Below are 57,671 nucleotides of genomic sequence, written 5' to 3'. Positions count from 1 at the left end.
CATCAACGCAGGTGATCAGGTGGTGATCGAGGCAGGAATGGAAATCACCCTGAAAGTGGGTGGCAGCTTTATCAAGATCGACTCGGGAGGGGTAACGGTAAGCGGACCGTTGGTGAAACTGAACTCGGGAGGCATGCCTGCGACGGGCAGCGGCGCGATGCCGAACCTGCCGGGTCTTGTCAAAATGGTTCTGACAGAAACAGCAGGCGAGTTGTTGACGCAGCGGCTGGCAGAGCCGGTTCCGCTGTCCCAGCTCTGTCAAAAGCCTGAAGGCGGAACACCCGCTGACTGTCCGCTGCCCGACTGCGGTTGTCGCAAGGCGCTGCAGGAAGGAGGCAGATCATGAAGACCTGCCTGCTGCTGGAGCGTACCGACCACCTGCTGGAAAAACTTTATCAACTGCTGCCTGATCCCAAGCCTCGGATGCTGTTCGACAGGACAGAACTGGCACCCTATCGGGACAAGAGCCCCTTGTGGGTAGCCGCGACCGACGACGACCGCCTGTTGCAGACGGTCCACAATGCCCCGGAAAGCTGGCCTGGACTGATCATCGAGAGTCCGTTTAATCACGACATTCTGCTCGCGCATCTCAGACATGTGTTGATCGTCAATTTTGAGGAAATCCGCCGAGGCGTCCTGCGTTATTCGAATCCCGTAACGGCCAGCTATTTCTTCACAACCGGCACCATCGAAGATAACGCGCCATGGTTGGGGCCCATTTCCCGATTGTCGTGGTATGGCGGAACCTGGCCAGACCTTGCGCAAGGCAACCAGCGCTGGATGAGCCTCGACAATCCTCAGGTCTCCCGCTGGACACCTCCGGTCCAGCCAACCACACCGAGACTGAGCGACGCCCAGGAAGACGCCTTCCGCCGTCAGGAGCGTGAGCGCTTCGCCTATGACTGGTGGAAAAAACAAACCGGCACTGACTTTCCCAGGGCACTCGACTACCTGGACGAGGGCATGGCTCACGGCTTCGCAACAGACCCGACGCTGATGAATTGCTACCTGTCGCTGCGCGCACAAAACCCCGGGCAGGAATCTCCGCCACGTCAGTACAGCGGCACCGGAGAAGAACGTTTGGACACCCTGCGAGGCCTGCTGCAGCAGTCTGCGCAACACAAGGAACCTGTCCAATGACCATAGGCAGCCTGAGTTCAGGCCCGTGCTGTGAAACAGGCAAACTGATCGTTCAGGTCATGGGCAAGGATCACGCGCCCCATCAGAAACTGCTGTTGAACAGCAAGGATGGCGGATGCACCTACCCTTCCCGTCCCGAGACGCTGGAAAGAGAGCCTTACAGTTGCAGGCTGGAGGTCTGGGACCACGCTGCCGAGACGCAGCTGGAACTCGAAATTGCGACCAACGAAGGCGAACCGATACGTCTGCCACTGCTCGCTGACACAAAGGTCACGCCACGGCAGGCCGACGCACAATTCAACCAGATCATCCCGGTGCTGCCCTTTGTCGCCCTGCCCGGTTCGAAAAACCCATACGACCTTGGCACGCTGGTATTGGCCCGTGCAGGCTACGTGTACGTGTTCTATCGGCAAAGGCTATGGCGTGAACTGGAAGTGCGGATCAGCGATACCGGCACGACCTACCATGACATTGATGTCGCCCGTTTTCGTCAGGACGAAGGCTTTACACGCGGCGAACGGGCCGCCATCGGCGTGGCGCTTGAGGACATCTGGTTGCCCGGGATGTGGAACGACCGGCGTGTGCTGGATGTGGAGTTGTGCTTTTCCGAGATACAGCTCAGCGCGCCCCGACTGGAGCGTCTGGAACGGGATGCAGCGCTGAGAACCCCGCGTTGCAGCAGACCGGACCTCAGTTATTCGAAAGAGCGCTTCAACCGCTTGTACAAGGGCAAGCCCGACGGCGAGGCCATGCTCAAGGCATTTTCAGGCTTCAACATGCTCGACAAGGTTCAGCAGCTCACACTTGCGCCAATCACCGCCGCACGCCTGAATCTCGAACTGTCAGTATTTCCCGTCAGCCTCGCAGCGCCACAACGCGCACGTCAGCCCGGTTACGAACGGCTGCTGGAGCACCCCGCTCTTTATCTGTGTGATCTGTCAGGCCAGTTTCCGGCCAGGGCGCTCGAACAGGCAAACGCCTTTCTTGCCGAAGCTGACCAAGGCAGAGCGGTCAGGGACACGCATTATCTGGAGCTGTCGGCGCTTGCCGATGCCATGCAGGCCAGCTTGCGTGCCGGTGAAGAAGATTCAACCGATAACCTTGTTCTTTGGGAAGCTCAACCAGGTGTCACTGATGTGTTGAGCAAAGCACGCCAGCGTCAGGTCTGCGGCGTGCTGCTCGATGACTCAAGCCATCGGCTGCGCCACCTGCGACAGCGACTCGACACCCATCAGCAACTGCTCGGCGTGTGCGCCAGGTACGCCATCCAGCACCCTCATCACGCCAGTGCTCTGCTGGTGCATCAGTTGATCGTTCCGCCAACGATAGGAGGCGCGAAAAACCCGCTGAATGAAGTGATCACCTCGCTCTCGGACACGGGCCGACAAGCCGTCAACCAATGCACCGCCACCGTCCAGCGAGCACTGGTGTGGCGTAACATGATCGCCGTTCAGAATCTGTTGGTTGAAAGCCTTCAACGCGGCATCACGCTCCAGACTGTCGCCGATCACTTGAGCCAGGATGGCTTCGAATATGTGGCAGCACTCTATGACCTGAGCCGAACCCTGACGACACTCGCACTCACGCCTTCAAACGTGGACCCGCTGGCACCGGGCGGCACTATCGTGGATGCGGTCACGCAGGTCGGTTTTCTGGAAGCCAAGGTCAGTCAGGGTCAGACACTGCTCTCGCAGATAACCAACGACAGCACGCATCCGTTGCACCTCATGCTCTGGCCCGAAAGCGACCTGGAGTCGGTCTTCCGGCCTTATGAGGCGCCACTCGACGAAGACAAGAACCTGGGCGACGGTCGCTTTCGCGCAACCGAACTGGCACGTTTCGAGAACTTTCCGGCACCCGATCCCGCCACTCAGCTCACGCTGGACGCAACGCTGCTGGCTAACCTGCTGGAGGGTGACAGCCTGCAGAACTTCTTCCTCATCAACAACGGCAAAGCCACAACCGCTGCACTGGTCGGCATCTTCGAAAACCTGCAAGGCGCAGTCGATGCCGCCGAAAACGCTGTCGGGCGAGCTGAACAGACGCTTGCCTCCAGTAAAGTCGCTGCTGCCAAGGCTGACATCAAAAGCCAGTCGGCCATCGATCAACTGGCCAAAGCCCGCGACGAGCCTGTGTCCAACGCACGCAGAATCAACATCAACCGTCAGGGCCGGGGCGTTCAGCAACTGCGCAGCATGATGCCGGAGCATTTCGGCGCCGCGTTTCTATTGAAACGAAACCGGGTCACTCCGCAGCACTACGTATTCGGCCTCGAAGACCTACCGACCCAAAGCGCCATGCCCAACGCACGCTACGGCGAATACCTGGACCCGAACGGCAACCCGTTCCGCGACATCGATCCCCCGTTCAACCCACACGGCCCCCTGACCTCAGGCGAACACCACGTACTGGTGATCCCCCGCACACACAAAACCGCACGACTGGTCGGCGACATCAACCGCAAACTGAAAGCGGCTCAGGAAGCCGGGCATGCGGTTGGCAAGGCGGAGAACGCCTATGTTAGGGCGAGAAGCGGATTGAGTCAGGCCATCGAAAATCTGGATGCGACGAAGAGCGGGCCTGTTTACCGGTTTCTGGCATCGACACGGTTTTGTGTGGCGGTGTTGATGTTGGAGATTTGGAATGTGAGTTCGGAGAGTGATGCACTTGAACAGACGACTCGTGAAAAAAATAGAGGCAGGGCATCCGCTGGTATAGCCGCCGCGATTGTGGACCTCGCGATCGCGGCGGAAGCGCTGGCCATTAAATTAATGGGCACCCAATCGAAAGCGGCTTTAACCAGAAAAATAGTGATGCAAATTTCCGAAGCCAGCGCGACGAAATGGATAGGCCCCGCTCTTGGGGCAGTGTTAACCAAACAAATATCGATAAGAATCGGCGCACAAATCCTCTCAGCAGTGTTGCTGGTTGGTGTAAATCTTTATGACGCTTATTACGCCTGGCAATGGAACGATCCAGCCATGTACGGCTATCTAATGATAGCTGCAGGAGGGTCAGCAGCATTGATGAGTTCAGTTTTTGGCGGCATGGCAACGGTATTCGGCCTCACACCACTGGGTTGGGTCGCCTTGCTGCTGATCGGGGCGGGCGTCATTCAAGTACTCATGCAAACCTCATCGCCAATGGAAACCTGGTTAAAAAACGGTCCTTTTGGAGAAAGTCACTCAGAAGGTGAGCATTTACAAGATCCGCTGGAAGCCTTTTACAGACTGATCAGCCTGCTCGCAGGCATAAGTATTACCATCGAAAAAAATCCAGTTTATGAGTCGCAAGCCAAATTCAACTTTCGAGCAGAAGTACCCCAGGCGATACGAAGCGCGAATACGACAGTCAGGATTGAAAGCCGTCTACCGGGCCTTATCGGAAGTTTTGACAGCTTGAATATCAATGCCGAGTGCAGGCTACGATGTACCAATGGACGCTTCGACAATCAAGGGATGCATTGGAAGACACATGAGTTAGCTGAACAGTCGGAACCTCCAAAAGGACAAAGGCTCTCCCCTGGAAAACTGGAGCTATTCCTCTTTACTCCGCAAAACACTAACGCTACTGCATGGGTTAGCACAACACGCCACTTCAGCTGGGCCGTGAGGGCACAATTCGTGCTGATTCGAGGAGAAGAAAAACGTTACCTGCCTGCGCCTGCGATGAAAGATCCTACAGTATTTGACCAGAGCCGAACAAAGCCTGACTTTAAAAAAACCAATCAACCCTTCTGGGCTGACGAGGTTAGTCACGGAGGTGCGGTCGATGACTAAATCCAAAAAAAATGCCTACTACGAAGCTAACGCCTATAGACCTGATCATATTCCAGCCCAAAATCCGCACACTGGAGAAAAATCTTATTTCTCAACGGAAGTGCGTCTGCCGTGGGGTGACACTCAACAAGTCATACCCACAGAATTCATGGAAGGGTCCAACCCTAATCGCATGAGATTCTGGGAAAAAGTAGAGACAACAATGAAAGAGCAACTGACTAACGGAACTTACACTGCTCCATACTATGAAAGAACAGACGTTCACCTCAGATATGATCATGAAGTTTTTAGATTTGCCCTCTTGCCATTTATATCGCAACTATGGATATACATGCTGCAACTAGGAAAAATTGGATGCATTCTGCTTTCACCCATACTCGTGATTGCACACTTCGCTTTCATATCGGAATCAAGCAAGCCCTGGCAAGAGGTTACGATCGAGCTATTCCAGGAAGTCTATCCAGTTTTCCTCGGGCTACCCTTACTTTGCTGGGGAGCAGGCTATATTGTCGTAAACTATTTACCCAGCATCTGGTTCCGCCCCCCCAAAGGCCCCCTCTGGGAACTGAACCGCCGAACGGGTCTGGTGACTATCTTCGGCTACAAGCGCCACCGAAAAGAAGGTGTGATCGATGAATTCGTTGCGCCTTTTTATGAGTTCGACGCCTACATGATCACCACACGGGATCGCTATGGTACGTACTACGGCCTGCTGCTACGTCACCGTTATCAAAAACAGCAAATCAACTTTCACTCACTGTTCATCGCTGACGATTTCAAACAACGGCCCTGTGCGTTATGGGACTTCTTTCAGAACTACATGGATACCAGTCGTCCCCTACCTGACATTCCATACTTCGAAGCCCATCGACATCTGGACCCTGTAACAGCCAAATACGACAAGGAAAACGGCCGCAATCCACGCTACTGGATCGACATGGAAGACGACACGTTCAAGCAGCGGGTCGATGCGATGTGGCAGCGTATCTATTCCATTGACACGTTTACACGGCCGAACCTGATGAAAAAAATGTCAGCTATAGCGATTGAGCATTTATGAGTACGACAAAGAGTAACCCACGCTATTACGGATCACAGGCCTACAAGCCTGGCAGTATCCCTGAACAAAAATCTTGTCTGAGGCGTAAGCCATTCGGTTCCACCTCAGTTCGTCTACCTTGGGGCTAAACCCAACAAGTGACATCGGATGGAGTCATGGAGCAGTCAAGCCCTGTGAGTATGAAACTTTTGGAAAACACAGCAAAAGAGAACGAAAGACAGAAAGCAGAAGGAACCTATGTCCGCAAACCCTTCGAGGATGTAGAACTTCATCAAAAATATGACCACGAAATTTTTAGATTCGCGCAATTACCATTCACATCTCAACTCTGGATTTACCTTCTGCAACTGGGAAAAGTTGGATGCATAATATTTCCACCCATACTTGTCTACATACATTTTCTTTCTATATATCAATCTAGAGAACCTTGGCAAGCTGTTACCTTTGAGCTACTCCAAGAGGTCTACCCAATATTCCTCGGAATACCCCTATTCTGCTGGGGGATAGGTCACATCGTCGTAAACTATTTCCCTAAAATCTGGTTCCGCCCTCCCAAGGGCCCACTCTGGGAGCTGAACCGCCGGACAGGTCTGGTCACGATCTTCGACTACAAGCGCCATCGAAAGGAAGGCGTGATAGACGAGTTCATCGCACCGTTCTACGAGTTCGATGCCTACATGATTACCACCCGTGATCGTTACGGCCCCTACTACGGATTGCTGCTCCGCCATCGTTATGAAGACAGGCAGATCAACTTTCATTCGCTGCTTGGCCCTGACGACTTCAAACATCGTCCCTGCGCGCTGTGGGATTTTCTGCAGAACTACATGGACGTCAGCCGCCCGATCCCGGACATCCCGCTGTTCGAAGCCTACCGGCATCTGGACCCTGTCACAGTAAAATACGACAAGGAAAACGGCCGTAACCCGCGCTACTGGATCGACATGGACGACGACACGTTCAAGCAGCGGGTCGATGCAATGTGGCAGCGCGCGTATGCCATCGACACGTTTACACGGCCAAATCTGATGGAACGCTATGTCAGTTACAACGATTGAAAGGCATCAGAAAAACGAGAACACGGGAGCGAGTACTAAGCGCTCCCGTCAAACTCACTCGGCCCGCGGCACTGTAAACCGGAACTCACTGCCCTTGCCTACCTCACTGTTGGCTGCCAGCACCCCGCCATGGGCCTTGATGATGCCTTGCGAGATGTAGAGGCCCAGTCCGGTGCCGCTCGGGTTGCCTTCCTTGACGGTCCAGTAGCGTTCGAAGATGTGTGGCAACTGGTCGGGCGGGATGCCTTCGCCGGAATCGCGCACGGTGAAGACGATTTCTTCACCATTGGACATCGCCGCAACGCCGATCCGACCCAGCTTGGGGGTGAACTTGATGGCGTTGCCGATCAGGTTCGACAACACCTGGAACAGGCGCTCGGGATCAGCCTTGACCTTGAGTTCCGGCTCGGCGTTGAAAGAAATATCGATGGACTTGTCCATCGCCAGCGGCGCGAGCAGCGAATAGGCTTCCTCGAAGATCTGACTGACTTCCAGCGACTGCGGCGTGATGGTGTAGCGACCCGCTTCGATTTTGGATGTATCGAGCAGATCCTCAAGCAGCACGTTCATGCGGCTGGCGGCCTGCTGCATGGTGTCGATGGCCGAGGAGATGCGACGTGAAGTGTGCGGGCCGTCGGAGCTGAAGGACTTCTGCATCATGCCGCACAGCATCGAGATCACCGTCATGGGGTTGCGCAGGTCGTGGGATACCACGGCCACCAGCTCATCGCGGGCGCGCACGGCTTGCTGCTCACGGGTGACCTGACGCGCCAGGTCGTCTTCCAGCGCAGAACGACGCAGGTCGTTAGCTGCAAACAGATCGCCATGGCTCCACTTGGTCGCGATGCCGGTCATTTCGACTTTCCAGATCTCGAACGAGGTACGAGGCCGGAGGTGCATGCCGACGTCGGAGCTTTCCAGATTCAGAGGTTTGGCCGGATCGCCGCTCCACTCAATGCTTTCCTTGACCTCGGGGCGGAACCAGATCACGCCATTGTCCACCGGCTTGGGCAGGCTCATGGCGAGCACGCCGCTGGCGATGGCCTGATAGGCCTCGGCAGGCGGGTAAACACTGGACAATTGATGGCTGGAGAACACGGGCTCGCTGCCGGACATCATCCACTTGTGCAGCGCGCGGATATCCGCTGGCTCGGGACAGATCCCATAGCACTGCATCTGACGGTCCTCAATGATTGCCACACCGGTCGCACCGACCAGCTCCATCAGCAACTGCGGCTGTTGAGCCAGCCCGTCAAACACGTTGTCTTCGGCGGCGACCATCGATTGATGCAGACGGCCGAGCGTCAGCAATTTGGTCTCGCGCTGACGGCTGACGTCGAGCGCTTCCATTGCACTGATCTGCAGGGACAACACCTGACCGAGCGCCTGACAGGCGCTGCGCAGTTCGTGGGAAATGTACAGCGGTGTGCGGTGACCGCAACTGATCAGGCCCCACAGCTTGTCACCCTGGATCAGCGAGACGCTCATCGAGGACAGCACGCCCATGTTTTTCATGTACTGGCAGTGAATCGGAGAAACACTGCGCAGCGTCGAGAAGCTCAGATCGAGTTGCTGATGGGTGTCCGGGCGCAGTTGTGGCACCAGCGGTACCGGCGTGTAGTCGGCATCGGGAATAATGCGCAGCCAGTTGCGGCGGTACAGTTCACGCGCCTGCTCGGGAATGTCGGAAGCCGGGAAAAACAGGCCGTTGAACAACTCCATGGCCGGAGAGGAGGCTTCGGCAATTACCTGACCGTGCCCTTCTTCCTCGAAGCGATAGATCAGAACGCGGTCGTAACCGGTCATTTTCTGCACTTCACGCACGCTGATTTCGTAGAGCGTCTGCAAATCCCTGGCGGCGTGCAACTGGCGCAACATGCGGCCCAGATTGCCCGTGCGCTCCAGGTAACTGACGGCCTGGGCCTCCTTGTCCTGGATTTCGAGTTCCAGAACCAGCGCGTCCTGGCTGCGGTGCATCATGGCTTCGAACTCGATGCCGTTGACGTTGATGAGCAGGCGCGGCGCGTCGACGAAGGATTCATGAGCGCTCGCGCTCCTGATGACATCGGTCCAGCCGGCACCCAGCGCTTTTTCCAGCGATTGGCCAATCACCTGCTGCGGTTCAAGCCCCAGTACAGTATGAACGTTGGCGCTTACCTGAAGCACGGTCAGACCGGGTTCTGTCAGAGTAAACAACAGACCATGGGGCTGAATGGCGCCCGGAAACTGGATAGGTTCATCAGCGCAATTGGCCAGGAGCGCTTCAAAAGCGTCCTTGTCGAGTTGGCTCATAACAGTACCTCTTGACCGTCGAGCCAGTGCTCGAAACATGCAAATGTGGAATGCGCCGCCTGCGCTGCAGCTGCATTGAAAACAATGTCGTTCGGGACATTGTCCAGATAATCCAGAAACACCTTCCAGCGCGGTCCGGTGTCGGCGCCATAAACATTCAGAAATGCGGCGCCGTTTTGCTCATTCAGCCCGAGGCGTTTATCCACCTCGCGTCGCAAAACCTGCCCACCGAGTGTGGCACCTTCGAGCACATACAGCACGCCCAGACACGCTGCCGGGGAATCGATCGCGGGCAACCTGGAACAGAGCGCAAGGCGCTCGATGTTCTGATCAGTCATGCCCAGCGCCCGCAGGTCTTCAACCAGCACGGGAGTTTTGACCCTTTCGTGCGGGACGAGTTCTGCCGGAACCAGCGCACTGGTTCGCAACGCCGACTCGAGTGGTGAATAAAACCCGTAATAGGCCTGCAGCAAACGGAGGTAAAGAGCGGCATCCAGACTGGAAGAGAAAAACGGCATGCGTTTTTCAAGGTGACGGTGTAATTGACTGGTTTCAGAACGAAGTGCATCGAGCAACTTCGAGGGTGTAGCGAAGGAAAACTTTGCCGGCATCCAGTAAGGCTCTCGAAGGTTCGATAAGGCAGAAAAAACGCGTCCGAGCGAAAAGTGACGGACAAAATACAGATTGAATGCGAAAGCGGACAGTTTTTTTCCGAATTGCCGATGAAATACAAAAGTTTTAAATGACGACCATAAGGCAATGCGTGCCGGTTACTCGTAACACCAGCAAGCATTGCCTGTTGGAACTCAGACGTTTCGGGTCTGGTATTCGATCGTCAGATGCGAGATCTCGTGTACGTGGCTGAGTCTGCCACGGATCACGGCGGCAGGCACTTTAATATCAGCGAGCACGCTGACAATCGCTGCATGGGCCTGGGGACCGACCCGCCAGACATGCAGATCGATGATGCTCACGTCTCCGGCGGCTTCCACAATTTCGCGGATTTCACCAGCCACGTGCTCATCAGTCACGTCCAGCAGGACACGGGAACTGTCCTTGATCAGGCCATACGCCCACTTGGCGATGACGCACGCGCCGACGATGCCCATCAGTGGATCCAGCCAGACCCAGCCCAGATAACGCCCGGCCAGCAGCGCCGCGATGGCAAGCACTGACGTCAAGGCATCGGCCATGACGTGCAGATAGGCCGAACGGAAGTTGTTGTCGCCATGATGGTGGTCGTGATCATGGTCTTGAAAGCGCCCGTGGTCATGATGCCCATGCGCGTGGCCATGTCCGCCCGACAGTAAAACGGCACTCAGCACATTGACCACCAGACCGATAACAGCGATCACGGTGGCTTCGCCAAAGGCAACGGTGGTCGGCTGAAACAGCCGGACCAGCGACTCGATGCCGATGCCCAGCGACACCATGGCCAGAATGAGCGCCGATGCGAACCCGGCAAGGTCGCCGACCTTGCCGGTGCCGAAACTGAACCTGCGGTTGTGGGCATTACGTCGTGCGAAAGCGTAGGCACCGGCTGCGATGCCCAGCGCTCCGGCATGGGTCGCCATGTGCAGGCCGTCCGCAAGCAGCGCCATGGAACCGGTGATATAACCCGCCACAATCTCGACCACCATCATGGCAAACGTCAGCGCCACGACCCACAGCGTACGGCGAGCGTTGCGGTCATGGGCTGCGCCGAGAAATACGTGGTGATGGGGTTGAGCGGCCGCGTGGCCGTGATGTGCGTTACTCATCGCAAGGCTCCTTGCACGACGGGTGTCATTTGGAATAACGACGGATGGCTTCAAGCAATTCTTCCAGGCCTTGCGCCCGCGCCTCGTCGCTCAAATCGGGATGCGCCACATGCTCGCGGGCATGGGCTTCGATGATCTGGTCCAGCAAACCGTTGAGGGCACCACGGGTGGCTGCCACCAGGTGCAACGTCTTGCCGCAATCGGCATCGCCTTCCAGATGGCGCTCGATGGCCTGTACCTGTCCGGCAATGCGCCGGACACGTTTGAGCAGATCCGCCTTGTCGTCGATCATGTGCGCCATACCATACCCCCCCTACCTATATAGGCGAGGATGTTAGGCGCATTGGAGGCGAGAGGCAAACGCCAGCCTGCAAACGACAAAGGCTGGCGTAAAAAGGGTCAACGCACGTTCTGGTACAGCATCATCCGTGATGTCTCATGCAACCCGCGAGTCAGGTCGCGTAGACGCTCGAACTCTTCAGGGTGCTGCTCGGCGACATTGTCCAGCGGCGTAGGCGACGCCAGATCGTGCAGCGTCGGGGAACTACCGTCGTGCTCCATCTGCAGCAGATAATGTTGCGTCACACCGCCGATCAAAGGGAACGTCCCTTCGCGCAGCACCAGCGGCACGACGCGTTCGCCTTCCGGTGCAGGCTGTTGAATGTCGCGCCCCATCGCCCCGTTGCTGAACGGCATCCCGGCCATGCCCGCAAGCGTCGGCAGCAGATCGGCAAGGCCCACCGCTTCGTTGATCACCCGCGTGCCGAGCAGGCCCGGCGCGTGGATCAGCATCGGCACGTTATTGCTCTCCAGCCCCAGTTGCTCGAAAGCAGGCGCCATGTGCGGGATCTGACTGATGCGGGTGTTGTGATCGCCAAACAGCACGAAGATGGTGTTTTCGTAATAACCACCGGCCTTGGCCAGCTCCATCAGCCGACCAATGTTGAAGTCCAGCAGGCGTACCGCGTTGTACTGCTCGACGCTGCGTGAGCCGGCGGCCTGAACCTGCTCCAGGGTCTTGTCACTGACCTTGAAGCCGTCGTTGTCTTTCGGGATGGTGAACGGCCGATGATTGCCCGCCGTCTGCACGTAGGCGAAGAACGGTTTGTCAGCGGGCAAGGCGCGCAGGATACGGTCGCTTTCCTTGAACAGGTCCAGATCGGAAATGCCCCAGACGTCCACCTGAGGTGATTTCCAGTCGCGCTCATCGTACAGACGCACGTCATCGATGCTGCGCCGGATCAGCGCGTTCATGTTGGCCCAGCCGGAGTTGCCGCCAATCATGTACAGCTTCTCGTAGCCCTTGAAGTCGTTGATGATCGTCTTCTGCCGCGTGATCAGCGGATGGCGCGTGGCGGTCTCCTGGCGGGTGACGTCGGGAACGCCGGTAATGCTCGCCCAGACTGTTTTCGCCGTGCCGGTGACAGGCACGTAGAAATGCTTGAAGAACCAGCTCTGGGTCGCAAGATGGTCCAGATTCGGCGTCGGATTCAGCGGATTGCCATACGCGCCGACGGCACTGGTGCCCAGCGATTCCAGCATCACGAACATCACGTTCGGCGGTCGATCACCCGGCAGGCGATAAGGCTGCACCGGTTGCTGACGGGTAAAGTTCGGAACGCTCACATCAGGCTTGTCCACACCCAGGTAGCGAGCGACGACGTCGTAATGCTCGCGCACCTGTTTTTCGTCATAGCGCGACTGAGCGACTTTCAACGTGTCGTACAGAAACAGCGCCGGGTTGAGCCCCAACGCCGCCACCTGACTGTTACCGGAAAAGAATGCATCGCTCCAGCGCAGCGGCACCGGGTTTTCCAGATTGAGGTTTTCGACCCGCCCCAGCAGCCCGAGAAAGGTTGCACACACCATCACGGCCGACACTGCAGCAATCGATAAGCGCGTCATCGGCCTGGCAGCGCGCGCCAGCGTCACCCGCTCAAGCCTGATCAGCGCCCAGCCCATCAGCGCAACGACCAGCAGCCAGCCAACGGTAATCCAGAGCACCGGGTAGGTCTGCCAGAGCATGTCGCGGGAGATCTGTGCGTCTTCCAGGTAACGCAGCACACTGGCGTTGAGCCTCACGCCGAGATAAGCGTAGTGGCCGAAATCGACGATGTAGACCATGGTCAGAATCGCCAGTGCCAGCACCAGATAGACCCGCACCACCCAGCGCAGCGACGGCATGCGGATCAGATTCAGGCGTGGCAGCCAGAGCAGCAACGCCACCGGCAGCATCAGCAGCAGCGACAGGCGCAGGTCGAAGCGGAATCCAATGCCCAGCGTCTGCAGCACCTCGCCGCTGGTGAACAGTGTGCCGGGTTCCACGCCCGAAAAACCGTAAAAGAACACCATCCGCAACACGGCCAGCAACACAAACACCAACCCGATCGCGCCCAGCCAATAACTCAGGCGTCGTGATTGCAACCCACTCATTCTCTTCCCTCTAGACAGCACTGGCAGACAAGCCAGTCGGGCGATTGCGCCCCATGGCCCTGCGATAGACATAACGAACGGCGACACACACCAGCGCAACGCAGCAATACAGCGCCAGCAACGGGTCGATCAGGTAGTCCCAATAGTTTTCCGACGGCTTGATCCGGAACGTGAACGCCAGCGTGGCAGCGCTTAACATCACCACGCCCAGTACGTTGCGCAGGCAAACCAGCCCCAGCGCAATCACCGCCACTATGATGATCATGGTCCTCGGGTTGTAGCCCCAGCGGTATGGATCGAAATAGGTCAGCCCCAGCGTGGCCGGATACAGCGCCAGCGCCATAGCCGCGAACACCAGCAACACCACCAGACGATGCGAGGCGGCCATCGGCTTGATAACACCCAGCCGGTTCAGCGTCAGCCAGGCCAGCACCACCAGACTGCTGATGGCCAGGTCGTCGGTCAGGCTACGGGCGTAGGCCGCCATGGTCAGGCCGTTCACCGAAATCACGCTGAGCAGCGATGTGGCGGTCAGCAGACCGCACCGCCACCACAGCGATGACGTCAGGGGTGCGAGCAGAATGAACAGCGTCCACGCGAACGCCAAGTGAGCCAGTCCAAGCGCGATCATAAGAGGTGCTCCGCCAGCCAGGCCTCATTGAAGCTGACATGTTTGATAAAGGTGTTATTCCACGAGTAGACCAGGTGATACAGACCCTCGGGACTGCGGATGAAGTACGGGTATTCGTATTCGAAGTCACAACCTTGCGGCGAGCAGACGCGCTGGTCGAGGTTGCTCAGAAACTCGGCTTCCATCGGCTGACGACGTGCGCCGCTGGAGCTTCTGAAGCCTTCACCGATCACCTCTTTGTAGGCTTCCAGCGAGAACGGCGTGCCCAGCGGATCGGGGGATTTATCCAGATCGATCACCGGCCGCCAGATGTCCATCTGCTCGTCGGTGCCATACAGGCTGAGTTTGAAACGCCCTTCCCGCAGGTCGTTCAAGGCCACCAGCAAACCCTTGCCGGGCACACCGACCGCCGCCAGCGACGAGTTGGGATTGCTGGGCGACAACGGATGCGGCTCGCTCCAGGTCTGCCCGCCGTCTTCGGTGCGGCTGGCCAGCACGCGGTGATGGGTTTCACCGGCATAACGCAGCAGCGCCACAGCGCGCTGCCCGTCCAGCGGCACAACGGTCGGCTGCAAGGAGTTCTTGCCACGGCTGATGCGAAACTTGTCGATCACATCACCGTCCGGGCTCAGGTACAGGTACTCGGCAAACTTACCGAGAAACTCGTGGTACACCGGCAGACCGATAGAGCCGTCGGCGTGGAACACCGGTGCGGCGCGCACCAGGGTGCTGATATTCAGAAAAGGCGAGGTCACCAATTGACGCGGCGGCGACCAGCTGGCGCCCATATCGCTGGAGACCATCGCATTGACCGTACTGCCCGCCCAGCCGCCTACCGATACCGACACGTAGAACAGCCAGAGGCGCTTGTCGGGGGCCAGCGCAATCACCGGATTGCCCAGCTTGCGGATGTATTTTCCGGTGCCGGACTGGGTTGATTCGCGGGTCGCCAACACGTGCTCGCTCCCCCACTCCTCGGTTGCGGCATCGAAGCGCGAGGTACGGATCTCGACATCGCCAGCGCCTTCACGCGAGCCTGCGAACCATACCGACATCAGGTCGCCGCCGGGCAACGCGGTGACCGCCGAGGAATGCACGAAGTCATCCAGATCGGACGAGGCGAAGCGCGAGCTGTAGGACGCCTTGGGCGCAACGCTTTCCGTATTGACGGTCGGTGTGCTGACCGCAAAGCCGGAAATCCGGTGCAGCGGATGGCTGAGCCACGCACTGATAAAGATCGACACAACGATCAGGCCTGCGCTCCATGCGACCAGGTTTCGGGAAATTACACGCATGAAGGGGCATCACTGTAGTGAAGGTAAGGAAGTAATCGTTTGGTCTGGGTTCAGGGTTGGCTGGCTTAGGAACGCCTATCTTCAGGCAGTGGACGTCGTTTCCCTGTCAGCATCGACAACGGCAGGTTGTCCCGCACCTGAAAGCTTTCGAACAGGGCTGCCGCCATGTGCAGCACCACCAGCGCGCAAAGCGTATTGGCCAGCGTTTCGTGGATCTGCAGCGGCCAGTCGGCACCCCAGAGCGCATCGACTTCCTGCATCAGGAATCCGGTCAGGCCCATGCCTAAGATCAGCGCCATCATCAGGATCATGACCAGCGCACCGAGCGGCGAATGGCCGAGTCGGTGCACGGGCTGGCGACTGATCAGCGAGTGCACATGCGCTCGAAGCCGGGCCGGGGTCGGCCAGAAATCACTCCAGCGCGCACTGTCCGGCCCGACGAATCCCCACACCACTCGCACCACCACCCAGGCCACCGCGTAGTAGCCCAGCCAGACGTGCCAGTCATCACCGGCTTCATTGAAGAAGTAGTTGGCGATGAAGACACCCGCGATCGAGACATGAAACAGCCTGACCACCGGGTCCCAGAGGCGCAGGGACGCCTGACTCATCAGCCCTTGATCTCGGTCTTCACGGCTTTGCCGGTGACCGGATCGTGGTAGATCTCGACCTTGCGCTTGTCCTTGTCGAAGCCATAGATTTCGTAGCAGTTGCCGTCAGTGACCTTGAACTTGCTGATCTCATAACCCTGAGCCTTGAGCTGCTCCTGGAATTTGGCCTGATCCTGCCACTGGGACTTTTCAGCCGTGGTGCATTGCGGACCTGCCAGCGCCAAAGGGCTGGCCAACAACAGGGGAATCAGCAGGACTTTACGCATGGCAAATACTCGCAGGCAGTTAAGGAGCGCTCACTGTGCGAAACGAGTCTTAGGAAAAGCTTAATGCGCAACAGCTGGTAACATCTTCCCGCACGCCCGGCGCTTCGCGAGACCACGCGCTCACTGCATGATGGCGCCCTTCCCCCCACACTCACGGGTCGAAACCTTATGCGTCTGCTTCTTGTCGAGGATGATCGAGCCATCGGCCAGGGTATTCGGGTTGCCCTGAACACCGAGGGCTATACGCTCGACTGGCTCGAAGACGGGCTGAGCGCGCTGCATGCCCTGCGCAGCGAGCCGTTCGACCTGCTGCTGCTCGACCTAGGTCTGCCGCGCATGGACGGTTTTGACCTGTTGCGCCAGTTGCGCGCCGAAGACATCACCTTGCCGGTGCTGATCATGACCGCCCGCGACGGCACCGCAGACCGCATTGCCGGGCTGGATGCCGGCGCCGATGACTACCTGATCAAGCCCTTCGATGTCGAAGAACTCAAGGCCCGCGTTCGTGCATTACTGCGCCGCAGCCAGGGACGCGCGCAACCGCTGCTGGAACACGCAGGCATCAGCCTCGACCCCGCCTCGCAGCAGGTCAGCTACCAGGGCAATGAAGTGCCGATGACGCCAATGGAGTATCAGTTGCTGCATCAATTGATGATCCGCCCCGGCAAGGTCGTGACCCGCGAGCGCCTGTCCAACACCTTGTATGGCTGGCAGGACAAGGTCGAAAGCAACACCCTGGAAGTGCTGATCCACAACCTGCGCAAAAAACTATCCACCGAACTGATCCGCACCGTTCGCGGCGTCGGTTACCTGCTGGAGCTCAAGGGATGACCTCGGTACGCGCTCGCATTCTGGTTCCGGTTTTGCTGCTGTTGCTGCTGGGCGATCTGACCATCAGCCTGCTCGCCCTGCGCGACAGCCATCACGAAATCGAAGAGGTCTACGATGCGCAGCTCGCTCAGAGCGCTCGCCTGCTGCAGGGCGTGCTGCGTCAACGTGCGGCTGGCGAACAGGACCTGGACAAGCTCTATCAGGCGTTCGATCAGGCCATGAGCCGGGTCGGCACCAGTGGCGTGGCGCACCCCTACGAAACCCGCCTGACCTTTCAGGTGTGGCGCACCTCGGGCGAACTGTTGGTGCGTTCGGCCGAAGCGCCGTTACTGGCTGCGCCGCCCAGCGAAGAAGGCTCCCACGACCTGATCGAAAATGGCCACGAGTGGTGCGGCTTTCTACTGGCAGACCCGCAGCAGGGTTTTCTGATCTGGGTGGGCGAGCGCGACGATGTGCGTCAGGACCTGATCCAGCGGATTGTCAGCCACACGCTCTGGCCCGCGCTGATCGGCGTTCCGCTGTTGATCGTGGCCATCTGGCTGGCGATCGGCTGGGGGCTGCGCCCGTTGCAAAGCATGGCGCGCCTGATCAGCCGACGGGATGCCGACAGTCTCGAGCCGCTCGACGTCTCGCCGCTGGCCAAGGAACTGGAACCCATGCAGCACGCGCTCAACAGCCTGCTGACCCAGATCGAGAACGTGCTGGAACGCGAACGCCGTTTCATCGCCGATGCGGCCCACGAACTGCGCACACCGCTGACCATCCTGCGCATCCATGCGCAGAACGCCCGTCAGGCCGAAACCCCGGAACAGCGGCTCGAAGCACTGGATTTCCTGGTTCACGGCGTTGATCGTGCGGCACGCCTGGCCAGTCAGTTGCTGACCATGGCGCGCCTTGAGCCACGCTCGAGCGACAGCCAGTTGACCCGGTTCGAATTGAACACACTGGTGCGCGAAGAGATGGCCGAGCTGACGCCGCTGGCGCTGGAAAAACGGGTCGACCTGGTGTTCGAAGCAGGCGAGGACTGTGTTATCCACAGCGACCCGGCAGCCATCACCATTGCCTTGCAGAATCTGCTGACCAACGCGCTGAACTTCGCACCGCCCGCCAGCGAAATCCGCGTCGCGCTGCACCCGCAGCAGGACGGCAGCGCGTACCTGTCAGTCGAGGACGCAGGTCCCGGCATCGACGAGCAACAGAAGGCGCGTCTGTTCGAACGGTTCTACAGCCAGGGCAACAGCAACGGCGCAGGTCTGGGTCTGGCGATTGTCGACATGATCGTGCGCAAGCTGGAAAGCAGCCTGCACTTGCGCAACTCGGCGCAAGGCGGGCTGTGTGCGGAACTGAGGCTCAAGAGCAGAACCTCTTGAAACGCCGCGTCAGAGCAACACGCGCAGGCACTGGCCTGCGTGGTACAGCGTGAATCCGGCATCGTAAGCCAGGGTCCGTATCGAGCTGCCAGAGACTTTACCGCTGCTGGAAAAACTCACCGGCAGCGCCTGAGCGTCGTTGGTCAGCAGGTAGTCGGCAAAGCACTTGCCCACCAGCGTCCCGGTCGTGACGCCGCGCCCGTTGAAGCCCGTCGCAGCCAGCAGCCCCGGCGCGGGCTCGAACAATCGCAGCAGGTGGTCCGGCGTGAAACCGATGCGGCCGGTCCAGGTGCTTTCCCACTCGACCTTGCCCAACTGGGGAAAGTAATGCTGCTGAATGCGGTCGGCCCATCGACGAATGAACCACAGCGGATAGTTGCCCGCGTTGCCCAGACTGCCCAATACCAGACGCCCCTGCGCATCGCGACGGATGCTGCTGAGCACAGTGCGCGTGTCCCACGAACCCTGCCCGCCGCGCAGAATATCGGCCTGCTCCGCGCCGGAGAGCGGTTGCGAGGCGACCTGATAGTAGTAGCCGGCGAAGATGTGATCCTTGATATCAGTCCACTCGCCTTCGGTGTACGCATTGGACGCGATGATCACTTTTTCTGCGCGCACGCTTCCGGCGGCGGTCGAGACCTTCCAGCCATCGGAGGTGCGTTGCAGACCGGTGACTGACGAGCTGCCAAACAACTGCCCGCCCCGCGCCACCACGTTGAGCGCCATGCCCGACACATAAGCCATCGGATTGACGGTTCCCGCGCGATGGTCAAGCAACGCTCCGGCGGCCTTGTCCGTACCGCAGGCGTCTTCGCAGGGCTTGCCGGTCAGCAACTCGACATGGGCACCCCGGCGCTGCCACTGCTCGGCGCGACTGCGCAAATCGGCAAGACCTTTGGCGTTATGAGCCATGTGCAGGTTGCCGGTGCGGGTGTCCTGGCAATCGATGTTGTACTTATCGATGGTCGAGAACACCAGCGCAGGTGCCGCCCCCAACGCAGTGTTGAGCCGCGTGGCCTCGACCGCGCCCAGCGTCTTTTCCAGCTCGTCGGGCGCAACCCAGGTTCCGGCATTCACCAGACCGACGTTACGCCCGGACCCGCCGTGACCGACCTGATGGGCTTCGACCACGCACACCGACTTGCCGCCCTCCAGCAACTGCAGGGCAGCCGAGAGTCCGGTAAACCCCGCACCGATGATGCACACATCCGCGCTGCACTCGCCGAACAGCGCGGGGCTGACCGGACGCTGCGGCGTCACCTGTTCCCAAAGACACCCTTCACGCAAGTGCGCCATCGAACAACTCCAGCCATGCCCGAATCAATCAAAGACGATGCCCTGAGCCAACGGCAGCTCGCGGGAGTAGTTAACGGTGTTGGTTTGCCTGCGCATGTAGGCGCGCCACGAATCGGAGCCCGATTCACGACCGCCACCGGTTTCCTTCTCTCCGCCGAACGCCCCACCGATCTCCGCACCGCTGGTGCCGATGTTGACGTTGGCGATTCCGCAGTCGCTGCCTGCCGCACTCTGGAAAGCTTCGGCTTCACGCAGGTCGGTGGTGAAAATGCACGACGACAGGCCTTGTGGCACTTCGTTATTCAGACGCAGCGCTTCGTCGAAATCGTCGTAGGCCATCACGTAAAGAATCGGCGCGAAGGTTTCATGGCGCACAACGTCACTCTGGCCGGGCATTTCTGCGATGGCCGGGGTGACGTAATAACCGTTCGGGTATTTGTCCTGCAGTTGACGCTCGCCGCCGAACACCTGGCCGCCCTCGTCACGCGCCTTGGTCAGCGCATCCTGCATGGCCGAGAATGCCTGTTTGTCGATCAGCGGACCGATCAGATTGCCTTCGCGTGGATCACCGACGCGCACCTTGGCGTAGGCGGCCTTGACCCGCGCAACCACTTCGTCCTTGATCGAGCGATGCACGATCAGTCGGCGCAACGTAGTGCAGCGCTGCCCGGCGGTGCCCACGGCGCTGAACAGAATGCCGCGCACAGCCAGATCAAGATCAGCGCTCGGGGCAAGAATCATGGCGTTATTGCCGCCCAGTTCCAGAATACTGCGGCCGAAACGTGCCGCGACACGCGGACCCACTTCACGGCCCATGCGGGTGCTGCCGGTGGCGCTGATCAACGGCACACGCGGGTCGTCCACCAAGGCTTCGCCCGCGTCGCGATCACCGATCACCAGTTGCGCAAGACCTTGCGGCGCATCACCGAAAATCTTCAGTGCCTTGTCGAACAGCGCCTGACAGGCCATCGCGGTCAACGGTGTTTTCTCCGACGGCTTCCAGATCACCGGGTTGCCGCAGACCAGCGCCAGCGTGGTGTTCCAGGCCCAGACGGCAACCGGGAAGTTGAACGCGCTGATCACGCCGACCACACCCAGCGGATGCCAGGTTTCACGCATGTGGTGACCGGGACGCTCGGAAGCGATGGTCAGGCCGTACAACTGGCGCGACAGGCCGACGGCGAAGTCGCAGATGTCGATCATTTCCTGCACTTCACCCAGACCTTCCTGGGTGATCTTGCCCGCCTCGACCGATACCAGCTCGCCCAGTTGAGCTTTGTGCTCGCGCAACACTTCGCCGAAGATCCGCACCAGCTCGCCACGGCGTGGGGCCGGTACAGTGCGCCATTTCAAAAAGGCGTCGTGCGCAGTGTCGATCCGCGCCTGAACCTGAGCGCTGCCTTCCAGCGTGACTGAAGCGATCTGACTGCCATCGATAGGGGTGTGAACGGGATAGTTTCCGTCGGTGTAGGCACTTTTCGCCACACCCAGATTGGCTAACAACTCGGCAACCATGCTGATTCTCCTGTCATGACAAGGGTTGAAATCACTGATGACCCAGTATCGACCTCTTCAAGGGCTGCTCACAAACGACGTTTTCGAACGACATGATTCCTTTCAGGAATGAACTACTGCCTGATCCAGACATTAAAAGCGTCAACTTCCTGAATTATTGGAATGACCCGGTGATTTTATTTCGTTTGTGGCGCATACACCTTGTGCGTTTGGATAGACCATCACGCCATCGTCGCAGAGCCTGTCCATGAGCGAACACATCAGCGAATCCATTTCCTTTGTCCACAGCATGACGCTGTCCCACGGCCGCAATGCGGAAGTCTGGGACACCACCGGCAAGCGCTACATCGACTTCGTCGGCGGTATCGGCGTACTCAACCTGGGGCACTGCAACCCGCAGGTGGTCAAGGCGATTCAGGAACAGGCGACAAAACTGACCCACTATTGCTTCAACGCCACGCCCCACGAGCCCTATCTCCGGTTCATGGAACAACTCATGCAGTTCGTTCCGGTGAGTTATCCGTTGAGCGGCATGCTTACCAACAGTGGCGCGGAAGCGGCCGAAAACGCGTTGAAAATCGTCCGCGGCGCGACAGGCCGCACGGCCGTGATCGCTTTTGACGGTGGCTTTCATGGCCGCACGCTGGCCACGCTCAACCTCAACGGCAAGGTCGCGCCCTATAAACAGAAAGTCGGCGTGTTGCCGGGGCCGGTGTTTCATATCCCGTTTCCCAGCAAGGACAACGGCGTCACCACCGAGCAGGCGCTCAAGGCCATGGACCGCCTGTTCAGCGTCGAGATCGACGTCAACGACGTGGCGTGTTTCATGTTCGAACCGGTGCAGGGTGAAGGTGGCTTTCTGGCCATGGAGCCGGACTTCGCTCAGGCGTTGCGCGCCCTCTGTACCGAAAAAGGCATCGTGCTGATCGCCGATGAAATCCAGTCGGGTTTCGGCCGCACCGGGCAGCGCTTTGCCTTCAGTCGTCTGGGCATCGAACCGGACCTGATTCTGCTGGGCAAAAGCATCGCCGGCGGTATTCCACTGGGTGCCGTGGTCGGGCGCAAAGCGTTGCTCGACAATCTGCCCAAGGGCGGGCTGGGCGGCACTTATTCCGGCAATCCGATTGGCTGCGCGGCGGGCCTGGCGTCGCTGGCACAGATGACCGATGAGAACCTGTCGACCTGGGGCGAGCAGCAGGAAAACGCGATTGTGTCGCGCTACAACGCCTGGCAGGCGAACAATCTCTCGCCGTATCTGGGCAGACTGACCGGCGTGGGCTGCATGCGCGGCATCGAGTTGATGACACCAGACGGCGCTCCGGCCACCCGACAACTCGCCGAACTGCTGACCTCGGCCAGAGAAGCCGGGCTACTCTTGATGCCCAGCGGCAAGTCGCGGCACATCATTCGGCTGTTGATTCCACTGACTATCGAGCTTGAGGTGTTGAACGAAGGTCTGGATATTTTCGAACGCTGCCTGGCGGCGCTGGCCTGACTTGATGACCGATAAAACCGGGAAGAGCACGGAGAGAGAACCCTGATGAGCACCGCACGCTTTGCCAACCCTGACGACATCCGCGCTGGCTTTTCCCGCGCCATGTCGCAGATGTACCAGGAAGAAGTCCCACTGTACGGCACGTTGATGGCGCTGGTGAGCGAGGTCAACGACCGGGTCATGAGCCATGACCACCGCATGCTGGACAGCCTGAGGCAGACAGGCGAAATCCAGCGTCTGGACATGGAGCGCCATGGCGCAATCCGGGTCGGTACTGCGCTGGAACTGGCCACCCTCGCCCGCCTGTTCGCAGTGATGGGGATGGAACCGGTGGGTTATTACGACCTGACGCCTGCGGGCGTGCCGGTCCATTCGACAGCCTTTCGCGCCGTGCATGAAAGCGCCTTGCAGGTCAGCCCGTTTCGCGTGTTCACCTCACTGCTGCGTCTGGAGTTGATCGAGAGCGACAGCCTGCGTGAGTTCGCCCGTCAGGTGCTCGCCAGACGCCAGATATTCACTGCGAAGGCGCTTGAACTCATACAGAAGCACGAGCAGAACGGCGGTCTGGACGAAGCGGACGCAGCCGAATTCATCCAGCAGGCACTGGAAACCTTTCGCTGGCACAACACGGCCACGGTGTCACTGGGAGAGTACCAACAGCTCAACGCACAGCACCGCCTGATCGCTGATGTGGTGGCGTTCCGGGGTCCGCACATCAACCACCTCACGCCGCGCACGCTGGACATCGACGCAGTGCAGGCAGGCATGCCCGGCAAAGGCATCACGCCCAAGGCCGTGGTCGAAGGCCCGCCCCGCCGTCGCTGCCCGATCCTGCTGCGCCAGACCAGCTTCAAGGCACTGGAAGAGCCGATTACGTTTGTCGGTCAGGGCACTCAGGCGTCCGGCAGCCATTCGGCACGCTTCGGCGAAATAGAACAGCGCGGCGCGGCACTGACGCCCAAGGGTCGCGCACTGTACGACCGGTTGCTGAACGCGGCACGCGATGAGCTGGGCGAGTTTCCCAACGAAGCCAATGCTCTGCGCTATTCGGCGCTGATGGAAAAAGCTTTTGAAGCGTTCCCGGACACCTACAGCGAGATGCGTGCCGAAGGGCTGGCTTACTTTCGCTACTTCCCGACCGAACATGGCCTTGCTGCGCACGTCGAGGCAGGCGCTGACCTTGAGCAACTGATTCATGAGGGTCATGTGCGCTTCGAGCCATTGGTGTACGAAGATTTTCTGCCGGTCAGCGCGGCGGGCATCTTCCAGTCCAATCTGGGCGATAACGCGCAGGCACACTATGCGATCAGTTCGAACCAGGAAGATTTCCAGCAGGCACTGGGGCGTCAGACGCTTGATGAATTGAAGCTGTATGCCGAGACCGAGCGCAGGTCGCTGGAAGAATGCAAGAAGGCGCTGGGGCTTTAGACCGCCAAAAGCGGACGCGGAGCGTCCTGAGAGGCGTTACCACGCAGAGCGTGGGAACGATCATCATCAACAAGTCCGCCTCAACACTGATCGTGCCCATCGCTCCTCGTGGGCATGCATCCTGTGACGCTCTGCGTCACATTCCTGCGCTGCAAATACGTCCCGAGTCTGCCCTTCAGTGTTCTCTTTAACGCAACGATAAATAAAATCCGCAATATTGGTGTGCAACCTCCTGCTATGCATACTGCGATGGCGCGAGGGCATCAATTGCTCCGCTCGAAAGGCTCGAAGCAGCCTGGGTCCGGTCAATTCGGGCCTTATAAAAAGACTAGGCCGGATAACGGCCTCCATGACTCCATGGACTTCCAACGCTGCCCTGGCGCGTCGCTGCGCCTACCTGAAAAAACAGAATAACGATTGATAAGGCCTTAAAAAGGTCATTCAGCAGGCAAGGGGATCATCATGCAAAACTCACACGCTGCCGTCGTGGGCGACAAGCAGGCCGTTTCTTCGACGGTCAAGCTGTACGTCTGGGCCGCCGTCATCCTCGTCATTGCCGAATCCATTGGCGCCATCAGCATTCCGCTGGGCCCTGGCAAGGTGGTCCTGCTGCCGATGGTCTGGGCCTTGCTGCTGGGCGCAATGATCGGCATTGCCAGTCGGCGCATGCCGGGCACGATAGGGATCGATCACCGTACGCAACTGCGCTCCGCGTCCATTCTGCAACCTGCCCTGTTGATCTTCATTGCCAAGCTGGGTCTGGTGGTCGGCGGCTCGCTGCCGGTGGTGTTCGCCTCGGGCTGGGCGCTGGTGTTTCAGGAATTCGGGCATTTTGTCGGCACCGTGATTCTCGGCCTGCCAGTGGCGCTTATGCTGGGGATCAAGCGTGAAGCGATTGGTGCGACCTTCTCGGTGGGACGCGAACCCAGCCTGGCGATCATTGGTGAGCGCTATGGCATGGATTCCCCGGAGGGACGCGGCGTGCTCGCCGAGTACCTGACCGGCACGCTGTTCGGTGCGCTGTTCATTGCCATCGTGGCCGGTTTCATTGCCAGCCTGAATATTTTCCATCCCAACTCGCTGGCGATGGGTTCCGGCATCGGCTCTGGCAGCATGATGGCGGCCGCTGCAGGCGCGATTGCGGCTCAGCAGACGCCGGAAGTGGCCAAGGAAGTCATGACCCTGGCGGCGGCGTCGAACCTGATCACCACCACCATCGGGACCTACTTCACCCTGTTCATCTCGCTGCCGCTGGCGGTCTGGGGCTATCGCGTTCTCGAACCGCTGATCGGCCGTACCACCAAGGCCTCCATGGCCGATGACGGCCTGCGTCACAGCGATGTGTCGCTCGACGTGCCTGAGCTGGGCTGGTCGGGCAAGGTCAGTGCGTGGCTGGCCGCCGGTGCGCTGGCATTGATCGCCAACTATGTCGGCTACAAGACGCTGTCCGCCGATGCTTTCACCGGCATCGGCATCATGGTCTTCTGCGCGTTTATCGGCGAAGCCCTGTGCAGCCTGATTCGCCGCAAGATTCCGGCCGTGTGCATGGTGTCGCTGGTGGCGATGTTCCTGACCTCCCCGGCTTGCCCATGGGCAGCGGAGATTGCGCGCCTGACCAGCTCGATCAACATGCTGGCGGTGATCACGCCGATGCTGACCTTCGCCGGTCTGTCGATTGCCAAGGACCTGCCCGCGTTTCGCCGTCTGGGCTGGCGGATCGTGCTGGTGTCGTTCCTGGCCAACTTCGGCACCTTCATCGGCGCCGTGATGATCGCCGAGATGTTTCATTGATTTGATGGTTGTCGCTGATCGTTCCCATGCTCCGCGCTCATCGTTATACACAGGTCTGCCTCAACACTGATCGTGCCCATCGCTCCGCGTGGGCATGCCGCCCATGACGCTCCGCGTCACAAATGGCACAGATTGCGGATCCAGTGAGCCGAGCGCATGACGTGAATAACGCTGGAGCTTGGGCACATCTGCGCCACATTCGAGAGCGGACGCGGAGCGTCCTGAGCGGCATTCCCACGCGGAGCGTAGGAACGATCAGCGTGATCTCAAGCACGCCGATCATGCCCATGCTTGGGCTCAGCGTTATACCCGAGTCTTGTTGCGACCACGGACTGTGGGAGGCGGCTTGCCGGCGATGCTTTTTCTGAAGCGACCTATCAGTGACTGAACGGACGCCCTCGCCGGCAAGCCGCCTCCCACGGGGTATGCATTCAGTCAGTCACTTTCGGTTTGCCCCCCGTTTTGCGCGTCTTGCGGACTTGTGTATAACGATGAGCGCAGAGCATCGGCACGATCAGTTTCACGCCTCATTCACCAACCAGTCATGCACCGCACGGCGTGCCGGGGTATTAAGAGCGCCTTCGCGGTAGGCCAGCACATATTTCTTGCGGGCCTTGATCGGTTGCCCGAACGGCACGATCAGCGAGCCCTGTTCAAGCTCATCGGTGATCAGTGCCTTGCGGGCGATGGCCACGCCCATGCCCATACGGGCGGCGTCGATGGTCAGGTGGTTGCGGTTGAACGTGTGGCCACGGCGCACGTCGATGCCATCGGCACCAATCGCAGTCAGGTAAAACTCCCACTCTGCGTACTCATAGCTGCCGCGCCATGCAGTGATGTCGTGCAGCAGCGGGAAATGCACCAACTGGCTGGGCGTGTCCAGCGGCGGTTTGCCTTCGAGCAGTTTGGGCGAGCACACCGGAAACAGTTCTTCCTCCAGCAACGGCGTGGTCGACAGGCCAGGATAACTGCCGTCGTTCAGGTCGATGGCCAGGTCGAAGTCGTCATCGCGCAACGAGCCACTGCTGTCTTCGGCAATGATCCTCAACTGAATGTCTGGAAACGCTTCCTGCAAACGTGGCAGGCGCGGCATCAGCCACTTGCTCAGAAACGATGGAATGCAGCGCAGTTTGAATACCCCGCCGATCCGACCGGAATACAACAGACGCAGCTCTTCGCTGATGCGGCTCTGCACCTCGTTGGCCACCACTGCCAGACGCTGCCCTTCGGCGGTCAGCTCCAGGCCGCGCCCGACCCGATGGAACAGCGCAAAGCCCAGCCGTTCTTCAAGCTGACGCATCTGCTGGCTGATCGCACCCGGCGTGACGTGCAGCTCCTCGGCGCAGCGCGTAAAGGAAAGGTGTCGTGCCGCACAGGCGAAGACCTGTAACCAGGCGTGCATCTGTGCGTTGAAAATTCTGCTCATTGAAGAGTTCCGCTAAAGCGTTGCATAGGAACAATCGTTTGTCGTTTCGACCGCTGAAGCCAAAGATGAAAGCCAGAAAGAAGGAGTTTCAACTCCTCTGCATCATCTCATTTGAAGGACCACCGTGATGGCTATCAGCGTCTTCGACATGTTCAAAATCGGCATCGGGCCGTCCAGTTCGCACACCGTCGGACCGATGCGGGCCGGAGCGCTGTTCGTCACTGACCTGCGCAACCAGGATCGTTTGCACAGCGTAGAACGTGTTGAGGTGCGATTGTACGGCTCTCTGTCCGCGACCGGCATCGGTCATGGTAGTGATCGTGCGACGGTGATGGGGCTGATGGGTGAATGGCCGGACCAGATCGACCCCAGCCAGGTCAACCAGCGCATCGACGCGCTGCGTGCCGACGGTCAACTGCTGCTGGCCGGTGAACAGCCGATTACCTTCGTCTGGGAGCGAGACATGTGCCTGCTCGAAGAGAGCCTGCCCTACCACCCCAACGGCATGACGCTGTGCGCGTACGGCAAGTCGGGCGAGCTGTACGAGCAGACCTACTATTCAGTCGGCGGAGGTTTTGTGATCGATGCCGCACAGGCAGCCAGCGGTGTGCTGGATGCCGATGACACCGTTCTGCCTTACGACTTCTCCAGCGGCGCGCAATTGCTGAGACTGTGCAAGACCCACGGCCTGAGCATCTCCGAACTGATGATGGCCAACGAAAAGGTCTGGCGCAGCGAAGAAGAAATCCGCTCGCGCATCATGGTTATCTGGGCTGCAATGCAGGCCTGCGTCAACAAAGGTCTGCTCGAGACGGGCATTCTGCCCGGCGGCCTGAACGTGCGCCGTCGTGCCTATCGCCTGCATCAGAGCCTGCAAAACCTCGACAACCCGAACGTGATCGGCTCGACCCTCAGCGCCATGGAGTGGGTCAACCTGTTCGCGCTGGCGGTCAACGAAGAAAACGCTGCGGGTGGCCGCATGGTGACGGCTCCGACCAATGGCGCGGCCGGGATCGTGCCCGCCGTGCTGCATTACTTCATGAAATTCAAACCCACGGCCAACGATGACGACGTGGTGCGCTTCTTTCTGAGCGCTGCCGCTGTCGGCATTCTGTGCAAGAAAAACGCCTCGATCTCGGGCGCTGAAGTGGGCTGTCAGGGTGAAGTGGGTTCGGCCTGCGCCATGGCCGCTGCAGGCCTGGCGGAGATTCTCGGGGCGACGCCCGAGCAAGTGGAAAACGCTGCTGAAATCGGTCTGGAACACAACCTGGGCCTGACCTGCGACCCGGTCGGCGGACTGGTTCAGGTGCCGTGCATCGAGCGCAACGCGATTGCCGCCGTGAAGGCGATCAACGCCGCGCAGATGGCCCTGCGTGGCGACGGCGAACACTTCATCTCGCTCGACCATGCCATCCGCACCATGCGCGACACCGGCGCGGACATGCACGATAAGTACAAGGAAACCTCACGCGGCGGCCTGGCGGTCAATCTGATCGAGTGTTGATCCGTATCACGGGCGCCTCCAGGCGCCCGTGGAGTGTCATCGAGAAATCAGTGTCGAAGCGGAATAGACAATCCCGCCGGTCGCAATCAACAAAAGGGTAATGCTGGAGACGAGTTCGATCTTGCGCTTGTACTTCATCGCCAGCTTCTGACGCATGAGGAAGATATAGGCGAACAGGATCGACAGGTCGATGATGATCCACAGCACTGACAATACCGCGATGCTGCCCTTGAACGACTGCGTCACGTGAATGAACTGGGGGAAAAACGAGACAAAAAAGATGATGTCCTTGGGGTTTGAAATGCCCACCAGAAACCCCGTCACCAGCCCACTGTGCCGCGTGCCGCTCTGGACCGGAGTGCCGACAAATTCAGGTTCGTTGCGCAGCGCATGCTTCAACGCATCCACTGCCAGATAAGCGATGAAGAAACATCCCACCAGACTGATCCAGTTGAGCAGACTCGCGCTGATCGACAGCGTACCGGTCAGGATCAGCGCCGCAACCAGTACCAGTACCAGCGAAGCCCAATTGGTGCCCAACGCCGTGAGCATGGCGCGCCGGGGTCCCGACACCAGACTGGTATTGACGATCAATGCCACGACCGGACCCGGCGTAATGATCAACATGAACACGCTGAACATGTAGATCAGCAACAACGAAATATCCATAACCTGTGACCGCTCGTTTGGTGGGTCAGGCTTTGTCAGCCTGAACGTCCAGGGGCTTGATGTGCAACGGGCAGCGGCTTGACTTCAGGCCACCTTCCTCGTGCAGTTGATATTGCTTCCACTCCAGGCTGTTGCGGTCGCCGAAAAAACCCAGTGTTTCGGGCACGACACCGTCGTTGTATTCGGCAATTCGCTGACGGATCCTTTCTCTGATCCGGCGTCCGCTTTCATCTTCCGCGCTGGCCACTTCATCGAAGTTTTCCCGAGGGTTGACCACGAACACAATGTGCTTGCCCAGTGATCGGCTGCGCATGGCAGTGTGGCTGGGGAAACTCATGTTGATGAAAAACGACAGTCCGGCGAAGTGATAAGTCCACTCGGGTGTTTCTGGATTGATGCTCACTGTCGCGGGCCACGGTATGCTGTCACCCTCATGCAGACGCTGAAGCGCCGCCCAGCCATGAGCCTGTTCCTGCGCCAGATTGATGAAGCTGTTTTCTTCAAAGATAACAATCAGCGGACTGAACAGGCGCTTATCAAGCGGCGTGCTCCTGACAAATGCGGCATACGCTTGCATGCCGCCCTGCAAGTCAGCCTGTTCATGTTCACGGGAAATGAACACGATCAGGCAGCTTCCCGACTTGTTGGCACGCCGCCCGAACAGACATGGGAAGCCCTTGTCATCCACTACCCCTTCAAATTGCCGATAGGCAGTGATCATCCATTGCGGGACGCGGGCAGTGTCAGCTTCATTTTCAAGTGTTTGCCTGAGCGCCGATTGGCACACCAACATTCCAGACTTGGGCAGCATATTCCCTCTCGCACATGGCCTTTAGAAGCACTGCCTTATTCTTTTTTTTCTTTCCTGACAGTGATGAGCCGGCAAGTCTGAAGGGACATGAGCGCGTTGAAAAAGGGAAAAAGGTGTACCCTACCATGACAAATAATCATGGTAGGCATAGGCATGACCGAACGCATCCCTCCTCTTTACGCCCTGAGGGCCTTTGAAGTCGCGGCGCGATCATGCTCTTTCACGCGTGCTGCGGAAGAATTGTCCCTGACTCAGAGCGCCATCAGTCGTCATATCCGCACGCTTGAAGAAAGCCTGGGCTGTCGATTATTCGAGCGCAACGGCCCCAGACTGTCTTTGAGTGACGAAGGACGCCACCTGGCCAGCCAGCTGAAAATCGGCTTTCGGATCATTGAAGACGCCTGCCAGCCTTTCCGCGGCAAGGGCAAGCACCTGCGACTCAAGTCACCCTCGACCCTGACGATGCGCTGGTTGCTGCACGCACTGGAGTCCTACAAAAATCCCGTCCCGGCACAGCCTGTACAGCTCTCCAGTGTCTGGATGGATTTCGACAGCGTGGACTTCTACGCCGAGCCTTACGACTGCGCGATTCTGTTGGGCAACGGCAACTTTGGAGCGAACGTCGAAAGCTGCAAGCTGTTCGATGAATGGCTGATTCCGATCTGCTCGTCTGAAAATCTGGGGGATCATCCCTGGGGGCCAGAACGCCTGCAGAACGCCGACTTGATCCACCCGTCTACAGATCGCAGGGACTGGCGGCGCTGGTTGAAACGAATGGGGCTGTCTGATCAGGTGAAGCTGGACACCGGCAAGGTGTTCGACACCCTGGACCAGGGCATCACCGCCGCCATCAGAGGTCATGGTGTATCCATCGGCGACCTCTTCCTGATCGCCAATGACGTGTACGAACACCAGGTGTATCTGCCTTTCGAGAGCGCAGTGGGCACAGGCGATGCCTATTACCTGGTCTGGCTGCAGGACAGCTACAAGCGTCAGCGGGTGCTGGAATTACGCGACCATCTGCTGACCTGCCTGCCTGACATTTCCGGTATCAAGGTGCAATTGCTCACCGCATCATGACAACCGGATTGATATGACCTTCCGAGCACATGCCGCTTCTTGTCAAAAACCTGGCTGCTGATGATGCGCTGAAATCTGCTTCTGCCCGGAGGGCGTGGGGGTTACGAAGGCAGCGATGGGTTGCGCAGCAGCCCTTGAGCGCATCTGATACACCGCATGCGCAGGCATTGTGCTGCCGGTTCCCGGCAGATCGCCGGAAGCCGCCTCTTATCAAACAAAACGTAATCTGCTGAATGAACACGTTTTTGTGGGAGGCCCCACCACGTCTTCGACGTAGCGCTGTCGCGCAGCAAACTAGGTGGGAGCGGACTTGTCCGCGAATGCAGTATTTCAGCCACCGCATATGCGTCGGATGTACTGGCCTTTTCGCGGACAAGTCCGCTCCCACAAAATCCAGTTTCTTCAGTGGTTTACAGGTTGTTTGATAAGAGGCGGCTTGCCGGCGATGAACGATGACGCGATTTTCCTGACATACCGCGTCAACTGCATCGCCGGCAAGCCGCCTCCCACGGTCCGCTCTTTGTTGAGGGACAGCGCCGTATCAGCGACCTGCACTGTCTTTCAGCGATGCGCATCCATCACGCCACCGGCAGACACTGCTCCACCAATGACGTCCACACCTTCACGCCCGGCTCGATCACCTGATCATTGAAGTCGTAGTATGGGTTGTGCAGCGCCGCCGAAGGCTTTTCGCCGTCAACGCCCATCCAGATGTAGGCGCCCGGACAGGCGTGCAGCATGAAGGCAAAGTCTTCCGAGGCCATGGACGGGTTGCAGCCCCATTGCACGTTGGCTTCACCGACGGCGGCGACGGCGGCACGACGGATCGTTGCGGCGGCTTCGACGTGGTTTTCGGTCACTGGATAACCGACGTTGTAGACCAGCTCGCTACGCACGCCGAAAGCCATTGGCAGACGCTCGACGAACTCGCCGATCCATTGCTGGACCTTCTCGCGCACCGGGGTCTGCAGGCAGCGAACGGTGCCACGCAGCACAGCCGTTTCCGGCAGCACGTTGATGGCCTCACCCGCGTTGAACTGGGTGATGCTGACCACCGCAGAATCCAGCGGCGACAGACGTCGGGACACGATGGTCTGCAGACCCAGCACCAGTTCGGCGGCGGCCACGATCGGGTCGTTGCCCTTGTCCGGCATGGCCGCGTGGCTGCCCTTGCCGGTCAGGGTGATTTCGAAGGTGTCCAGCGATGCCATCATCGGCCCCGGATTGACCACCACCTTGCCCGCAGGCACGCCCGGCCAGTTGTGCAGGCCGTAGATGGCTTCCATCGGGAAACGCTCGAACAAGCCGTCCTCGATCATGCGCTGTGCACCACCGAGGTTTTCTTCGGCAGGCTGAAAAACGAAATGCACGGTTCCGCGAAAGCGCCGCGTCTCGGCCAGATGCCTGGCAGTGGCCAACAGAATGGCGGTATGCCCGTCATGGCCACAGGCATGCATGCAGCCTTTATGCGCAGACTTGTGCACGCTGTCGCCCAATTCCTGAATCGGCAAGGCGTCCATGTCGGCGCGGATGCCGATAGTCGGCCCGTCACCGGTGCGCAGCGTGCCGACCACGCCGGTGCCACCGAGGCCGCGATGGACCTCAAGGCCAAAGCTGCTGAGCAGTTCAGCGACCTTGTCGGAAGTTTTCTGCTCCTGAAAGCCCAGCTCCGGGGCCGCATGAATGGTGCGGCGCCAGACCGTGGCTTCTTCGATCAATGTCTTGGAAATGCTCATGTGATTCACTCCAGGCTCGCGCCATAACCAAAGCTGGCGGCGGGTTTGGCAGCGGTCTCGACCCACACGCTTTTCACTTCGCTGTATTCGCGCAATGCATCCAGCCCTGAAGAACGACCATAGCCGCTTTCACCATAGCCACCAAACGGCGAGCTGACATGAATGGTCTTGTAGCCGTTGACCCAGAACGTACCGGCACGCACCTGTTTCGCCACACGGTGCGCGCGGCCCACGTCACGTGTCCAGACGCCGCCCGCCAAGCCGAAACGGCTGTCGTTGGCGATGCGGATCGCATCTTCTTCGTCCTTGAAAGGAATGGCCACGACCACCGGGCCGAAGATTTCTTCCTGAGCGCAGTGCAGGTCGTTGGTGCCCGCCAGAACGGTCGGGTTGACGTAGTAACCGGGCTTTTCCGGGATCGGGTCTGCGTGCTCGCCGACCAGCCTGGCGCCGTCTTTCAAGGCACGCTCGACCATGGTCTTCACGTGGTTGTACTGCTTGGCGTTGTTGATCGGCCCGATCTGGGTTTCCGGGTCGCTCGGGTCACCGACCTTGAATTGGGTCGCAGCGGTGGCCAGCGCATTGGTGAATTTTTCGAAGATCGACGCCTGCACCAACAGACGCGAACCCGACACGCAGCTCTGCCCTGCCCCGGAGAAAATCGCCGCCTGAGCGCCGCGCAGGGCGACCTCAAGATCGGCGTCCTCGAAGACAATGTTGGCCGACTTGCCGCCCAGCTCCAGCACCGCCGGAATGCACCGTTGTGCCGCCGCGACGGCAATATGGCGACCGGTTGCCGGAGAGCCGACGAACACGACTTTGCGAATGTCGGCCCTGGCGATGAACGCCTGCCCGATGGAGTGGCCGAAACCGGCGATCACATTGACCAGCCCCTTGGGCACACCGGCACGTTCGATCAATACGCCGACCATCAGCGAACTCAGCGGCGTCAGTTCCGAAGGCTTGAGGATGACCGCGTTGCCCGCCGCAATGGCCGGTGCAATCTGCCAGCCGCAGGTGAAGATCGGCGCGTTCCATGGGGTGATCTGCAGCACTGTGCCCAGCGGTTCGTAGGTGACGTAGTTCAGGTGCGTGGTCGGCACCGGAATGATTTCGCCGTGCAACTTGTCAGCCCAACCGGCGTAGTACTCGAACATCTCGGCGACCTTGAGCACTTCAACGCGCGCGTCGCGAATCGGCTTGTTGGCGGTCAGGGATTCGATCTGGGCGAGGTCTTCCAGCGCTTCACGGATCAGGTTACCGATCTGATACATGGCGCGACCACGCGCCTGCGCCGTCAACGCCCACCACTGAACCTGCGCGGCTTTCGCAGCGTTGTCGGCCTTTTCGACCAGCGACTCGTCGGCGTCCGGAAAACTCAGCAACAGACTGTCGTCATGGGCATTGCGCACTTCGACCGGCGCGCCGTGGCCTTCGATGAACTCACCGCCCACGTAGCTGGCGATGACACTGCGATCGCCCCAGTAAGGGCGCATCAGTTCGAGGATTTTTGCAGTGCTCATCACTTATTCTCCGTGACCGTAAAGTTTGGCATCAGTGCGTTGCACGATGGCGCAGAAGTCTTCGTTATCGGCCAGCGTCTCGCTGCTGGCTTTCCACAATTGCGCGACGACGCGGGACAACGGCAGGTCCATGTCCAGGCTGTCCGCCAGATCGCTGGCCAGGCCGACGTCCTTGCGCATCAGGCCCATGGTGAAGCCCGAGTCGTAGGCCTTGTTCAATACCCAGGTGGGGAACATAACCTGCGTCGCGCCGCTGCGGCCGGAACCGGCGTTCAGGCCCTGCAGCAGTTTTTCCGGGTCAACGCCTGCCTTGGCCGCCATCGCGACGGCTTCGGCGGTGCTGATCAGGTGGCAGGCCGCAAGCATGTTGTTGGCGATCTTGGCCACGTTGCCCGCGCCGCACTGACCGACGTGGACCCGCGTGCCGCTCATGCCTTCCAGCACCGGCATGGCCCGCGCCAGATCAGCCTCTTCAGCGCCGATCACCATCGACATGGTGCCGGTGGCAGCGCCTTTAGGGCCGCCGGACACCGGGGCGTCGATGAAGGCGATTCCAGCCTTGGCCAGTTCGGCAGCAACCTTGCGGCTCATCTCAGGCGTCGAGGTCGTGGTATCGACCACAATCAGCCCTTCGTGGCCCACTTCGCGAATGCCGCCAGCCCCCAGGCAAACAGACTCGACATGCTCGGCCTTGGGCAACGACAGAATCAGAATGTCCACGCTCTGGATCAACTGCGTGCGGTCGGCAACCGGCTTCACGCCTTTGCTTTCGGCCGTCGCCAGCGCGGTCTGCGACAGGTCGAATCCACTGACATCGAAGCCCTTGCCTGCCAGTGTCGCGGCCATGCCGCCGCCCATGTTGCCCAGTCCGATGACGCCTGTTTTCAAAGTCATGTTCTGCATCTCGATTAGAGGTTTTGTACGAATTCAAGAATGACGTTGCCTGCCGCCTGCGGCTCGACCATGACGCGTCCAGGCGCCTGCTGATGCGGCACGTGGTTCTCGGCAAGAATGGCGCGCAGCGTGTCGAGGCTGGTGGTGTGCAGGCCGATGGCGATGGCGTGTGGCCGTTCGCGATGGGCTTGTGGCAGCGGCGTATCGGGGTAATGACGAGCGGCCGTTGTCGCATCCATGGCGCGCAACACGCCGCATCGTGTGTCGGCGAACAACACGTTGCCCTGCCAGCTCACCGCATCGCCGTAAATCGCACGCCAGCGCGGTTCAAGCTGAGCGGGATCGGCCAGATACGTCACGCTGACAATGCCGTCCACCGCGTTGGGATGCTGTTGCCAGCCCGGCACCCAGATCAGTTCGGGGCGGTGCTGATGACAAATGAAATTCGAGGCGTCAGGCAGTTGCGGGTCGATGAACAGCCCCAGCGAAACCACCGCTTCGTCAGGACGTCCGTCCGGCAAGGTCATGGCGCGACGGAAGTCGATTCGGCCCTGACTCGGCAAACCGGCCTGCATCAGCCGCGCATGGTCCGCGTCGGCGTCCTGGCTGTGCAGCGCGACCAGCGAAACGCCCTCTTCGCCGCGCTCCAGAAACTCGCCCAACTGGCGGCCGAAGCAGAAGCCATTGACCGAGCCGGTGCCGAACAGCGACGCATCGTGAATGCCGATCAGCTCGATGAAGTTGCTCTTGAACATCATCAACGAAGTCACGCTGCCCCACGGGTGATAGCTGACCGGCGACGGCGCGAAGCCCATCCGACGATACAACTCAAGCGTGGCGGCGTGATCACGGACAGTGACCAGCGGATGATCGATGCCTTGTGGAAACTGGGCGACGGCAGCCATATGCGATTGCTCCCTGAATCAGACCTGAGATTTGCTGGTGAAGGTCGCCAGTGAATCCGGCGCCCTGCCAATGACTTTGGCTGGCGTGCCAGCCACCACGACACCGGCTTCCACGGGTTTGAGCACCACCGCGCCAGCGGCAACGATGGCGCGCTCGCCCACTTCGATGTTGCCGAGCACCGTGGCGCCTGCGCAGATCAGCGCACCGCGACGAATTTTGGGGTGCCGGTCGCCTGCCTCGCTGAGCGTGCTGCCCAGGGTGACGCCATGCCAGAGGCTGACGTCGTCCTCGACCACAGCGGTTTCACCGATCACCAGACCCATGCCGTGATCCACGAACAGGCGCTTGCCCAGACGCGCGGCGGGATGAATGTCGATGGCCCAGGTATTGGCCGCCCAGTTCTGCAGCAGGACTGCACTTTGAAGATCGCCGTCGTTCCACAAGGCGTGAGCGATGCGATACGCCTGCACGGCCTGGATGCCACGAAAGGTCAGAAAGGCGGTGAGGTGATCGGGACAGGCCGGGTTGACGATCACCAGATGGTCGATGTCTGATGCTGCCGATTCGGCAATCTCGGGATGCGCTTGAAGGACGCTGCCGAACCAGCTGGCGAGATCGGCTTCTGGTGCGTGGCTCTGCAACTGCCTGGCCAGACTGGCAGCCAGTGCAGTCTCGAAGGACACATGGGCCAGTACTCGATCCTGTCCGTAACGGCCCAGTATCGGGTTACGCTCACCCAACTGTTTTGCCTGCTCCCGCAGACGCTGCCAAAGAGCCTTCATACGCGTTCCCTTGTGCTGATGATCGAGTATGGACAGCGTTCTCCCCTCTCAGCAATAATCCAAAAATCGAATTTATGTTGCCTTGAGCGCAACACAGGACAGCCAATGAGTCTGGTGCAGGATCGTCGGATCCTTTATTTCTTCGAAGCTGTGCGGCTGGGCAGCGTGCGGGCAGCAGCGGACTTTCTGAATGTCGCGCCGTCAGCGGTCAGCCGCCAGATCGCGCAACTGGAACTGGAGCTGGGTTCGCCGCTGTTGGAGCGCCATCGACGCGGGGTCAAGCCCACTGAAGCCGGTGACAAGGTGCTGGCCTATTACCGCCAGCGGCTGACTCAACAGGAAGTCCTGCTGGATTCCATCCAGGCACTGCGCGGCCTGCACAGCGGTTCGGTGACGCTGGTCTCCGGGGAGGGTTTTCTAGAAAGCCTGGCGCAGCCGCTGGCGAAGTTTTCGGCGCTGTACCCACGAATCGAGCTGATCGTGAATGTCTGCGGCAGCAATGAAGTGATCCGTCAGGTGGTCGAGGATGAGGCGCACATCGGTCTGGTCTTCAACCCGGCCGCCGACCCGAAAATCCGTTCCCATGCCCACCAGCGCAAGCCGGTCTGCGTGGTGACCGCACCGGATCATCCGTTGACGCAGCAACCAGGCCCCATCGAACTCAAGACATTGGCTGAATACCGCCTGGCACTCCCCGCCGTCTCATACGGCATTCGCCAGATTCTTCTTGAAGCCGAACACCAGTTGGGCGTCACGCTCGAGCCGACCCTGACCTGTAACACCTTCGCCATGCTCAAGCATTTCGCCATGCAGGGTGGCGTCACGCTGCTGCCGACCTTCGTTGTGGAGGAGGAAATCAACAGTGGAAAACTCCGGGCGCTGCCGTTGCAGCACGAGGTGTTCAGCAGCCCGCAGACGCACCTGATCAGCCGCCTGGGTCGTCAACTCAGCGTGGGTGCGAGCCGGTTAATGGGGATGCTGTTGCAGGATATGGCCGCGTTCAGGCATTGAACTGGAATGAGCGCTGCAAACTCGGCGGCGCCTCCCCAATAAGTCGCGTTTCTCCCGCGGGTATGGCGAGACAGAGCCCCCGACAGGCCGTTCAGGCCAGGTATTCAACAACCCGACGAACAGCACCTGCGTCCTGTCATCGATGCCACAGAGCAACCGTTAGTCCCGCCTCGAACAAATTCGCTGAACCAAAAAACCAGGAATCCGCTCATCAGAAGTAACAGATCAGACTTCCCGATCAGACTGAGGGCTTCCCATGAGAGCGTTGACCTACCACGGCGCACACAATGTCAAAGTCGATACCGTGCCAGATCCTGAAATACAGCAGGCCGATGACATCATTCTGCGAGTGACGGCGACCGCCATCTGCGGTTCGGACCTGCACCTGTATCGCGGCAAGATTCCCACGGTGGAGCATGGCGATATCTTTGGCCATGAGTTCATGGGGATCGTGGAAGAGACTGGCTCGGCCGTAACGTCCGTGCAGCGTGGCGACCGCGTCGTGATTCCCTTTGTGATTGCCTGCGGTTCATGCTTTTTCTGCAATCAGGATCTGTACGCGGCCTGTGAAACCACCAACACCGGACGCGGCGCGATCCTCAACAAGAAGTCCATTCCACCGGGAGCCGCGCTGTTCGGCTTCAGTCACTTGTACGGCGGCATCCCCGGCGGACAGGCTGAATACGTGCGGGTGCCCAAGGCCAATACCGGCCCGTTCAAGGTCCCCGGTACGCTGGCGGACGAGAAGGTGCTGTTTCTCTCCGACATCCTGCCGACCGCCTGGCAGGCCGTGACCAACACCGGTATCGGCAAGGGTTCGAGCATTGCGATCTACGGGGCGGGCCCGGTCGGTCTGCTGAGCGCGGCGTGCGCGCGAATGCTGGGGGCCGAGCGGATTTTTATGGTCGACCATCATCCCTATCGCCTGGCTTACGCACAACAGACTTATGGCGTCATTCCGATCAATTTCGATGAGGATGACGACGCGGCCGACACCATCATTCGCCAGACACCGGGCATGCGTGGGGTGGACGGCGTCGTGGACGCAGTCGGCTTCGAAGCCAAGGGCAGCACCACCGAAACGGTACTCGCCACCCTCAAGCTCGAAGGCAGCAGCGGCAAGGCCCTGCGCCAGTGCATCGCGACCGTCAGGCGCGGCGGCGTGGTGAGTGTGCCGGGGGTTTATGCAGGCTTTATCCACGGCTTCATGTTCGGCGATGCCTTCGACAAGGGCCTGACGTTCAAGATGGGCCAGACCCATGTGCAGCGTTTCATGCCTGAACTGTTGGACTACATCGAGACCGGCCGCCTGCAACCCGAGGCGATCATCACCCACCGCATGTCGCTTGAAGAGGCCGCGACGGCCTACAAGATTTTCGACAAGAAAGAAGAAGACTGCCGCAAGGTGATCCTGACGCCGGGCAGCAATGACATACCCGTGACGGTGCCTGACTCATTGACGGGTGTTCCAGCGTTGTGACAAAGAAGGAGGTACATCATGGAAGCGTTTAACGTGTTCTGGATCGCGGCAGTGATCATCGTGCTGGCACTGGATGCCTGGCTGATCTACAGCGTCTGGCGCTCGACCAAATCGTCCGGCACCAAAATCGGCTGGACAGTGCTGATCCTTGCACTACCTATCGTGGGTGCCGGGATCTGGGGCATCAGCGGCCCGCGTGGCGTGGTCGAGGCACCGACGTCGAATGAGCACAGCAAGGGGTGATGGGCACTTCACATTCGAGAGCGAACGCGGAGCGTCCTGGGCGGCGTTACCACGCAGAGTGGAACGATCATCAACTGTCCAACTTTGATCGTTCCCATGCTCCGCGTGGGAATGCCTCTCTGGACGCTCTGCGTCCGCTTCAGCAATGGACACAGGCGCTACGCCTACCGACTCAAATACCCGAACCGCCCCTTGAACGGTTTGCCAATCGGGTCGGCCAGGTCGCCGTGTTTGCTGGTGGTCAGGCCCAGATCCACCAGCGATTCGGCGAGCTTCACGGCCGCTGCGACGCCATCGATCACTGGCAGGCCGACGGCTTCGCTCAGTTGCCGCCCCAGATCAGCCATCCCGCCACAACCCAGCACGATGGCGCCAGCGCCTTCTTCATCGCGTGCCTTGCGCGCCTGTTCGGCCATGAGTTCGACCAGTTCCGGGCCGCTCTCTTCCAGCGCCAGTACCGGTAGATCAATGCAGCGCACCGACGTGCACAAGTCACTGAACCCATAACGCTGAAGCAGGTGCTCGGCAATGATCCGGGTGCGAGTCAGGGTAGTGACCACGGCAAACCGGGTCGAGATCAGGCTCGCCACATGAAACGCCGCTTCGGCGATACCGATGACCGGTGCGCTCGCGGCTTCCCGGGCGGCCAGCAGACCGGGGTCGCCGAAGCAGGCAATGATATGCGCATCGACCTGCTGCTCACGGCCCTTGCGTACTTCTTCCAGCACACCAAGCGTCGCGATGGCTTCATCGAAATGGCCTTCGATGGACACCGGACCATCCGCCGGGGTGCAGGCAATGATCTGCGTGCCGGGCCTTGCGACAGTTTCTGCCGCCAGGCCCATCTTGCGGGTCATGGTTTCACTGGTGTTGGGGTTGATGACTTGAATACGCACCGGGCCTCCTTCAGCGCCGTTTGAAAATACTGTGGAAGTCCACCGTCTCGCTGACGGGTTCATCCACGTTAAGGCTGGCGCGGATGCGACGCAGATGCTCGGCCATCCACTCCCGTGCTTCGTCACCCTGCCCGGCTTCCAGCAAGGTCAGCAGATCGGCGTGCTCGCCGCAATCGCAACCGACGCTGCGCCGCGAGCCATACACCGCGAGAATCAAAGATGAACGCGTGGTCAATTGCCCCACCTGCTCGGTCAGCACCTGATTCCCTGCCAGCGCACACAACTGCACATGAAAGCGTGCGGACAACTGAATGGCTTCACTGTGACGACCTGCATGCTGGGCCGCGTGTTCCTGATCGCAGAGCGTGCGCAGAGCTTCCAGACGCTGACCGCTGACGCGTGCCGCGATGGTGTCCATCAAGGCAGGTTCGATCAGCTGTCGGGCGCCCAGCACATCCTGCGCTTCCTGCGCCGAGGGCTGGGCGACTTCCGCGCCGCGTTTGGGCCGCAGCGTCACCAGTCGTTCCAGCGCCAGACGTTGCAGCACCTTGCGAATGCCGGTGCGACTGATCTCGAACACCTCGGCCAGAGCATCCTCAGGCAAACGTGTGCCGGGCGCCAGCCTGTGTTCGACGATGGCTTCCAGCACGTGCTGATAGATCTGCTCATCGCGGCCTTTTTCGTCGGCAGCGGGGGCAATGAAAAGAGGGGCGCTGGAAGGTCGGGTCATGGCATCACATCGCTTTGGCATGCAGATCGTATACAAGAATAGTGCCCGAGGAATTTGCTTATGAATAGCGCTATCTAAACGATACCACCGAGCAAACGCTACGTTTCGCAGCGATTTTCGCACCTTAAACGCGCAAAAGCGCCCCCTTTACGTGCATTTCAGTAACCGGTTGATGCTTGACCAAAACGTCAGTTTTCCTGCAAAAAACCTTATTGAGACAATGCTTTCAGCTTGATCACAGCCCATAAAATCGGGCATGGCACATGTCTTGCGTACACGATCGTATACAAAAAAGATCAACGATCGTACCCCGATCCCGTCACGAATCAGCGAGGGAGTAACGCAATGACAGACCAACGCCCGGCCGGCTACAGTCCGCGCCTGCACAACCATGATCTGGGACCGGTTCCGCAGAAGTGGACCTGGTACAACATTCTGGCGTTCTGGATGAGCGACGTGCACAGCGTCGGTGGTTACGTCTTTGCCGCCAGCCTGTTCGCCCTCGGCCTGGCCAGCTGGCAAGTGCTGATCGCGCTGCTGGTCGGCATCTGCATCATTCAGGTGATCGCCAATCTGGTGGCCAAACCCAGCCAGCAGGCTGCGGTGCCCTACCCGGTCATTTGCCGATTGGCGTTCGGCGTCTTCGGGGCCAACATTCCGGCGATCATTCGCGGTCTGATTGCAGTGGCGTGGTACGGCATCCAGACCTACCTGGCGTCCAGCGCGCTGGTGATCGTGGTGCTGCGTTTCTTCCCGGAACTGGCTGCCTATCAGAGCGTGACCTTTCTCGGCCTGTCATGGCTGGGCTGGTTCGGCTTTCTGGCTTTATGGGTCGTTCAGGCCGCGGTGTTCTGGACCGGCATGGAATCGATCAGACGCTTCATCGACTGGGCCGGCCCTGCGGTGTATGCCGTGATGTTCGCCCTCGCGGGCTGGATCGTCTGGCGCGCCGGCTGGGACAACATCAGCTTCACGTTGGCCGAGAAAGAACTGTCGGGCTGGGCCGCATTCGGCCAGGTGGTCATGGCCATCGCGCTGGTGGTCTCTTACTTCTCCGGGCCGACGCTGAATTTCGGCGATTTCAGCCGCTACTGCCGCAGCATGGCGGACGTGCGCCGTGGCAACTTCTGGGGCCTGCCGGTGAACTTCCTGGCATTCTCGCTGGTGACTGTCGTCATCGTTTCCGGCACGCTGCCGATCTTCGGTGAGATGATCCACGACCCGATTGCCACCGTGGCGCGCATCGACAACACCACTGCGGTATTGCTGGGTGCGTTCACCTTTGTCACCGCGACCATCGGCATCAACATCGTCGCCAATTTCGTGTCCCCGGCGTTTGACTTCGCCAACGTGGCACCGAGCCGCATCAGTTGGCGCGCAGGTGGCATGATCGCCGCCGTGGCCTCGATCTTCATCACGCCCTGGAACCTGTTCAACAACCCGGAAGTGATCCACTACACCCTGGACGTACTCGCCGCCTGCATCGGTCCGTTGTTCGGCATTCTGTTGGTCGACTATTACCTGATCAAGAAGCAGCAGATCGACGTCGATGCGCTGTTCAACGACACCCCGAGCGGTCGCTACTGGTACACCAACGGCGTGAACTGGGTCGCCGTGAAAGCACTGCTGCTCACTGCGCTGGTCGGCCTGTGCTTCACCTTCATTCCCTGGTTCAAGCCCATCGCCAACTTCGCCTGGTTCACTGGCTGCATTCTGGGCGGCGTACTGTATTACGGGCTGACCAAAGGCTCGCCGGTTCAGGCTGCGAATATGGCACCGACCGCCAGCCACGGCTGATCAAGGCTTCAACGAATACGAACAATGCCTGGCTCGCCCAGGCATTGTGCTTTTCCTGAAACGGTTTTTGTTACCAGAGCGCAATGTCATAGGTCAGGTACAGCCGGTTACTGTCGCGCCCCCGGGCGAAATCGGATCGATACACATAGTTGCGCAGCTTCACACCCAGCCCCTTGAGGGCACCGCCTTGCACCACGTAGGCAATCTCGGCGTCACGTTCCCACTCGCGCAACTGCGCCGGACCTGATTTCTCGTTATCCCCACGCAGGTAGCGCGTGGAAAACGTCAGGCCCGGCGCACCCAGGCGGGCGAAATCGTAACCGTAACTGACCATCCAGGTTTTCTCGTCTTCCTCAATGAACTTGCCAATGCCCACGTTACTGAACGAGTACACCGTCGCCCCGCTTATATAAGGCAGGCCGGCGTCGCCGCTCAATACCTGATAACCGGCCCCGACGCTGTGCCCGGCCAGCGCGTAGGTCAGCTGACCGCTGAGCATGTCGTTGTCGATCTTGCTGCTGCGCGCAGCACCAGCATCGACGCTGTGGAAATAACGCAGGTCGCTGGTCAGCACGCCGGATCCCAGCTTCAGGTCGTGCTGAATGGACGCAAACTGCTGGCGATAGAATTCTTCCAGCTCGCCATAGAAGTAGCTCAGACGAACGTTCTTGCCGAGCCGGTAGTCGCCGCCGACATAGGTAAAGTCCGCGCCCTTGCCGCTGAAACCATCAGGAACAATCGAGCGGCTGTCTGACGAGTCGCGCAACTTGAACTGATCCAGGCGCCCGCCCGTCAGGGTCAGGTTTTCAATGTCTGTGCTGGTGAACTGGGTGCCCTGATAGACCTGCGGTAACAGGCGCGCATCGTTGTAGACCAGGACCGGCGTTTTGGGCAGCAGCGAACCATATTTCACGGTGGTCTTGGCCAGACGTACCTTGGCAGCGGCACCCTGACTCGAAAACTCATCGGCCGCGCGGCCATCGCTGTGGACCGGCAACAAGCCGGTGCCGCTGCGCCCCTTGCCGGAATCAAGCTTGATGCCCAGCAAGCCGGAAGCATCGACGCCGAAACCCAGCACGCCCTGGGTGAACCCGGATTGATAATCCAGCAGCAACCCTTGCGCCCATTCGGTCCGCTCGCTCTTGGCCGTCAACGCAGCGCGCGTGCTCAGGCCATGTTCGTCACGGAAGTTCTCATTGAAGTAGACATTGCGCAGCTGCAGCTTCAATTTGCTGTCTTCGATGAAACCGTCCGCGCTCACCCAAGGGGCGACGCTCAACAGCAGTGAAGGCAAGGCGGTACGCTGGAAAAATGTGTTCATGCTCATGGCTCGTTCTTGTTATTGGAGGCGCAGCGATTCGCGCGCCCCGGTCGAGGGCGCGTGAATGCACAGGAAAGTTATGGGGTCAGACGAACAGACTGATGGCCCCCGTCAACAGGGCCAGCGCTGTGACCACCAGCGACGTGAGCACGGCCCATTTCAGGGTGGCTTTCTGGAAGTCACCGATGTCACGGTCGATCATGCCGACCAGCAACAGGGTCGACGCCACCAACGGACTCATCAGGTGCACCGGCTGGCCAAGAATCGAGGCGCGGGCGATTTCCAGCGGGCTGATGCCATAAGCCGCTGCGGCGTTGGCGAGAATCGGCACCACGCCGAAGTAATAGGCATCGTTGGACAGCACGAAGGTCAGCGGCATGCTGGTGATCGCCACCACCAGCGGAAACAGGTGGCCCCACTCCGGCGGAATCCAGCTGACCAGCGTTTGCGCCAGGGCATCAACCATCTTGGTGCCGGAAAAAATCCCGGCAAAGATGCCTGCGGCGAACACCAGCAAGACCACGGTCATGGCATTGCCTGAGTGGGCCAGAATCCGCTCTTTCTGAATGTCCAGTTGCGGGTAGTTGATCATCAGCGCCAGCACGAAGCCGATCAGAAACAGGATCGCCGAGTGCATCAGACCCATGACCAGCGCCACCATCACCACGATCACCAGCGCCAGGTTGACGTAGGCCAGTTTGGGCCGTTTGTGCGGCGTGTCGCCCAGAATGGCGTCGATGTAGCAACCGCCACCGCCGCTCTGCAGTTGCACATTGCCGATGCGCTTGCGCTCGCTGCGACCGAGCAGAAAGGCGGTGAACACCACCCACGCAGCCCCGCCGATCATGGTCGGCAGCAGCGGAATGAAATACTCGCCGGCATCCAGCCCTAGCGCGGCAATGGCCCGCGTGGCCGGTCCACCCCAGGGCGTCATGCCGCTCATGATGCTCAGCGACAGCATCGAGATGATGCCCAGAATCATCGGGTTCATGCCGATGCGCTTGTACAGCGGCAGCATCGCCGCGCAGGTGATCATGTAGGTGGTGGTGCCATCGCCGTCCAGTGCGACAGTCAGCGACAGCAACGCGGTGCCGACGGCGATTTTCATCGGGTCGCCGTTGACGCGTTTGAGGATCTTGCGAATCAGCGGATCGAACAGACCGGCGTCGATCATCAGCCCGAAAAACAGAATCGCGAACAGCAGCAGTGCGGCAGACGGGGCGACCATTTTCAGGCCGTCGAGCATCATCTTGCCAGTGGTGCCGCCGAAACCGCCCAGCACCGCGAAGACCACAGGCACCAGGGTCAGCGCGACGATGGGCGACAGGCGTTTGGACATGATCAGGTAGGTGAAGACCACCACCATGGCTAGGCCGAGGAAGGCAAGCATCGGAATATTCTCTTGTTGTTATGGATGAACGACGCGCACGGCAAGGCCTGTCGAGCCTCGCGATGGCGAGGCCCGAAGGCAGATGATACGTGTCGGTCGAAGGTTGTTGAGGCCGGATCAGCTCCGTTCGGCGACCTGCGGCGTGTCCCATTCCGGGGCAGGCCGTTTGGCTGTCGATCGGTTGTCGAGTTGCTGCATCAGCACCTGACGGTCACAGGCGTTCTCCGACAGCGAGATCGCCACAGTTGCCACCGCGTTGCTGGCCAGACTGGTCAGCGCGCGGGCTTCGGACATGAACCGATCGACGCCGATCAGCAAGGCCAGGCCAGCGAGCGGAATGTCATGGATCACGGTCAGGGTCGAGGCCAGTGCAACGAAGCCGCTGCCGGTCACGCCTGCCGCACCTTTGGAGGACAGCAGCATGATCGCCAGCATGGTCAGGGTCTGGGTCATGCTCAGTTCGATGTTGCAGGCCTGGGCGATGAACACCGCCGCCAGCGACAGGTAGATCGCCGTGCCGTCCAGGTTGAAGGAATAACCGGTTGGCAGCACCAGACCGACAACACCTTTCTTGCAACCCAGCGCCTGCAGTTTTTCCAGCATGCGTGGCATGACCGGTTCCGTGGACGAGGTGCCCAGCACCACCAGAAACTCTTCGCGGAAGTAGCGCAGCAGTTTCCAGAGACTGAAGCCGTTGGCCCGGCAAATGCTGCCCAGCACCACAAACACGAAGAAACCGCAGGCGATGTACAGGGTCATGATCAGCTTGGCGAGTGAGCCCAGCGAAGTGATGCCGTATTGGCCGACGGTGAACGCCAGCGCGCCGAACGCGCCAATCGGGGCGAAGCGCATGAGGTAGGAAAATATCTTGAAGACCATGTGCGAAGCCGATTCCAGCACATTCAGCACCGGCTTGCCGCGCTCGCCCAGCGACGACAGGGCAAAGCCCGACAGCACCGCGATGAACAACACTGGCAATACTTCACCCTTGTTGAGCGCCCCCACGAAGGTCTCGGGGATGATGTGCATGAAGAAGTCCACGACACCGAGCTTGGCCGCCGACTCGGTGTACTGGGAAAGGCCTGCCGTACTGAGCTTTGTCGGATCGATGTTCATGCCGGTTCCGGGCTGGAACACGTAGACCGCGACCAGTCCGATAATCAGGCTGACCACGGTCAGCCCCAGAAACAGCAGCAGCGTCTTGCTCATCAGGCGACCGAGCGACTGTTTGTCACTCATCCCGGCAATGCCGATGACGATGGTGCAGAACACCACCGGAGCGATCATCATCTTGATCAGCTTGATGAATGCATCGCCCAGCGGTTTGAGGGCGACGGCCTGCTGCGCCCAGAAGTGTCCGACCAGGACCCCGAGGATCACGGCGCAGATGATCTGGAAATACAGTGATTTTGCGATTTTCATGAGGCATCACCCATTATTGGAGTTGTTCTGATGCGGATTTGATAATCAGGTCAGGCGGCTTAGCCCGCAAGTCGCTGAGCGAGTGGCGCGTACACTTCGCCGGAAAACAGTCGGCGCGCCGTGCGCACCACCGAAGCCCGGATGGTCTGCCGGTCTGGTCCGACGTAGCTCATCGCAACGTCGATGGCCCCGCTCGGGTGTTCGATTCGTACCTGCTGCAAGCGCTCGTTGCCGCCGGTGCCAAGCAACTGCGCGACCACCGTGGCGTCACTCACGCAAGCCGTTGCCAGACCGATCGAGCCAGTAATGGCCAGCGCCTTGTGGCAGTTGTGCGGCATGAAGTAACGAACCTTGAGCGTACCGCCTGCGCTGGGCAGTGAAACCAGCACCGGCTTGGGGATCACTTTGTCGCTGACATCACCCAGCCCCATCGCCGCACCGGCCTTGAGCCGCAGCGCTTCCAGCTTGCGCAGGAAGTCAGTGTCGGCATCCAGTTCGGCAGGGCTTTCATCGCCGCGCTTGCCCAGCAGCGTCGCTTCGATGATGACCATCGGCATTGCCATGTCGATGCAGGTTACTGGCACGCCATCGAAGACATCGGTCTGTTGGCCGGTCGGGAACAGCTTGCCGGTCTTGCTGCCCGCCGCGTCGAGAAAGGTCAGTTGCACAGGTGCCGCAGAACCAGGCACGCCATCGATCTGCGTGTCGCCGTCATAACTGACCTGACCGCCCGGCGTGTTGACGTCGGCGCAGACGAACGTGCCGGTGTTGAGGTTGCGAATCCGCACCTGGGTGACATCGCCGGTCGCCGCCACCAGTCCGTGCTCGACCGCGAACGGCCCGACGGCGCAGAGCATGTTGCCGCAATTGGGCGCCGTGTCGACACGGCGCTGGGACACCATAACCTGCACGAACAGATAATCGACGTCGGCGTCGGCGTGCGGAGAAGGACTGACAATCGCGACCTTGCTGGTCTGCGGACTGCCGCCGCCAATACCGTCGATTTCCAGTTCATGCCCCGAGCCCATGACGGCCAGCAGCAGTTCGTCACGTTCAGCCGTGCAAACGGGTAGATCACTGGCGAGGAACACCGGCCCCTTCGAGGTGCCGCCGCGCATGAGGACGCAGGGAATCGGTTGCATAAAGTCTGACTCTTGGTGATCAATTGGGAGCATTGATGCGTTGAAAGCAAGAGTCACACGGATGTTTATGTTTTATCCAATGCAAAGATCGTAGCCATTATTCCACTTAACGAAATAATGTAAGCTCGGCACATTGTCCTTTCATGCTCGGCAGCGGGGAATAAATCTTGGAATACGAACTGCAGGATATCCGATCTTTTGTGAAGATCGCCGAACTTGGCAGCTTTCACGAAGCTGCCGATGTGCTGCACATTTCGCAACCAGCGCTCACCCGACGCATCAAGAAACTGGAACAGGGCCTGGGCACTTCGTTGCTGGATCGCACCACGCGACGGGTGAGTCTGACGAGCGTAGGCCGGGATTTCTTTCCCAAGGCGCGACGGCTGCTGGATGATTTCGAGGATTCGATTCTCAATATCCGTGAACTGGCCGAACGTCAGATCGGTCAGGTCACCCTCGCCTGCATCCCGACGGCCGCATTCTATTTTCTGCCCAGCGTGATACGGCTGTACAACGAACGTTATCCACAGATCCGCATCCGCCTGCTCGACCTGAGTGCCAACGAAGGTCTGGAAGCGGTGCTGCGGGGCGAGGCGGATTTCGGCATCAACATGATGAGCGGGCAGCATCCGGACATTGAGTTCGTGCCGCTGGTGAAAGAGCAGTTCGTGCTGGCGTGCCGACGTGATCATGAACTGGCCCAGCGCGAATCCGTGGCCTGGATCGAGCTGAGCGAGTATCGGCTGATCGGTGTAGGACGCTTGAGTGGTAACCGGATGATCCTCGACCATGCATTGGCCGGATTGAGCTGGCGTCCTAAGTGGTTCTACGAGGTGCAGCATTTGTCCACGTCGCTGGGGATGGTCGAGGCAGGTCTCGGCATCTCGGCGATGCCCAGCCTGGCAATGCCGGCCGACGATCATCCGACGCTGGTGAGCGTTCCGCTGGTTGACCCGGTTGTGATCAGAACCTTGGGGCTCGTCTCGAGGCGCGGCGCATCCCTGTCCCCTGCTGCCGAGAAGTTTGTAGCGATGTTGCTGGAGCAGTGGCCGCAATAGCGGCTGGCGAACTATGAATAAGTCGCCGAGGGGCGAAAAGGTGACTTGAGCCACGCGCTTGGCTCACTGAATCCGCAGTCTGTGCCATTTGTGACGCGGAGCGTCACGGGCGGCATGCCCACTTCAGAGCGATGGGCACGATCAGTGTTGAGGCAGACTGGCGATACGTTGCCTGACAGCGGGCTGCCTTCAGATACTCGATCATCCTGTAGATACTTCAATGCGCAAACAGCAACCGGCATTCAAGACCCGGAGTGCTGTCGACGAAGGCGATATCGTCTGTGAGCTGCCGGACCAGTGAGCGGATGATGTGCTTTTAACATCACCTTGGTCGGCGATTTATGGAATGATCGCGTGTCAGTGATGCTCACGTCAGACCCTGTGGCCGCAAAAGTTTTCGAATTGCACAACTTCTGCTCAGCAAAACTGCCTGATGAATAAGGCCTTGCAAACCAAGCGCGTAAACGAGTCGACCGTATGGATAATGATGCGCCTGACATGAGGCCAATACATTCAGAACAATCGGGTTCTTCAACTGAAGAAAACTTCGAGCAGATGCAGCTGGCACTGGACTCGGGCGCCGTCGTGGGCACCTGGATCTGGGACGTGCCCGGCGATCTGCTGGTGGCTGACGAGCGCTTTGCCCGCACCTTCGGATTACCCAGGCAAACTTGCCGTGAAGGCCTGCCGCTCGAGTGCGTGATGACCTCCATCCACCCTGACGACGTTATCAGGGTCGGGGACGCCATCAAGGACATCCTGAACAGCGGCGACATCTTCCGTTGCGAGTACCGGGTCAAGCACAAGGATGGCGGTTATCGCTGGGTGGAAGCCAACAGTCGTATAGAACGCGACTCAGAGGGCCAGGCCGTACGCTGCCCCGGCGTACTGCTGGATATCGAAGCACGCCGCGCCGCCGAACAGGAGCGGGACCGTCTGACCTCGCTGCTGCGTATCTTCACCGCAGCGGTTCCCGGCGTTGTCTACGCCAAGGATCTGGAAGGCCGGATGCTGGTCGCCAATCGCGGCACGGAAACGCTGATCGGCAAGCCGCCGGAATTCTTCATCGGCAAGACCGACATGGACTTTCTGGAGGACAAGGATCAGGCGCGGATCATCATGCAGACCGACCGCCGGATCATGGACGGCAACACCAGCGAGCAGATCGAGGAGCAGGTCAACCTGCCCGATGGCTCGGCCGCCACGTTCCTGTCCACCAAGGCCCCGCTGCTCAACGACGACGGGGAAGTCATCGGCCTGATTGGCTCGTCCATCGATGTGACGGCCAGAAAGCAGGCCGAAGTGGCCGTCAAGGAACTCAATCAGACGCTGGAACAACGCATCGAGCAGGCCATTCACGAACGTGAACAGATCGAAGATGCCTTGCGGCACGCCCAGAAGATGGACGCCGTGGGACAACTCACCGGCGGCATCGCCCACGACTTCAATAACCTGCTGGCCGGCATCTCGGGCAGTCTGGAAATGATCCAGACCCGCATGGCCCAGGGACGTCTGGCCGATGTGGACAAATATGTGAGCGTGGCTCAGGGTGCCGTTCGACGAGCCGCATCATTGACGCATCGTCTGCTGGCCTTTTCCCGACGCCAGACGCTGTCCCCTGAAGTCACCAACGTGAACACCCTCATTCACGGCATGGAAGAACTCATTGGCCGTACAGTCGGCCCGTCCATCGAGCTTCAAGTCGTTGCAGGAGACAACGTCTGGCCGGCGCTGATCGACCATGCGCAGCTGGAAAATTCCCTGCTCAACCTGTGCCTGAACGCACGGGATGCCATGCCCAACGGCGGCCGAATCATCATCGAGACTTCCAACGCTTCGCTGGATGAATGCATCGACCCGGACCACGGCATCACGGCTGGCGATCATCTGAGTATTCGCGTGACGGACACCGGCACCGGCATGAGTCCGGAGACCGTGGCCAAGGCATTCGAGCCGTTCTTCACCACCAAGCCGATTGGTGCGGGAACCGGCCTGGGTCTGTCGATGGTGTATGGCTTCGTAAGGCAGTCGGGCGGCCAGATCAAGGTCGAGTCGGTCGAAGGCCAGGGCACGACCATCGTGATGCACCTGCCTCGTCACCTTCCCGATGCGCAGCAGGAAACCACTGACAAGAGCAGTGACGAAACGCCGCTGCCCCACCACGGTGAGACGGTGCTGGTGGTCGACGACGAACCGTCGGTGCGAATGCTGGTCGTCGAGGTGCTTTCAACAGAAGGCTATCACGCGCTGGAAGCGGCCGATGCGCAGGCGGGCCTGGAGATTTTGCAGTCGGACATACACATCGACCTGCTGATCAGCGATGTCGGCCTGCCCGGTGGCATGAACGGCCGGGAAATGGCCGACGCCGCACGCACGAAACGCCCCGCCCTGCCCACGCTGTTCATCACTGGTTACGCCGAGACCTCGGCACTGGACGGCTGCCACCTGCAACCGAAGACGCAGATACTGACCAAGCCGTTCGGGCTGGAAGTGCTGGCATCCAGGATCAAGGAACTGATCAGCGAACGCAGCCAGGAGCAGGGTCAGCCACGCGCCTTCAAGTGAAGCATGGGGTAATGCTCATAGTGGCCTACCCTCTGCTTGACGACGGGGTCCTGTGACGTGAAGTCGCCGATCTCCTGATCATCGTTGATCTGATACAGCGAGACGCCGTAACCACCCTGCTCGTCCATGACTGGCCCGTGCGCGACAATCACATCCTTATCGAGCAGCTCGTTCAGATAAGCCCCGTGTTGCGCCATCAAAGCGCGTTCGATATCGGTCATCGTGGCGAGAAAGTCCGCGCGGGGCGGAAGGTATTTGCACAAATAGAACTTCATGAGCGATCACCTGCAAGATAGAAGGAATAGCGTCCGTGGCGTCCAGACTATCGAGCCGAGGCCACGCTTTTCAGGATCGAGCTTTCGAACATTTTAGGAGCATGATGCTGTAGAAACACGATCATTCCTGACATCTTGCCGACCGGATTGCGCAATGGCGGCCTGCGTGTACCCATTAGCCCGATGATTTTCTCCACCACTGCGTCAGGTGCTTCTGCCTCGTTCAAACCCTTTTGGGTAACGGCATCTACTCGGCCTCTGTACTGATCGTATGCCGCGATCCGCTGGCCTTTCGAAGCCACGGCATTGAGCCCAAGCTTTGTCTTGAACCAGACAGGCTCGACCATGCTCACCCTGATATCGAACGGGTCCAGCTCGAAGCGCAGCGACTTGAAGTAGCCTTCGACCGCGTGCTTGGACGCCGAGTAGTAGGACAGGTTGGGCGGCCCTATCAGGCCGACAATCGAGCTGACCGTGATGATCTGACTGCCCTTCTTCTCGCGCATGAACGGCAGCAACGCATTCGTCACCTTGACCGTGCCCCAGAAGTTGGTTTCGAACTGCTCCCGCGCGGCCTCGACAGGGGTTTCTTCGGCAATACCGGTCAGCATGTAACCGGCGTTATTGATCAGCACATCGACGCGCGGAATGTTCGTGAACAACTGCTCCAAAAAGAATTGGATGGACGCGTCATCGGTGACATCAAGACGCAGCAATTTGAAGGGGAAACGACCCGCGTGGTTCTGGGGATGACGGCTGGTGCCGATCACCTCGAAGCCTTGATCGTGAAGCCGGGTCGCGAGCAGCAGCCCAAAGCCTGAGGATGCGCCGGTAATCAACACTGTCTTTTTCATCTGAATGCCCTGAAGAGTCGCATGTGTGCCCGTTGTAAGGCTGCTCGGCGGGCTGTGACATCGAAGCGGTCCTGATGAGTCATCAAGTGCCCGACACATTTGCCCGTGACACCAGATTGCTCGTGCACCGGCCTTTTGACACTCGCGCAACGCGCCAGAATGACTGCCCAACGCGCCAATCTTCAGCGCGCCGCCTTGGCGTCATCGGCTATGGTGATGGCACGATCGGCTACCTAGACTGCCCTGCAACGTGCAGACATTTGAGTGAAAAGCCCATGAACGGCAAACGCAGCTCGGCGCTGGAATATTCGGTTTGGCCAGGATGGCGACTTCTGATGCAGGACGCTGGCGTGACCGCGCCTCCGGTACTGCGACGCGCGCAGTTGCCGGGTGACCTGTTCGCACGTCGCAGCGTGCGCCTGAATTCGGCCGAGTTCTTTCGGTTGTGGGAAGCCATCGAGGCCGAAGCCCAATCCCTGCAACCCACGGTTCCAACGCCCCTGCAGATCGCACGGGTCATGTCCGCGGACTGGTTCGATCCGGAATTGTTTGCCGCCCTGTGCAGCGCAAACATGAGAGCGGCCATGGAGCGCCTCGCCACCTACATACGGCTGATCGCACCGATGGCCATCCGCATGGTGCGCAACGATGAACACACCACCATCACGCTGGACTTCCTGACCGCTTCGCAGCCGCCACCGGCCGTGTTTCTGATTTTCAAGATGGTGCTGTTTGTGCAACTGGCACGGCTGGCCACTCGCACCCAGGTCAATCCGCTGCAGATCAGCTGGCCATTGCCGGACGATTTCGAGAAAGATTCAGACCTCTATGCAGCGTTTTTTGGCATCCCGGTCACGCACAGCGCCGTCACGATGCTGGTACTGGACAACGCCGACATGGATCGCCCGTTTCTGACCGAAAATCACAGAATGTGGCTGTTCTTCGAGCCCGACCTGCGCCAGCGCCTTTCGGATCTGGACAGAACCTGCGGCATGCTGGAACGGGTACGCAGCGCATTGCTGGAGAGCCTGCCGGCCGGGGAGGTCTCGATGCAGGCGGTCGGTCGCAAGCTGGGCGTGAGCACCCGCACCCTGCAGCGCAGGTTGCAAAGCGAAGGCACTACGTTTCAACAGAGACTCGACACCCTGCGTGAGTCGCTGGCCCACCATTACCTGCGCAACACGGCCATGTCGAGTGCGGAAATTTCGTTCCTGCTGGGGTTCGAAGACCCCAACTCGTTTGCCAGGGCCTTTCAGGCCTGGACAGGGAAAACGCCGGGTGCGGTTCGCAACGAGAAGGCTGCCGACGAGATCGATTACGAAGCGGGTTTGACGGTCTCGAAGCCCGGTCGGCGATAAATCAACGGACGTCTTCGACGTAGCGCTGGCAAACCTTCCCGAGTCGATAGCGGAGCCTGGCCTTATCGTTTAAGTCCGTTTTAGAACGCGAAACACGGGTATTGCAGCCAACCGGCAGCCCTCAGAAACCCTTCAGAAACTCCTACCAGAATCCGCTTTAAACCCTAAAAACAGAATGATCACTCTGTTTTAAAAAATGGTTATTTATTGCACTGAATTCTACTTTATGGATACTTTATTGATATTTATTAACTATTTAAGCAAATAAATCTCAATAAAATTATCTTTCAAACAATATAACTATTGAAATTTTTTAATATTCAACACAAAAACAGCGTCTTTTCTTTGCCGCCCGAGAACTTTATCCCCACACTGCGGCCTTAATGCTCGCCGTCGGCCCCCTACCCCCGTCCGACACACACTTATAGCCAACACACTCTATCTGGAGATTTCCCGATGGCCAGACGCTTGCTGCCTGTCGCCGCCGCTTTACTGACGTGCCTGATCAACTTCCCCGCTTCGGCTGCGGACCATCAGCCCCCCTCGCCCGCAACATCCGATGCGCTACGTGCGCAGGTCGATGCCAAGCGCCAGCACCTCACCGGTACTGACGCCGTGACCCAAAAGCAACCGACTGGCGAACAAGCCGTGCTGGACGCCCCTGTCGATACCGCAGATGCCCCTGTCGTGGATGAAAAAAAGCCGTGAGCGCTGCGTTGATTCGACCATCACTCAAGCCACTATCCGAGGAGTAGTACCGTGTCCATGATCAAACAAGGCCTGAGCCTGAGCGTTCTAGCGCTGAGCGTTGCCCAGGCAAGTGCGCTGTTTGCCGCCACCCCCATGACCGGCAACGAAGTAGAAGCGCGCGTCGGCGCAATGCTGGACAATATGACGCAATCGGAGAAGATCAATTTCTCTCGCGTCGACGACGGACGAATGATCCCCAAGCTGGACAAGTTCGGCCTGCAAGGCACTGTGGCCTATGACTCGTCGATGGGCGTTCTGGTCGGCGGCAAGACGTTCGGCGCGCAGTACCCGTCGCCGTCGGCTCTGGCTGCGACCTGGAGCATCAACCGGGCCAAGGAATTCGGTCTGGCGATCGGCTACGAAACCCGTATCGCAGGCGGCCAGCAGATGCTGTCTCCGGCCATCAACCTGTACCGCACGCCGTTCAACGGACGCTCCGCCGAGTACATGAGTGGCGAGGATCCCTTCCTTGGCGCGGTGCTGGCACCTGCGGTCACCAATGGTATTCAGGTGCAGGGCGTGCAGGCCGCCGCCAAGCATTACCTGATGAACGAACAGGAAGCCAACCGGCATTATCTGGACGTGAAGATCGACGAGCGCGCCATGCAGGAGCTGTATCTGCCGGGCTTCGAGTCGCTGGTAAAGAACGCCAACATCGCCTCGGTCATGTGCGGCTACAACAAGATCAACGGCGAGTATGCCTGCGAGAATCACCACCTGATCACCGACATTCTGAAAGGCCAGTGGGGCTTTCAGGGCAATGTCATGAGCGACTTCAACTCGGTTCAGGACGCGTTCAAAGGCGCTTGGGCAGGCACTGACATCGACATGCCGAGCGGCCTGCAGTTTACCGAAGCCAAACTGCTGCCTTACGTCTGGAATGGCCAGTTGCACCAGAACGTGATCGACGACAAGGTCCGCCGCAACCTCAGGGCGCTGGTGAGCTACGGCTTCGACAAGGGCATCAACAAGGCGCAGCCATTGGTGCATCGCGAATACGGTCAGGTCGCTGCGCTGAACGTGGCCCGGGAATCCATCGTGCTGCTGCGCAACGAACCGGTGGATGGACAGAAGCCGCTGCTGCCGCTAGCGAAAAATGCGAAAATTGCCGTCATCGGCGATCTGGCCGTTCAGCCACCGACGTCGCCGTTCGGGACCGCCTACTCCGTTCCGAGCAGCTACGTCACCGAGCTCAGTGGCCTGAAGCAACTGGCGTCGAACACGACCAATGTCGACTACATCAGCCAGATGAGCCTGAACCCGAAGTCCTCGGTCTGGTATCAGCCGGGCAGTGACAAACAGGCCATCAGCAACACAGGCGTCAAGGCCGAGTACTACGGCAACACGAACCTGTCCGGCGATCCGGTCGCCACGCGCATCGAGCCGGGCGTCAATCTGGACTGGATCACCAGCAGCAACGCGACCGATAACGGCACCAGCACCGTCAGCGGTTTCAACCCGGCAGCAGGCGCGTTCTCCGCCCGTTTCACCGGCAAGATCAAACCAACGATCACCGGCCCGCATGTGTTCAAGGTCCGGGCCGACGGCGCATACAAGCTGTGGATCAACGATGAGTTGGTGGCCGAAGACGAAGGCGGTCAGGTCTCGTTCGACCTGATTCCGGTCGTGCCTCGCACCGTCAAGACCGCCAGCCTGAAAGCCGGTAGCGAGTACAACGTGCGCCTGGAATATCGCCGACTCAAAGGCAACTTCACACCGGTGCTGGGCGGCATGAATGGCGTTCAGATGAGCTGGGCGTCGCTGCGTCCGCCGAAAAACCTGGCCGACTACGATGCCGTGGTCGTCGCCGCAGGCAGCAACTTCGAATACGAAGGCGAATCCCTCGACCATCCGTTCGAACTGCCACAGTTCCAGTCGGAACTGATCAGCTTCGTGCAGAAGGCCAATCCGAAAACCATCGTGGTGATGCACGGCGGTGGCGGCATGGACATGCAGCCGTGGGCCAACAAGGTTGCAGCGTCGTTGCACGCCTGGTT

At 59.5% G+C, this 57,671-nt stretch carries 47 protein-coding genes and 1 pseudogene (2 of these 48 cut by a window edge); 21 read left to right on the top strand and 27 right to left on the bottom strand.

Going from position 1 to position 57,671, the window contains the following annotated elements:
• From CFBP1590_RS08680 to CFBP1590_RS27850, 5 genes and pseudogenes are all read left to right on the top strand, one after another.
• Positions 1 to 346 carry the final stretch of a type VI secretion system Vgr family protein gene (locus CFBP1590_RS08680; protein ID WP_088234856.1) on the top strand. 1,730 nt of this gene lie to the left of the window's left edge, so 346 of the gene's 2,076 nt are visible here — the last part of the coding sequence; its start codon lies beyond the left edge, outside the window; the stop codon is at positions 344 to 346.
• Positions 343 to 888: pseudogene (locus CFBP1590_RS08675) on the top strand (DUF4123 domain-containing protein); the annotation flags it as partial. The gene CFBP1590_RS08680 and the pseudogene CFBP1590_RS08675, both read left to right, overlap by 4 nt.
• Positions 889 to 1,136: 248 nt before the next feature.
• Positions 1,137 to 4,919, top strand: a complete 3,783-nt coding sequence (locus CFBP1590_RS08670) for a hypothetical protein (RefSeq protein ID WP_088234854.1) — start codon at positions 1,137 to 1,139, stop codon at positions 4,917 to 4,919.
• A 148-nt stretch (positions 4,920 to 5,067) separates the two neighbouring features.
• Positions 5,068 to 5,979, top strand: a complete 912-nt coding sequence (locus CFBP1590_RS08665) for a hypothetical protein (RefSeq protein WP_088236381.1) — start codon at positions 5,068 to 5,070, stop codon at positions 5,977 to 5,979.
• A gap of 155 nt (positions 5,980 to 6,134) precedes the next feature.
• Positions 6,135 to 7,037 (top strand): hypothetical protein, encoded by a 903-nt coding sequence (locus CFBP1590_RS27850; RefSeq protein ID WP_167383084.1) that lies wholly within the window; start codon positions 6,135 to 6,137, stop codon positions 7,035 to 7,037.
• A gap of 54 nt (positions 7,038 to 7,091) precedes the next feature.
• Here the strand turns inward: CFBP1590_RS27850 and CFBP1590_RS08650 are convergent, their stop codons facing one another.
• The 9 genes from CFBP1590_RS08650 to CFBP1590_RS08610 form a co-directional block, all read right to left on the bottom strand.
• Positions 7,092 to 9,329 carry an ATP-binding protein gene (locus CFBP1590_RS08650; RefSeq protein WP_088234853.1) on the bottom strand — a complete coding sequence of 746 codons (2,238 nt, stop codon included), beginning with the start codon at positions 9,327 to 9,329 and terminating at the stop codon, positions 7,092 to 7,094.
• Positions 9,326 to 9,940, bottom strand: coding sequence for a biliverdin-producing heme oxygenase (locus tag CFBP1590_RS08645; protein ID WP_088234852.1), 615 nt, complete (start codon positions 9,938 to 9,940; stop codon positions 9,326 to 9,328). Before CFBP1590_RS08645 ends, CFBP1590_RS08650 begins: the two co-directional genes overlap by 4 nt.
• Before the next feature lie 195 nt (positions 9,941 to 10,135).
• Positions 10,136 to 11,089 (bottom strand): CDF family Co(II)/Ni(II) efflux transporter DmeF, encoded by a 954-nt coding sequence (gene dmeF / locus CFBP1590_RS08640; protein ID WP_088234851.1) that lies wholly within the window; start codon positions 11,087 to 11,089, stop codon positions 10,136 to 10,138.
• Between the two features lie 25 nt (positions 11,090 to 11,114).
• Complete coding sequence (locus tag CFBP1590_RS08635; protein ID WP_004880654.1) at positions 11,115 to 11,381, bottom strand: metal/formaldehyde-sensitive transcriptional repressor; 267 nt, start codon at positions 11,379 to 11,381, stop codon at positions 11,115 to 11,117.
• 107 nt (positions 11,382 to 11,488) lie between these two features.
• Positions 11,489 to 13,522: an LTA synthase family protein gene (locus CFBP1590_RS08630; protein WP_058432597.1), complete on the bottom strand. Its 2,034-nt coding sequence runs from the start codon at positions 13,520 to 13,522 to the stop codon at positions 11,489 to 11,491.
• A 10-nt stretch (positions 13,523 to 13,532) separates the two neighbouring features.
• Positions 13,533 to 14,153, bottom strand: a complete 621-nt coding sequence (locus tag CFBP1590_RS08625; protein WP_043306562.1) for a hypothetical protein — start codon at positions 14,151 to 14,153, stop codon at positions 13,533 to 13,535.
• On the bottom strand, positions 14,150 to 15,448 hold the full coding sequence (locus CFBP1590_RS08620) for a sialidase family protein (protein ID WP_004880647.1): 1,299 nt from the start codon (positions 15,446 to 15,448) through the stop codon (positions 14,150 to 14,152). The genes CFBP1590_RS08625 and CFBP1590_RS08620 overlap by 4 nt, the downstream gene beginning before the upstream one ends.
• A gap of 65 nt (positions 15,449 to 15,513) precedes the next feature.
• Positions 15,514 to 16,059: a cytochrome b/b6 domain-containing protein gene (locus CFBP1590_RS08615; RefSeq protein ID WP_029243613.1), complete on the bottom strand. Its 546-nt coding sequence runs from the start codon at positions 16,057 to 16,059 to the stop codon at positions 15,514 to 15,516.
• Entirely contained in the window at positions 16,059 to 16,325 is a 267-nt protein-coding gene (locus CFBP1590_RS08610) for a PepSY domain-containing protein (protein ID WP_029243614.1), read from the bottom strand. Before CFBP1590_RS08610 ends, CFBP1590_RS08615 begins: the two co-directional genes overlap by 1 nt.
• A gap of 168 nt (positions 16,326 to 16,493) precedes the next feature.
• Here CFBP1590_RS08610 and CFBP1590_RS08605 point away from each other — a divergent pair, with 168 nt between their 5' ends.
• Entirely contained in the window at positions 16,494 to 17,156 is a 663-nt protein-coding gene (locus CFBP1590_RS08605) for a response regulator (protein ID WP_088234850.1), read from the top strand.
• Positions 17,153 to 18,526 (top strand): sensor histidine kinase, encoded by a 1,374-nt coding sequence (locus CFBP1590_RS08600; RefSeq protein WP_004880640.1) that lies wholly within the window; start codon positions 17,153 to 17,155, stop codon positions 18,524 to 18,526. The genes CFBP1590_RS08605 and CFBP1590_RS08600 overlap by 4 nt, the downstream gene beginning before the upstream one ends.
• Before the next feature lie 9 nt (positions 18,527 to 18,535).
• Here the strand turns inward: CFBP1590_RS08600 and amaA are convergent, their stop codons facing one another.
• Together amaA and amaB are read right to left on the bottom strand one after the other, a co-directional pair.
• A complete protein-coding gene (gene amaA / locus CFBP1590_RS08595) occupies positions 18,536 to 19,822 on the bottom strand; it encodes an L-pipecolate oxidase (RefSeq protein ID WP_088234849.1) in 1,287 nt (428 codons plus the stop codon).
• 24 nt (positions 19,823 to 19,846) lie between these two features.
• Complete coding sequence (gene amaB, locus CFBP1590_RS08590) at positions 19,847 to 21,337, bottom strand: L-piperidine-6-carboxylate dehydrogenase (RefSeq protein ID WP_088234848.1); 1,491 nt, start codon at positions 21,335 to 21,337, stop codon at positions 19,847 to 19,849.
• Between the two features lie 247 nt (positions 21,338 to 21,584).
• Here amaB and CFBP1590_RS08585 point away from each other — a divergent pair, with 247 nt between their 5' ends.
• The 3 genes from CFBP1590_RS08585 (at position 21,585) to CFBP1590_RS08575 (ending at position 26,051) form a co-directional block, all read left to right on the top strand.
• A complete protein-coding gene (locus tag CFBP1590_RS08585; RefSeq protein ID WP_088234847.1) occupies positions 21,585 to 22,832 on the top strand; it encodes a 2-aminoadipate transaminase in 1,248 nt (415 codons plus the stop codon).
• Between the two features lie 45 nt (positions 22,833 to 22,877).
• Positions 22,878 to 24,260 (top strand): 2-oxoadipate dioxygenase/decarboxylase HglS, encoded by a 1,383-nt coding sequence (gene hglS, locus CFBP1590_RS08580; RefSeq protein WP_088234846.1) that lies wholly within the window; start codon positions 22,878 to 22,880, stop codon positions 24,258 to 24,260.
• Positions 24,261 to 24,722: 462 nt separating this feature from the next.
• Entirely contained in the window at positions 24,723 to 26,051 is a 1,329-nt protein-coding gene (locus CFBP1590_RS08575; RefSeq protein ID WP_088234845.1) for a DUF3100 domain-containing protein, read from the top strand.
• Positions 26,052 to 26,571: 520 nt separating this feature from the next.
• Here the strand turns inward: CFBP1590_RS08575 and CFBP1590_RS08570 are convergent.
• Positions 26,572 to 27,477, bottom strand: a complete 906-nt coding sequence (locus tag CFBP1590_RS08570; protein ID WP_004885903.1) for a LysR substrate-binding domain-containing protein — start codon at positions 27,475 to 27,477, stop codon at positions 26,572 to 26,574.
• A gap of 127 nt (positions 27,478 to 27,604) precedes the next feature.
• On the opposite strand from CFBP1590_RS08570, the gene CFBP1590_RS08565 reads away from it, so the two are divergent.
• Positions 27,605 to 28,981: an L-serine ammonia-lyase gene (locus CFBP1590_RS08565; protein ID WP_025995110.1), complete on the top strand. Its 1,377-nt coding sequence runs from the start codon at positions 27,605 to 27,607 to the stop codon at positions 28,979 to 28,981.
• A gap of 36 nt (positions 28,982 to 29,017) precedes the next feature.
• On the opposite strand, the gene CFBP1590_RS08560 is transcribed toward CFBP1590_RS08565, so the two are convergent.
• A complete protein-coding gene (locus CFBP1590_RS08560) occupies positions 29,018 to 29,650 on the bottom strand; it encodes a LysE family translocator (RefSeq protein ID WP_029241161.1) in 633 nt (210 codons plus the stop codon).
• A 25-nt stretch (positions 29,651 to 29,675) separates the two neighbouring features.
• Positions 29,676 to 30,461, bottom strand: coding sequence for a YqcI/YcgG family protein (locus CFBP1590_RS08555; RefSeq protein WP_029241162.1), 786 nt, complete (start codon positions 30,459 to 30,461; stop codon positions 29,676 to 29,678).
• A gap of 153 nt (positions 30,462 to 30,614) precedes the next feature.
• On the opposite strand from CFBP1590_RS08555, the gene CFBP1590_RS08550 reads away from it, so the two are divergent.
• A complete protein-coding gene (locus CFBP1590_RS08550; protein ID WP_032663403.1) occupies positions 30,615 to 31,541 on the top strand; it encodes a LysR family transcriptional regulator in 927 nt (308 codons plus the stop codon).
• A gap of 578 nt (positions 31,542 to 32,119) precedes the next feature.
• Here the strand turns inward: CFBP1590_RS08550 and CFBP1590_RS08545 are convergent.
• The 5 genes from CFBP1590_RS08545 to epsC are packed head-to-tail and all read right to left on the bottom strand — an operon-like array spanning position 32,120 to position 37,382.
• The gene (locus CFBP1590_RS08545) at positions 32,120 to 33,277 is read right to left on the bottom strand and encodes a M20 aminoacylase family protein (RefSeq protein ID WP_088234844.1); all 1,158 of its coding nucleotides are present in this window, start codon (positions 33,275 to 33,277) and stop codon (positions 32,120 to 32,122) included.
• A 5-nt stretch (positions 33,278 to 33,282) separates the two neighbouring features.
• Positions 33,283 to 34,800, bottom strand: a complete 1,518-nt coding sequence (locus CFBP1590_RS08540; RefSeq protein ID WP_088234843.1) for an aldehyde dehydrogenase family protein — start codon at positions 34,798 to 34,800, stop codon at positions 33,283 to 33,285.
• 3 nt (positions 34,801 to 34,803) lie between these two features.
• A complete protein-coding gene (locus CFBP1590_RS08535) occupies positions 34,804 to 35,694 on the bottom strand; it encodes an NAD(P)-dependent oxidoreductase (RefSeq protein ID WP_058430968.1) in 891 nt (296 codons plus the stop codon).
• A gap of 14 nt (positions 35,695 to 35,708) precedes the next feature.
• Positions 35,709 to 36,599, bottom strand: a complete 891-nt coding sequence (locus CFBP1590_RS08530; RefSeq protein WP_088234842.1) for a VOC family protein — start codon at positions 36,597 to 36,599, stop codon at positions 35,709 to 35,711.
• 18 nt (positions 36,600 to 36,617) lie between these two features.
• A complete protein-coding gene (gene epsC, locus CFBP1590_RS08525) occupies positions 36,618 to 37,382 on the bottom strand; it encodes a serine O-acetyltransferase EpsC (protein ID WP_088234841.1) in 765 nt (254 codons plus the stop codon).
• Positions 37,383 to 37,487: 105 nt separating this feature from the next.
• Between epsC and CFBP1590_RS08520 the strand changes: the two genes are divergently transcribed.
• From CFBP1590_RS08520 to CFBP1590_RS08510, 3 genes are all read left to right on the top strand, one after another.
• On the top strand, positions 37,488 to 38,393 hold the full coding sequence (locus CFBP1590_RS08520) for a LysR family transcriptional regulator (RefSeq protein WP_088234840.1): 906 nt from the start codon (positions 37,488 to 37,490) through the stop codon (positions 38,391 to 38,393).
• Between the two features lie 256 nt (positions 38,394 to 38,649).
• Positions 38,650 to 39,873 carry a zinc-dependent alcohol dehydrogenase gene (locus CFBP1590_RS08515; RefSeq protein ID WP_029244219.1) on the top strand — a complete coding sequence of 408 codons (1,224 nt, stop codon included), beginning with the start codon at positions 38,650 to 38,652 and terminating at the stop codon, positions 39,871 to 39,873.
• A gap of 18 nt (positions 39,874 to 39,891) precedes the next feature.
• On the top strand, positions 39,892 to 40,116 hold the full coding sequence (locus CFBP1590_RS08510; protein ID WP_057410430.1) for a PLD nuclease N-terminal domain-containing protein: 225 nt from the start codon (positions 39,892 to 39,894) through the stop codon (positions 40,114 to 40,116).
• Between the two features lie 164 nt (positions 40,117 to 40,280).
• Here CFBP1590_RS08510 and CFBP1590_RS08505 read toward each other — a convergent pair whose 3' ends face one another.
• Positions 40,281 to 41,012 carry an aspartate/glutamate racemase family protein gene (locus tag CFBP1590_RS08505; protein WP_088234839.1) on the bottom strand — a complete coding sequence of 244 codons (732 nt, stop codon included), beginning with the start codon at positions 41,010 to 41,012 and terminating at the stop codon, positions 40,281 to 40,283.
• 10 nt (positions 41,013 to 41,022) lie between these two features.
• Complete coding sequence (locus CFBP1590_RS08500; RefSeq protein WP_088234838.1) at positions 41,023 to 41,742, bottom strand: GntR family transcriptional regulator; 720 nt, start codon at positions 41,740 to 41,742, stop codon at positions 41,023 to 41,025.
• 345 nt (positions 41,743 to 42,087) lie between these two features.
• On the opposite strand from CFBP1590_RS08500, the gene CFBP1590_RS08495 reads away from it, so the two are divergent.
• Positions 42,088 to 43,539, top strand: coding sequence for an NCS1 family nucleobase:cation symporter-1 (locus tag CFBP1590_RS08495; protein ID WP_088234837.1), 1,452 nt, complete (start codon positions 42,088 to 42,090; stop codon positions 43,537 to 43,539).
• 70 nt (positions 43,540 to 43,609) lie between these two features.
• On the opposite strand, the gene CFBP1590_RS08490 is transcribed toward CFBP1590_RS08495, so the two are convergent.
• The 4 genes from CFBP1590_RS08490 to CFBP1590_RS08475 all read right to left on the bottom strand — a co-directional run bounded on the left by CFBP1590_RS08490 (position 43,610) and on the right by CFBP1590_RS08475 (position 48,814).
• Positions 43,610 to 44,860, bottom strand: coding sequence for an OprD family porin (locus CFBP1590_RS08490; protein ID WP_029244223.1), 1,251 nt, complete (start codon positions 44,858 to 44,860; stop codon positions 43,610 to 43,612).
• 85 nt (positions 44,861 to 44,945) lie between these two features.
• The gene (locus CFBP1590_RS08485; protein WP_057407973.1) at positions 44,946 to 46,250 is read right to left on the bottom strand and encodes a CitMHS family transporter; all 1,305 of its coding nucleotides are present in this window, start codon (positions 46,248 to 46,250) and stop codon (positions 44,946 to 44,948) included.
• Positions 46,251 to 46,367: 117 nt separating this feature from the next.
• The gene (locus CFBP1590_RS08480; protein WP_088234835.1) at positions 46,368 to 47,672 is read right to left on the bottom strand and encodes a dicarboxylate/amino acid:cation symporter; all 1,305 of its coding nucleotides are present in this window, start codon (positions 47,670 to 47,672) and stop codon (positions 46,368 to 46,370) included.
• Between the two features lie 59 nt (positions 47,673 to 47,731).
• Positions 47,732 to 48,814: a 4-oxalomesaconate tautomerase gene (locus CFBP1590_RS08475; RefSeq protein ID WP_088234834.1), complete on the bottom strand. Its 1,083-nt coding sequence runs from the start codon at positions 48,812 to 48,814 to the stop codon at positions 47,732 to 47,734.
• A gap of 167 nt (positions 48,815 to 48,981) precedes the next feature.
• On the opposite strand from CFBP1590_RS08475, the gene CFBP1590_RS08470 reads away from it, so the two are divergent.
• Both CFBP1590_RS08470 and CFBP1590_RS08465 read left to right on the top strand, forming a co-directional pair.
• Positions 48,982 to 49,872 carry a LysR family transcriptional regulator gene (locus tag CFBP1590_RS08470; protein ID WP_088234833.1) on the top strand — a complete coding sequence of 297 codons (891 nt, stop codon included), beginning with the start codon at positions 48,982 to 48,984 and terminating at the stop codon, positions 49,870 to 49,872.
• A 477-nt stretch (positions 49,873 to 50,349) separates the two neighbouring features.
• A complete protein-coding gene (locus tag CFBP1590_RS08465; protein ID WP_088234832.1) occupies positions 50,350 to 52,437 on the top strand; it encodes a hybrid sensor histidine kinase/response regulator in 2,088 nt (695 codons plus the stop codon).
• Here CFBP1590_RS08465 and CFBP1590_RS08460 read toward each other — a convergent pair.
• Together CFBP1590_RS08460 and CFBP1590_RS08455 are read right to left on the bottom strand one after the other, a co-directional pair.
• Positions 52,416 to 52,712, bottom strand: a complete 297-nt coding sequence (locus CFBP1590_RS08460) for a YciI family protein (RefSeq protein WP_058430959.1) — start codon at positions 52,710 to 52,712, stop codon at positions 52,416 to 52,418. The two genes, CFBP1590_RS08465 and CFBP1590_RS08460, sit on opposite strands and share 22 nt — an antisense overlap.
• A 47-nt stretch (positions 52,713 to 52,759) precedes the next feature.
• Positions 52,760 to 53,566, bottom strand: a complete 807-nt coding sequence (locus tag CFBP1590_RS08455) for an SDR family NAD(P)-dependent oxidoreductase (RefSeq protein ID WP_088234831.1) — start codon at positions 53,564 to 53,566, stop codon at positions 52,760 to 52,762.
• A 275-nt stretch (positions 53,567 to 53,841) separates the two neighbouring features.
• Between CFBP1590_RS08455 and CFBP1590_RS08450 the strand changes: the two genes are divergently transcribed.
• The 3 genes from CFBP1590_RS08450 to CFBP1590_RS08440 form a co-directional block, all read left to right on the top strand.
• Complete coding sequence (locus tag CFBP1590_RS08450; protein WP_088234830.1) at positions 53,842 to 54,924, top strand: helix-turn-helix domain-containing protein; 1,083 nt, start codon at positions 53,842 to 53,844, stop codon at positions 54,922 to 54,924.
• A 456-nt stretch (positions 54,925 to 55,380) separates the two neighbouring features.
• A complete protein-coding gene (locus tag CFBP1590_RS08445) occupies positions 55,381 to 55,632 on the top strand; it encodes a hypothetical protein (RefSeq protein WP_058430958.1) in 252 nt (83 codons plus the stop codon).
• Between the two features lie 57 nt (positions 55,633 to 55,689).
• On the top strand, positions 55,690 to 57,671 hold the 5' portion of the coding sequence (locus CFBP1590_RS08440) for a beta-glucosidase (protein ID WP_088234829.1). 709 nt of this gene lie beyond the right edge of the window; 1,982 of the gene's 2,691 nt are visible here — the first part of the coding sequence; the start codon lies at positions 55,690 to 55,692; its stop codon lies beyond the right edge, outside the window.

Origin of the sequence: Pseudomonas viridiflava, assembly GCF_900184295.1 — a bacterium.
Classification (GTDB): domain Bacteria; phylum Pseudomonadota; class Gammaproteobacteria; order Pseudomonadales; family Pseudomonadaceae; genus Aquipseudomonas; species Aquipseudomonas viridiflava.
The sequence above is the reverse complement of the archived record's forward strand: the minus strand, read 5'-3'. Positions and strand labels throughout refer to the sequence as shown.

Coding starts and splice junctions, on each gene's coding strand:
- CFBP1590_RS08670 (WP_088234854.1), top strand. CDS start 1,137: ATGACCATAGGCAGCCTGAGTTCAGGCCCGTGCTGTGAAACAGGCAAA.
- CFBP1590_RS08665 (WP_088236381.1), top strand. CDS start 5,068: ATGGAAGGGTCCAACCCTAATCGCATGAGATTCTGGGAAAAAGTAGAG.
- CFBP1590_RS27850 (WP_167383084.1), top strand. CDS start 6,135: ATGGAGCAGTCAAGCCCTGTGAGTATGAAACTTTTGGAAAACACAGCA.
- CFBP1590_RS08650 (WP_088234853.1), bottom strand. CDS start 9,329: ATGAGCCAACTCGACAAGGACGCTTTTGAAGCGCTCCTGGCCAATTGC.
- CFBP1590_RS08645 (WP_088234852.1), bottom strand. CDS start 9,940: ATGCCGGCAAAGTTTTCCTTCGCTACACCCTCGAAGTTGCTCGATGCA.
- dmeF (WP_088234851.1), bottom strand. CDS start 11,089: ATGAGTAACGCACATCACGGCCACGCGGCCGCTCAACCCCATCACCAC.
- CFBP1590_RS08635 (WP_004880654.1), bottom strand. CDS start 11,381: ATGATCGACGACAAGGCGGATCTGCTCAAACGTGTCCGGCGCATTGCC.
- CFBP1590_RS08630 (WP_058432597.1), bottom strand. CDS start 13,522: ATGAGTGGGTTGCAATCACGACGCCTGAGTTATTGGCTGGGCGCGATC.
- CFBP1590_RS08625 (WP_043306562.1), bottom strand. CDS start 14,153: ATGATCGCGCTTGGACTGGCTCACTTGGCGTTCGCGTGGACGCTGTTC.
- CFBP1590_RS08620 (WP_004880647.1), bottom strand. CDS start 15,448: ATGCGTGTAATTTCCCGAAACCTGGTCGCATGGAGCGCAGGCCTGATC.
- CFBP1590_RS08615 (WP_029243613.1), bottom strand. CDS start 16,059: ATGAGTCAGGCGTCCCTGCGCCTCTGGGACCCGGTGGTCAGGCTGTTT.
- CFBP1590_RS08610 (WP_029243614.1), bottom strand. CDS start 16,325: ATGCGTAAAGTCCTGCTGATTCCCCTGTTGTTGGCCAGCCCTTTGGCG.
- CFBP1590_RS08605 (WP_088234850.1), top strand. CDS start 16,494: ATGCGTCTGCTTCTTGTCGAGGATGATCGAGCCATCGGCCAGGGTATT.
- CFBP1590_RS08600 (WP_004880640.1), top strand. CDS start 17,153: ATGACCTCGGTACGCGCTCGCATTCTGGTTCCGGTTTTGCTGCTGTTG.
- amaA (WP_088234849.1), bottom strand. CDS start 19,822: ATGGCGCACTTGCGTGAAGGGTGTCTTTGGGAACAGGTGACGCCGCAG.
- amaB (WP_088234848.1), bottom strand. CDS start 21,337: ATGGTTGCCGAGTTGTTAGCCAATCTGGGTGTGGCGAAAAGTGCCTAC.
- CFBP1590_RS08585 (WP_088234847.1), top strand. CDS start 21,585: ATGAGCGAACACATCAGCGAATCCATTTCCTTTGTCCACAGCATGACG.
- hglS (WP_088234846.1), top strand. CDS start 22,878: ATGAGCACCGCACGCTTTGCCAACCCTGACGACATCCGCGCTGGCTTT.
- CFBP1590_RS08575 (WP_088234845.1), top strand. CDS start 24,723: ATGCAAAACTCACACGCTGCCGTCGTGGGCGACAAGCAGGCCGTTTCT.
- CFBP1590_RS08570 (WP_004885903.1), bottom strand. CDS start 27,477: ATGAGCAGAATTTTCAACGCACAGATGCACGCCTGGTTACAGGTCTTC.
- CFBP1590_RS08565 (WP_025995110.1), top strand. CDS start 27,605: ATGGCTATCAGCGTCTTCGACATGTTCAAAATCGGCATCGGGCCGTCC.
- CFBP1590_RS08560 (WP_029241161.1), bottom strand. CDS start 29,650: ATGGATATTTCGTTGTTGCTGATCTACATGTTCAGCGTGTTCATGTTG.
- CFBP1590_RS08555 (WP_029241162.1), bottom strand. CDS start 30,461: ATGCTGCCCAAGTCTGGAATGTTGGTGTGCCAATCGGCGCTCAGGCAA.
- CFBP1590_RS08550 (WP_032663403.1), top strand. CDS start 30,615: ATGACCGAACGCATCCCTCCTCTTTACGCCCTGAGGGCCTTTGAAGTC.
- CFBP1590_RS08545 (WP_088234844.1), bottom strand. CDS start 33,277: ATGAGCATTTCCAAGACATTGATCGAAGAAGCCACGGTCTGGCGCCGC.
- CFBP1590_RS08540 (WP_088234843.1), bottom strand. CDS start 34,800: ATGAGCACTGCAAAAATCCTCGAACTGATGCGCCCTTACTGGGGCGAT.
- CFBP1590_RS08535 (WP_058430968.1), bottom strand. CDS start 35,694: ATGACTTTGAAAACAGGCGTCATCGGACTGGGCAACATGGGCGGCGGC.
- CFBP1590_RS08530 (WP_088234842.1), bottom strand. CDS start 36,599: ATGGCTGCCGTCGCCCAGTTTCCACAAGGCATCGATCATCCGCTGGTC.
- epsC (WP_088234841.1), bottom strand. CDS start 37,382: ATGAAGGCTCTTTGGCAGCGTCTGCGGGAGCAGGCAAAACAGTTGGGT.
- CFBP1590_RS08520 (WP_088234840.1), top strand. CDS start 37,488: ATGAGTCTGGTGCAGGATCGTCGGATCCTTTATTTCTTCGAAGCTGTG.
- CFBP1590_RS08515 (WP_029244219.1), top strand. CDS start 38,650: ATGAGAGCGTTGACCTACCACGGCGCACACAATGTCAAAGTCGATACC.
- CFBP1590_RS08510 (WP_057410430.1), top strand. CDS start 39,892: ATGGAAGCGTTTAACGTGTTCTGGATCGCGGCAGTGATCATCGTGCTG.
- CFBP1590_RS08500 (WP_088234838.1), bottom strand. CDS start 41,742: ATGACCCGACCTTCCAGCGCCCCTCTTTTCATTGCCCCCGCTGCCGAC.
- CFBP1590_RS08495 (WP_088234837.1), top strand. CDS start 42,088: ATGACAGACCAACGCCCGGCCGGCTACAGTCCGCGCCTGCACAACCAT.
- CFBP1590_RS08490 (WP_029244223.1), bottom strand. CDS start 44,860: ATGAACACATTTTTCCAGCGTACCGCCTTGCCTTCACTGCTGTTGAGC.
- CFBP1590_RS08485 (WP_057407973.1), bottom strand. CDS start 46,250: ATGCTTGCCTTCCTCGGCCTAGCCATGGTGGTGGTCTTCACCTACCTG.
- CFBP1590_RS08480 (WP_088234835.1), bottom strand. CDS start 47,672: ATGAAAATCGCAAAATCACTGTATTTCCAGATCATCTGCGCCGTGATC.
- CFBP1590_RS08475 (WP_088234834.1), bottom strand. CDS start 48,814: ATGCAACCGATTCCCTGCGTCCTCATGCGCGGCGGCACCTCGAAGGGG.
- CFBP1590_RS08465 (WP_088234832.1), top strand. CDS start 50,350: ATGGATAATGATGCGCCTGACATGAGGCCAATACATTCAGAACAATCG.
- CFBP1590_RS08460 (WP_058430959.1), bottom strand. CDS start 52,712: ATGAAGTTCTATTTGTGCAAATACCTTCCGCCCCGCGCGGACTTTCTC.
- CFBP1590_RS08455 (WP_088234831.1), bottom strand. CDS start 53,566: ATGAAAAAGACAGTGTTGATTACCGGCGCATCCTCAGGCTTTGGGCTG.
- CFBP1590_RS08450 (WP_088234830.1), top strand. CDS start 53,842: ATGAACGGCAAACGCAGCTCGGCGCTGGAATATTCGGTTTGGCCAGGA.
- CFBP1590_RS08445 (WP_058430958.1), top strand. CDS start 55,381: ATGGCCAGACGCTTGCTGCCTGTCGCCGCCGCTTTACTGACGTGCCTG.